Here is a 53,206-nt window from a genome sequence, read left to right as displayed (position 1 = left end):
GGGGTTCGCCCCTTGCGAGAGTAGGTAGTGCCCGGGGTTTGTTATGTTAATACTTCTTACTTGAACCTCTCCATCTGCGGAGAGGTTTTTTGTTTGTTTAATTTTTGTAATTTTTTGTTACTTTTCTTATTTTATAAGTGTGATAAAATTGATTTAGAGATTCTAAATTGGGAGTGTTGAATATCATGCTTGAATTGAGAAATATTTCATATGAAGTTTCAGGTAAGAAGATTTTAAATAATATTTCTATGAAATTTATTTCAGGACGTAAATATGCAATTTTAGGAACAAATGGTGCTGGTAAAAGCACGATAGGTTATGTTATGATGGGACTTGATGGTTATAAACCTACTTTAGGTCAAATTTTTTTGGATGGCAATGATATTACCAATTTTAATGTTTTTGAACGTGCTAAAGCTGGTATTACATTGATGTGGCAAGAGCCTGCAAGATATGATGGACTTACCATATATACTTATTTAACTCTTGGTGGAAAGTTGGATGTTACAAAAGATGAAGTTGAAGAAGCCTTAGAAAAGGTAGGGCTTTCTCCAAAGATTTATTTAAATCGTTTTGTTGATAAAAGTCTTAGTGGTGGAGAAAGAAAAAGAGTTGAACTTGCTTCAATTATTTTATTAAAACCAAAATTTGTTATTTTGGATGAACCCGATTCTGGTATCGACCTTATGAGTCTTGATATGATAAATCAAGTTATAGATTTTATTGCCGATTATGGTGGAACACCTATTGTGATTACTCACAGAGAAGAAATGGCTTACAATACTGAAGAAGCTTATTTGTTATGTGCTGGAAAGATTTTATCTAACGGTGAAACAAAGCAAGTTATCCAGATTTTCAAAAATATTTGCGATGCTTGTGATCATCCAAATTCGCCTGTTAGTAAGGAGTTGAAAATCGATGGACGTTAAAAGAGAATATGAAGCTATTGTCAAAGCTGTTGAAAAACTTGGAACTGATGCTTCAAAATTTTTGGATAAAAGAATAGCTTCAATAATAATTAGTGGTGATAAAGTTTTAGGATTAAATAATGTTGAAGGTATAAAACTTGTTCCTACTCAAATTGAAAATGGTGTACAAGTTGATATGGAAATTTTAGAAAACGCACATATCCCACGTCCTATACATGTTTGTACGGGTTATGTTGAAAAAAAAGGATTTCAAAAGGTTATTTTTAACATTAAAGTTAGAAAGGGAGCTAGAGTAAAATTTCTTGCCCATTGTGTTTTTCCACAGGCAGAAGAATTTGAACACAACGCTATTTCAAATGTTCTAGTTGAAGAAGGCGCTTATATGGAATATGAAGATGAGCATTATCATAGTGATAAAGGAACGATAAAACTTATAACCAAAACAAATGCGATTGTAAAAGAAGGTGGAGTGTATAAAAATGTTTTTTCTCTTACCAAAACAAGGGTAGGAAAATTAGATATAGTCATGGACTTAACACTTGAAAAACAAGCTGTTGGAGAGTTATTTTCAAAGATTAAAGCAAGCAAAACTGATGAGGTAAATATAAATGAAATTTTAAGGTTAGAAGGAGAACATTCAAGAGGAATTGCTAAAACTGTTGTAGTAGCGTTAGATAGTTCCAAAGCAAAAGTTTTAAATGAAGCATATGGAAGCGCACCGTATTCAAAAGGACATATTTCGTGTGAAGAAATCACAAAAGGTTCAAATGTAGATGTTTCTACAATCCCAGTTTTAAAAATTGACAACGATTTATCTGAATTAACTCATGAAGCCTCAATTGGAAGGGTAAATCAAAAACAACTTGAAATGCTAATGGCCAAAGGTCTAACTGAAGATGAGGCAACGGAATTAATAATAAAAGGTCTTTTACATTAGAATTTGTATTAAAAAACATGACCTACGGTAATCGCAGGTCATGTTTTTATTTTTAATGATTATGGAATTTTTCTTTGACTTGATATTCTTTGTCTTCTATCTTGTTTTCAAGGAATGCATTAATTAAATCTTTCACGCTTCCGCTTGCTCCTCTTATAACTTTAATTCCTAATTGTTCAAAAAATGAAATAGCTCTTTGGCCAATTCCTCTAACAATTATTAAATTAACCCCTTTTGAGTGTAGGAAATTAGGAACATCTCCTGGACCGTGCTCTTCAAGCGGATTATTTTCAATTCTTAACTCATCTTTTTCTGTGTCATAGAATGCAAAAAATGGTGAATGACCAAAGTGTTCCGAAATTTGTGAATTTTCTCCGTTGTTTTCAATAACTGGTATTGCAATAATCATTATTCTCACCTCCTATAATTATTTTTCCATTGTTAATTTTATAACAATATTTATATATGTCAATATCTTTATTTAGTAATTCTTCTTTATATTTGAAAAAGTGATTCCATCAATTATGTTGTGAATTATTATAGGATAAATGAGACTTTTAGAAAAATCAAGAGAAAAACCTAAAATGATTGATATAATAAATCTTGTAGGTAATAAATTGAAGAATAATTTCCAAGATTCATTTTTGGTTAAAACATTTAATAAATGAAATAAGGTAAATAATAGACTTGATAATAATATTGCTGTTGTAGATGAATATTTTAATTTTAAATAACTTTGAATTAATCCCCTAAATAAAAATTCTTCAGTAGGACCTACTAAAATCCAGAAATAAATTACCTGCCATTTGCTTTTAAAGTAAAGATATCTAAAGTTGTAAATTTTTGCACTTTTTGAGGTTATATATGCAATAATGAATAAAGGAATTCCTATAAATGTAAGAATTAACAATCCTTTTTTTGTATCTCCAAAACTAATTCCTATATCAACCAATTTTAGATTTAATACTATTGCTGAAAGTATGGAGTATAATATAGTTAGGATAGCAAATAATGAATGCAATTTGAATGGATCTGATATTCTTACTGCTTTTACAAATATTTTTGAAAGTAAAATGTAAAAGAGTAATATTAATATTGAAATAGTTATATGCAAAATTATCACCTCAAAACTATTATATATCAAATAAAGTAAGGAGGCATTTTATGTTAACACTTTTAAAAAATTTAAAGATCTTTACACCATATTATATTGGAAAAAAAGATATTCTAATAGCGAATGGAAAGATAGAATTAATTGAGGATAATTTAGTGGTACCATTTAGTAAAGTTTTGGATTTAAATGGAAAGATTGCAGTCCCAGGTTTTATAGATGCTCATGTTCATATTATAGGCGGAGGTGGGGAGGGTGGTTTTCAAACAAGAACACCTGAAATAACTATAGAGGAACTTGTTGATTCTGGTATAACAACGGTTATTGGATGTCTTGGTACAGATGATGTTACAAGAAGTATGGAAGATTTATATGCAAAATCAAAACAACTCGATGAACTTGGTATAACTAGTTTTATTTATACTGGTTCATATAGTGTGCCAGTAAAGACAATTATGGGAGATATTAAGAAAGATTTAGTACTCATAGACAAGGTAATAGGAGTAGGAGAGATAGCAATATCTGACCATAGATCTTCTCAACCTACACTTGAAGAGATTAAAAGAATAGTTGCTCAAGCTAGAGTTGGAGGTTTAATATCTAAAAAGGCAGGCGTTGTAAATTTCCATGTTGGAAATGGAAAAAATGGTATAGATTATTTGTTTGAAATAGCGGAAAATACAGAAATACCAATTTATCATATGTATCCAACACATGTTGGAAGAAGCAAAGAGCTGTTTCATAGGGCGATAGAATTTGCGAAGAAAGGTGGATTTATAGATCTGACAGCTTCTGAAAGTGTAGTGGATTATTTAGAGATTTCAATTAATGAAGGAATAATTGATAATTTGACTATGACTTCTGATGGGCACGGAAGCTTGCCAAAGTTTGATGAAAATGGTAGGTTAATAAAGCTTGATGTTGCCAGCACAACCGTGTTGTTTGAAAGTGTAAAAAAAGCTGTTGAAAGAGGTTTAAAATTTGAAGAGGTAATAAAAACTATAACGATAAATCCTGCAAAGGTTTTAAAATTAAATTCTAAAGGTAGAATAGAAAAGGAAACTGATGGGGATATCGTTGTTTTGGATGAAAATTTAAAGATTGAAAAAGTAATAGCAAGAGGTAAGTTATTGAAGGAGGTGCAGAGTTAATGTTTGATATGAATGAATATACGGAAAATGGGCAAAGAATCCTTATGGCTGTTTCAGATATTTTGACAAGGTACAAACAAAATCAGATGTCATCTGAACATATTTTACTTTCTATATTGGAAGATGATGAAAATGCGGCAAAGGATATTTTAAAACATTTAAAAGTTGATATTACAGAGCTAAAAAGGGAATTGGAGTCATTTATTTCAAGGTATGGTGTTAAAACAAATGCACCAACAGGTCAGATATTTATAACCCCGGAGGCGAGACATGTTCTTGAAGAGGCAAAAAAAGAAGCAAAGAGAATGGGTGATGAAAAGATTGGATCGGATCATTTATTACTTGCAATGACATTGATTCCAGAAAGTATGACTTTTAGAATTTTATCAAGATATGGAGTAACACAGGATAAGATTTATCAAGCAATAAAAGAATTGAGAACATCTGGAATAGCATCAGAGGATGAAAATGTAGATGTTTTAACAAAGTTTACAGAAGACTTGACTGAACTTGCAAGGAAAAATAAATTACTTCCAGTTATTGGTAGAGATAATGAAATTTTCAGAGTAATGGAAATATTGGGAAGAAAATTAAAGAACAATCCAGTTATAATAGGTGATCCAGGTGTTGGTAAAACTGCAATTGTTGAAGGGCTTGCGCAAAAAATTGTAGAAGAAAAAGTTCCAGACTTTTTGAAGAATAAAAAAATTTTAAAGCTTGATCTTGCAAGAGTAATAGCTGGAACAAAGTTTAGAGGAGAATTTGAGGAAAGGCTAAAAAAGATAATTGATGTTGTAAAAAAATCACCTGATGTAATTTTGTTTATTGACGAAATCCATACGGTAGTAGGTGCCGGTGCAAGTGAAGGTTCAGTTGATGCTGCAAATATTTTAAAACCTGAACTTGCAAGAGGAGAACTCAGATGTATAGGGGCAACAACTGTTGAGGAATATAGAAAGTATATAGAAAAGGATAAAGCACTTGAAAGAAGATTTCAACCTATATATGTAACTGAACCAAGTATAGAGGAGACGATAGAGATTTTAAGGGGACTAAAAAAATCATTTGAAGAATTTCACAATGTTAAGATCACTGATAAAGCAATAGAATATGCTGCAAAGCTTGCTGCAAGATATATTACGGAGAGATTTTTGCCTGATAAAGCGGTAGATTTGCTTGATGAATCAGCATCGAGAATAAAAATTTTGGGTAAAAAAGAAGTGACCGAAGAAGATATTGCAAAAACTGTAGAAATGTGGACAAAAATACCAGTTGGAAAGATGCTTGAGGGCGAAAAAGAGAAATTGAGGAATCTAGAGAAAATAATACACGAAAAATTTGTAGATCAAGAGGAAGCAGTAAAAGTTGTTTCAAGTGCAATAAGGATGTCAAGAACTGGGATAAGAAACCTAAAAAGACCTGCAGGCGTATTTTTGTTTTTAGGTCCAACTGGAGTAGGTAAAACTGAACTTGCAAAGAGACTTTCAGAAATATTATTTGGTTCAAGTCAGAGTTTAATTAGAATTGACATGAGTGAATATATGGAAAAGCATTCAGTTGCAAGACTTATAGGTGCACCTCCAGGATATGTTGGACATGAACAAGGTGGGCAATTGACAGAAGCGGTGAGAAGAAGACCGTACAGTGTAATATTATTTGATGAAATTGAGAAGGCAAATCCTGAAGTTTTTAATGTTCTTTTACAGGTGTTTGATGATGGAAGACTTACTGATGGAAAAGGAAATACAGTAGATTTTAGAAATACAATAATAATTATGACAAGTAACCTTGCAAGTGAAGAAATTGTTAAAGCAATAGAGCGAAATAGAGAGGATGAAATTTCTACAACTGTAGAAAAAATAGTTAAAAACAAACTTAAACCAGAGTTTTTAAACAGACTTGATGCTATAGTAATTTTTAAACCTTTGAAAAAAGAAGATGTCAAAAAAATTGTGGATATATATTTGGAGGAATTAAATGAAAGGTTAAAAGAAAAAAACATAAAGGTAATTCTTGAAGAATCTGTAAAAGACTATTTAGCAGAAGTTGGGTATATCCCTTCAATGGGTGCAAGACCTCTTAGAAGGTTATTTGAAAATACAATTGAGTTCACTATTTCAAATCTCATTATTGATGAAAAATTGAATGAAGGAAATACAATTACATTTAAAAATACTGAAAAGGATATAACTTATGATATAATATAATGTTGGAAACTGTTCCAATATGAAGAAATTTAAGAAGGGTTTTATAGTAAAATTATTATTGTAATACTTTAAATAAAGGAGGGGAAAGTGTATGAAAAAGCTTTTAGTAGCTTTATTAATGGTAGTTATGGTTTTTAGCGTTTTTGCTGTAAAAATTACTATTTGGACTTCAGAAGCACAAGCTCCAATTTTGACAAAACTTGCTGATGAATTCAAATCAATCTATGGTATTGATGTAGAAGTTGTACAGGTTAATTTTAACGATATAAAATCTAAATTTTTAACAGCAGCACCAGCAGGTGAAGGTGCAGATATTATTGTTGGTGCACATGACTGGGTTGGAGAACTTGCAGCAAATGGTCTTCTTGAACCAATTCCTGTTCTTCCAGAAAAAGATCAATATTTACCAACACCTCTTCAAGCATTTACCTACAATGGAAAGTTGTATGGTATTCCATATGCATTTGATGGACCAGCTTTAATTTACAACAAGGATTATGTTGAAGAACCACCAAAAACATTTGATGAGCTTATAGAACTTGCAAAACAAATTCAAGAAGAATATGAAGGTGAAGTAAGAGGTTTTGTATACGACTTTAAAAACTTCTATTTCAGTAGCTATGCAATTTTCGGATTCGGTGGATACGTATTTGGTGAAAAAGATGGAAAAATAAATGTAAAAGATGTAGGTCTTGCAAATGAAGGAGCAATAAAAGGTTTAAAACTTTTAAAGAGACTTGTTGATGAGGGACTCCTTGAATCAGGTGACAACTACAATGTCATGGACAACTTGTTCAAAGACGGACAAGCAGCAATGATTATTAATGGACCATGGGCAGTTCCTGGTTGGAAAGAAGCAGGTATAGACTTTGGTGTTGCACCAATTCCTGATCTAGAAGACGGTGTTAAACCAAAACCATTCTTTGGTGCACAAGGTTTCATGGTTAATGCAAAATCACCAAATAAACTTTATGCTATTGAATTCTTGACAAAATTCATTGCAACTAAAGATGTAATGTACAGGATTTACCTTGCAGACCCAAGAGTTCCATCAAGAAAAGATATTCTTCCAATGGTTGATGATGTAACAAGAGCATTTGCAGAATTCCTAGGAAACTATGGTCTTCCAATGCCAAATGTTCCAGAAATGGCTGGTGTATGGGGAGCAATGGGAGACGCACTTTCAAAAGTTCTTGACCAAGGTGTTCCAGTTGAACAAGCATTGAAAGAAGCAGTAGATACTATATTAGCAGGAATTAAATAATTTGAAAACTGAATAAAATTCGGGGGGGAGCTTATTCCCCCCGTTTTTATCGGGAGGAGATGTAATGGCAAAGTTCTGGAAAATAATAGGCTATTTGTTATTAGCATTGTTTAATGCTTTTTCAATTTTGGGAGCATTATTTTTATTTTCAAGAGGTTTTTATGAGCTTTCTATAACATTTTTTGTTTTGATCGTTTTAATAGATTATTTTGTGTTAAATAGCAGGGCATATCCTTACAGGTACATGATACCTGCGGTAATTTTATTGTTTATCCTGGTTTTATACCCAATAGCATTTACCATAAAGACTGCATTTACTAATTATGGAACAGGGCATATTATGACTCGACAGGAAGTTTTGGATAGATTACTTACAGATCCAGTTTATACATACGTACCTGATAACGCGAAAAGTTATGATTACCAGATTTTTGTAAGATACGATGGTATAGATCCAACTGAAGATTTTAAAATGATAGTTGTGAATGAAAATGGAGAAAAATACATTGTTGGAAATATAAAACCTGTTAGAATGCAAGCAGGGAAAATGATACTTGGAGAAGCTGAATTAATAGATATGGAAAAGGTTCAAACTATTACGGAAAATGGAAAGTTAATTGCAATAGTTGAAGATGGTAAAACGTATAATTATTTTTATTCGCCAAGTGATAAAGAGACAGCGATTAATGAAGTTTTCTTTAAATCAAAAATAGCATTTCCTATTTTAAGTAAGGTAGAAATAGTTGATAATCAAAGAAATAGATTATCACTTAGGTTCAGCAGTGATGGAAGTTTAAAACTTGTTCAAATAAAGCATCTTTATAGAATGGCACTTTCTGAAGTTGTTGAAAATGGAAAGACTGTTGTAAAGACTACCCTTGTAAATGATAGGATCAATAAGCCGTTGTTGGAAGAAGAAGGAATGTTTTATGACTTTGATGAAAAAGGTGAAAAGGTTCCAGTTCTTGGATATATTTCATATGTAGGCTCAAAGAATTTTACAAAGATATTTACAGATCCAACTGTTTCTGGACCATTTACAAAGATATTCTTGTGGAATTTTACATATGCAGCACTTAGTGTGTTATTTACTTTTGTAATTGGTCTTTCATTTGCTCTTGTTTTGAACAACAATACATTGCGTGGAAGAACTATATATAGAACCTTATTAATTATTCCTTGGGCAATTCCAGCGTTTATTTCTGTTCTTATATGGAAAAATGGATTTTTCAATGAAACATATGGGGTATTTAATAGATTTATTGTTACCAACTTGTTTAACGGAGATCCAGTTAAGTGGATGACAAATCCATTCTGGGCAAAAGTTGCTGTTTTAATAGTTAATACCTGGCTTGGATTTCCATACATGATGACGGTTAGTTTAGGAGCGCTCCAGAGTATTCCTGATGAACTTTATGAGGCTGCATCTATAGATGGTGCGTCAAAGCCAAAAAGGTTCTGGAAAATAACATTTCCATTATTGATGACAACAATTGCGCCACTTCTTGTAGGAAGCTTTGCATTTAATTTCAATAACTTTGTAAATATCTATCTTTTAACAGCAGGTGGTCCTGCTATTCCAAATACAACAACACCAGCAGGTGCAACTGATATATTGATTTCTTATACGTATAAACTTGCCTTTGAAGCAGGACGTGGGCAGGACTTTGGTTTTGCAAGTGCAATATCAATATTGATTTTCTTCATAGTTGCGGGTATAAGTTTTGTTAACTTTAGAATATCAGGATCCTTCGAAGAGGTGAATAGATAATGGTAGTAAGGAAAAGAAATTGGCTAACACATGCAATTTTAATAATTTTAATAGTTGCAATACTGTTTCCTGTAGTATGGGTTGTTTCTACATCACTAAGGCGAGATAATGCAGCTTTTTCATCAAAATTGTTTTCATCAAGGATGAGTCTTCAAAACTATAAAGATTTGTTGTTCCCCGAAGACAATGTTTTGAGACTTTTAAGTGACATAGAGTCAATTACAACTAATTCAAGACCTTATGATGAAAAGCCAGTCGAATTTTTGGTAGAAAAGTTTGATAAAGATATAGGAGCTTTAAAGGCATATTCAAAAGAGTCGAAAGAGTTAGTAAGTGTAGTAGATAACGAATATGAAACAATAAAAAACTATTTGTCTGAAAATTCAGATAAATTAATTCAAACAGTTGTTGAGCAAGTAAATAAACTAAATGAAAAGATAAATATAGAAAGGCCTGATGATAACCAATCTATTGGTGTTGCGATAATATCTTTGCTGGAAGAAAGAAAGATAAAAGAAAAAGATGTTCTAGAATTAGGTTTAGGGTTTGACTATAAAGATTATAAAGATGTGTATGTAGAAGAGCTAAAAACAAAACTTGATAATATTGAAAGTCTAAAAAGACAATTGCAAGAAAATCAAGCAAAGTTAAATCAAATAAAGAAAGATCTTGATTTTTATCAAGAGGAATACACAAGACTTTCTTTAATAATTGATAACTCAATTATTCCACAATTTGAAAGTTTTAATAAAACGCTACAAGTTGCATATGATTTATTAAATAACCCGTCAAATCAGATAAAGGCATTTGTTTCAGAAAAAGATGCTGTTGAAAAATTTGAGCAAGTCTACAATATAGTAAAAGATATGGTAGAAATGAATTTAAGCAAAGAAAGAAAAGCAGTTATAGACAAAATGTATGAGAATATGACAAAGGTAAAAACGTTATGGGATAATTTTACATTGAAAAATTCTGCAAATTATGCTGATTTTATCTCGTTAATTAGCCAGTTTAATTTGAAAGCACTTAAACAGGTTAGAGAATCATATAATTTGTTAAAAAACTTTTCTGAAATTGAAAGAGAATATTTAAAACTTTCAAATGAGTATATACTTTTTGCAAACAAATTAGACAGCAAAAATCAGGATTTAGAAGAACTTACCGATAAATATTTAAATGAAGAAGGAAAATATTTACCAGCTAAAGCATATATCATGTCTTTATTATTAAAAGATGACATTAAAAGTTTTATAAATAAAGTTGAAAAATATATTTTACCAAAAGATATCAATAAATTGTATCTTTCAGTAAAGATCCTTTCAAGAAATGTAAATGATTTTTTAAGCTATGTAAATGATGACAGCTTGAAGAAAGATGTAAGATCTAGCATTAGAAAACTTGATTGGGTTGCAACCTTGAATGATTTTAGGAAAAAGTATGAGAAATTTGCAAAAGATGTAAAAGAATTTATTAATGAGTTTGATAAATATGTTAGCTCTATAGAAAGTACTGGAAAAGCTGCAATCTACTCATCAAAAAATGGGGTTAAGGTCAGAATAGCGGCACTTCTTCAGTTGTTTACAAAAGTTCAATCAGAATACCCTGCAAATATTGCATCAAGTATGAGTATAGCTTCAAAAGCGGCAGCTGATCTTGTTGACCAATTTCCTGTAAATGATCTTGATAAATCATTCAAAAATGTTGATAAAAAACTGTTCAGATTTGACCAAATTTGGAAACAGAAGCAAAAGTATTATCTTTGGAGATGGATCTTTAATAGTGTTATAGTTGCGGGCGTTGTTGCAATAATTACTACGATTGTAAATGCACTTGCAGCATATCCGTTTAGTAGAATGAGATTTAGAGGAAGAAAATATGGAATAATGTCACTTCTTTTAATTCAGATGTTCCCAGCTATTATGTACATGATTGCTTTGTACGGATTTTTAAGCTTTATTGGAAGATATATTCCTTCAATAGGGCTTAACACATTAGGTGGACTTATATTTGTGTATCTTGGAAATATTGCATTTAATATGTATCTGATCAAAGGGTTCTATGATACAATTCCAAGTTCTCTTGAAGAGGCTGCGATGATTGATGGTGCAACAAGGTGGCAAACATTCTGGAGAATAGTAATACCACTTGCATCTCCTATTCTTTCAGTTGTAGTTATTCTAACGTTCATGGGTACATTTAACGAATTTGTTCTTGCAAAGATTATTCTCCAAGATGTCGAAAAGTATACATATGCAGTTGGACTTTGGACATTCTCCAGCGGGCCATTTGAAACTGAATGGGGTCTATTTTCAGCAGCTGCACTTGTTGGAATGCTTCCAATGGTTATATTGTTCCTTTCAATGCAAAAATATCTTGTTGGTGGTTTAACCAAAGGTTCTGTAAAGGGATAATACTTTAATATAAATAGAATGTTTGAAAAAGTCCTCGGATGTTGTACAATATAATATCCGAGGACTTTTTTCTAGGGAGGGATTATGTGGATAAGCCAGTATATGAAAAAAGCATAGTTTCATTTGTTAATGTACTTTTGAAGCATTTTAAAGTTGAAACAAAATATAGATTCGATGAAATGGAAGATACTATTCTTCCACAAATAGTTGGAAAGGAAAAAATAGTAGTAATTATCTTGGATAGTTTAGGTTACAAAAAATTCAAGAAATTAAATGTTGAATTTGAGAAAAGCATAAAGCTAAGTAGTGTTTTTCCAACGACGACTGTCGCTGCAGTTACCAGTTTACTTACTGCGATGTCTCCTCAAGAACATGGACTTTTAGGATATATTCAGTTTATTCGTGAAATTGGAAGTATCATGAATATGATAGATTTTAGCTATCCAGGATTGCCAGATAGCAGTTTTGAAACAATCGTAAAGAAGAAGATAAAAAGGTTGCCGAATGTATTTCAAAGGTTAAAGAAGGAAGGTTACTTTGGAGGGATACTGACTTCACATGATATTGTAAATTCTGGCTTGTCATTTCTAATTCAAAAGGATGCAAACATATTTTCTTACTATTCAACTATTGATATGTTTGCAAATTTACAAAAGCTACTTGAAAGTGATTTTAAAGGTCTTCTTTACGTTTATTATGGAGTGTTAGATGGTATAGGTCACAAAAAAGGACCTGATAGTATATCTTACGAAAGAGAAGCAAAATTTCTGCTTGAAGAAATAAAAAAATTAAAATATGACAAAAAGACGCAGATTTTTGTTGTGGCAGATCATGGAATGATTACAACTCATAGAGAAAAGAACGTATTTTTAGGAGAAGAGTTATTAAGATATCTAAAATTTCCGCCAACTGGAGAAATGCGTATGATGTATTTTTACACTAAAGAGAAAAAAGACAAAGAATTAATTAATTATCTAAATGATAGATACAACAAAAGATTTGAAATATATCCTTCAAAACAACTTTTGAGTGAAGGATATTTTGGATTTGGTGATATAAATCCTGAGACAGAACATAGGGTTGGAGACTATGTTCTTTTAGCTAAAGATAACTATTCTTTTACATATACATATACTGGAGGAGAGCAAAAGCTTTTGGGAATGCATGGTTCACTTACAAATGAAGAATTGTATGTCCCGCTTATTTTTGTATAAATTTTTTCGAAGCAATATAATTAATAAAATCCCATTCTTGAATAGCCAAGGATGGGATTATTTTTTATATAAAGATTTATTCAAAATTTTATTGATTCTCAATTGTGATTGAAAAATTATAAAATATTAAGAATATATTAAATATTTATTTTTAAATAAAGAAAATAGCAAATAATTGGGTTTGTTTTCTTTATGTTTTTTTATTAAAATTAAAAATAGTTTTAAAGAATAATATCGTAAATATGGTATATTATGAGTCTTTATATCGGAAAATGATATTTGTATGAAATTAAAAAATAATTTAGTATTGTAAAAATCTAATATTGTTTATAATAAACAAAATTAATAACAATAGTATAAAATTATTAAATATTAACATGTTTAGTAAAATAAACGGGAATGTTTTTAGTCTATATAAAAACGATAATGTTTATATGTTTTACACTTTTTAATAATACTAAAATGGTTAAGATAAAAAATGTACCACGTGATTTATTGAATGTAAGCAAAACAAATAAAAAATAGGGAAGATCATAGGATTAATAGTGTAAATTATTGATAAAAGAAATAAGAATTTAGTAAAATAATGAATTTTAATGATATTTTAAATTTTCTGAAAGGGGGCGGTTAGTATGAGGTTTACTATAAGATTGTTAATTACTTTTTTGCTGGTCACTTTTGTTTTCCTTTCCTTTCCTTTGCAGGAGAGGTAGTTCCTTTGATTGAAGATCCAGGGTGTAGTGTTAACTATTGCTCATGGTTTTATGTTGGTGATTTAAGGTGGCAGGCGTTTGGTGAGGCAGAGCACTACAGTTCAAATGGGACACCACTTAGTGTAACATTGGAAGTTGATTTTACATGTAAAAGCCCCTACTTTGGTGTAACATTATGTCGGGGAAAAGCTGTTGTATCAAAAATTGGTACAGTAAGAGCTACATGTTATTGCACTCCTGCAGGAGAGGCAGCTATTTGTCTAGCTTCGTGCAGTTGCAGGGGTATGTAAAATTTTTGGAGGTGGGAAAATGCTTGTTAATTTTTTTAACACACGTGTTGGATTTATAATGTTATTAATTGTATTTCTGACCATCTCATGTTTTGCACAACAATCTACAATTAGTGGTCAATTCACAGAAACAAAAGCTGGCATGTTTTACACTTTTACACGTGTGGTTCAGCTTCATGATACTCCATTAACCTCTGTTTATGCACCATTTGATCTTTACAATACAAGATTTGGTCAGATAACATTAAAAGGTGAAACTTTTGATGTTATAACCGGATTAAAAGATGGAAAAGATATAATATTGGTAGATGGAAATAGGAATAAAAATTTTTCAGATGATGAAATCTATGCTCAAACATTGTCAGGAATGAACGTTAATACATATATTGTAAAACTTATATTCAGCGATGGAAGTGGCTATTATATTGCCTTGTGGCGTATAGAAGACAAATTATACTATTGTGGTATTACCAGAAGAGAAGGCATACTTTACGTGGGAGAGAAAAGCTATAAAGCAGCGATTGCTGAGACAGATTCAGATGGATGGTACACAAAAGATGCAATATTACTTATGGTAGATTTAAATGGAAATGGTAAATTTGATGGCCCGGAGTTCTTCAGAAAGTACTTAAAGATAGGAGAAGAATATTTTACGATAGAAAGTGTTACCAAAAATGGAGAAGCTATAGTCCTTGAAAAGTCTTCAACGTCTGTACTTGTTCCATTTATAGGTGAAACGTTTCCGGATATTTCTTTTAAAGAGTTAAGTGGAAAAACTGTAAATCTAGTGGAAAAAGCGAGAGAGTGGAAAGTAATTTACTTTAATTTCTTAACCGCTTCAGAAGTGTCGAAGATAAATATGTGGCTTGATGCGTTTTCAGAATTTTTGAAAATGGGAGTAAGATCCTACGTACTACTTGTAGCTCCATCCTCTTGTAATTGCACATCATGTGAAGAGTGTTCATTGGATTTAGAATCTTTGGCAAAAAAGTATAAAGATATTACAATTGTCCCAATATCACGTGAGAAACTTGATGAGATAACAATTAGATTAAGATTGTTATATCCTGAAACCTTGATGGTGATATCTCCAGACAATGTGCTTGTTTACAGGACAAGCGCTGGAGTAGTAACAGAAGGAGTTATATGGAAACACACAATTACTATGCCAACAGTTGGGCAGATTTCTAATTTGATAGAAGCATTGGCAAAGAATTAGAATGAATTTGGAATATTTTTGTTTCTAATGTCTATTTTTATAGTTTAGCACCCTGGCCAAAGTAAAAAGTAAGTTAATTTAGAATAAAAAAAGGCTACACCTGCTAAAATTATTTTGTCTAAACATAGCAACCAGGAGGTGCATATCTTGAAGAATATTAATCACTCTTGGCAGATAGAGGATACCAGCAATGGAAGTTTGTTGAAAAAATGGAAGGAAAGGTAAAAAATTTTTGTAAAGAGAAATAAATAGATTGATATATAGCAAAAGATTGGAAATAGAATGGTATATAGAAAGGCTGAAGCAAAGGATAAAGATGAAGAGGTATTGATGAAAAAACTCTAAAAGCTCAAATTACATAAATGGTACTAGGGCAGCAGTTAATAATGTTAACACACTTTCTGCTCATTCTAAAATGATTTGATTAATTGACAAATAATTTTTACATTGGCCGGGACAAAAGTAGAAAATTAAAGAATTAGCAAAACAAAAAGGATGGAATAACCACTATTCCATCCTTTTTGTTCTGTAAATTTTATTTATTGGCTCCGGCGGAGGGACTCGAACCCCCAACCTAGTGGTTAACAGCCACCCGCTCTGCCTATTGAGCTACGCCGGAACTTATCAAAACCATTATATATTATATCATATTTTTCGTTTTTTGTCAATAATCCTTTTATTTAAGAGGGGTTAGCTTTTTTCAGACAATATAAAATATATCATATAATGTGAAAAAGTCAATATTTGTATTTTGTTAATCGAATAGAACTTTTTTAATTTTTTCAGGATCTAGTCTAAATTTTGATCCTTTTCCCTGTAAAAAATGGTGCTTTTCAAGAAGGTGTATTGATAGATCACTGTACATAATAGATTCATTATTTTTGAGATTTTTAACGACTGCTACTTTTTTTCTAAAGATACCGTCTTCAAAGGGGCATGCAAGGAATCCTCTTGCTTCATATACAAAAATTTCGAAGTTTTCATAAGTTATTGGCTCGTCCAGTCCTTTTTCTCCAACTTCAAGTAGTTTTTTCAATTTTTGTGCTACTTTATCAAAGTCGAGTTTTAAAGCAGCCATTTCTTGTTCATCCTGTAAAATTATATCAACAAGATTTCTATCATCTTCACCCAAAAATCCTTCTGCTGTTATTACTCCAGGTTTCATATTTTCTTGAGCTTTAATCATTTCAGGAGACATTTTCATACTTTTCACCTTCCTATGCGAATTTATCATAATATACATCTTTTATTCCATGTTCATTAAGTAATTTTTCACAGGCATTTATCATTCCAGGACTACCGCATAGATATCCCTCTTTTTTTGTGTTTTTGTCAACAACGTTTTCTAGGTATTTAACCATTACATCGGTTATAAGACCAACTTCACCATCCCATTTTTCTGGTTCCATTGGTCGAGAGAGAGCAGGAATAAAATGAAAATTGCTCCACTTTTTTTCTAAATCTTTAAAAAGTTCAACATAGAAAAGGTCTTTTTCAGTTCTTGCACCAAAAAAATACCATACGTTTCTATTTGTAATACCACGTTCATACATATCAAGAACAATAGACTTTATAGGTGCCATACCAGAACCTCCTGCAACACAGATCATATCGGCATCCGTATCTCTCATGTAAAATTCACCAAATGGACCTATAACTTCAAGGTTGTCTCCTTCTTTTAGATAATTGTGTACGTAAGTTGTTGCTATACCACCTGGAACTAATCTAATTAGCAAATCTATTTCATCTTTTTTACTTGGAGTAGATGCAATTGAATATGCCCTTTGTGTAGGTTGCTTTATTTTATCATATGGTGGTACAACAATTTGAACATATTGCCCAGCTTTAAAATTTATTTCTTCTGGGAGTTTTATTCTTACTTCTTTGATATCATGTGTTACATTTTTAAGTGAGACAACTTTACCTGTAAGCTTTTTAACATTAAAAAGTTCCTCTGGAAGCTGTATTTTTATGTCTTTTTTTACCTTGATTTGACAAGAAAGCCTTATATTTTCCTTTATTTCTTCCTCTGACATATAAGGAAGTTCTGTTGGAAGGTATTCTCCAACATCACTTAATACTTTAACTTTACACGCTCCACAACTTCCTCTACCTCCACAAGCAGATGGAACAAAGATATTTTCAGAAGCAAGTGTAAAAAGTAAAGGTGAGCCACCTTTTACTTTTAATTTTTTCTTTCCATTATTTATATCAATTTCCACTTCTCCATAGTTGTTTACTATTGAATCGACTATAACGATTAAAGCGGATAAAACAGATGAAACAATTCCAACGATTAATGGTGCAAGCCATATATTCATATGATCACCCCTATTGAACATTTATCATTCCGGCAAATCCCATAAAGGCCATTGCCATTATACCTATTGTAATGAGTGTAATTCCAACGCCTTTAAGCGGTGCAGGAATAGGTGCTTTATCGACTTTAATTCTTATAGCAGCAAGTAAAACTATTGCAAGCCACCATCCAAGGCCTGAACCGAGGCCAAAAAAGATTGATTGTAAAAGTGTATAGTTTCTAAGCTGCATAAATAGTGCGACACCTAAAATAGCACAGTTAACAGTTATTAATGGCAAAAAGATACCAAGGCTAATGTACAAATTTGGTGCAGTTCTATCTATTACCATTTCAAGGATTTGAACAACGGCAGCGATAACAATAATATATATGATATATCTTAGATATTCTAGTTGAAATGGTACTATGACATATTTTTCAACCAACCAGTTAATAGCAGTTGTTATTGTCATAACCATCGTAACTGCCATACCAAGCCCGTTAGATGATTTTAGACTTTTTGAGATGGATATAAACGAGCACATTCCAAGAAAGTTGGAAAGTAATATGTTACTAGTAAAGATTGAAGCAAAGAATAGAACCAGAGGATTTATATTAGGATTCATTTGGCTCCCTCCTTTTTAAAACCTTTTACTATCCATATAAATAGTGCAAGCATGAAGAAAGCACTTGGGGGCATAATCATTATTGTCCAGTTTACAAAGTTTCCTGGCATAACTTTATAGCCAAAAATAGTTCCAAAACCAAGAAGTTCTCTAAAGAATGCAATTGTCACTAGTACTATCATATAGCCAAAACCGCTTGTGATACCATCCCAGAATGAGATAAGCGGAGGATTTGATTGAGCAAATGCTTCAGCGCGCCCCATGATAATACAGTTTGTTATTATAAGACCGACATATGGTCCAAGTGCTTTGCTTACATCTGGAAGATATGCCTTTAAGATTATATCCACTATGATAACATAGAAAGATATTATTAATACTTGTGTAATCATTCTTACCTTAGATGGGATAAGATTTTTTAAAAGAGATACAGTAAGGTTTGAAAAACCTGTGACAAGCATCACACCTATTGTCATGATAAATGTATTTTTTAGATTGTTAGTAACTGCAAGAGTTGAACAAATTCCAAGCACCAGTACAAAGACAGGATTTTCATACCAAGTATTTTTCAAAAATACTTCTTTAAATTTTCCCATACTACTCACTCCTTAGAGCGTTTCTAATTTTTTCAAGTGAATCGTTGATGATATTTATAAAAAATCTCGAGGTAAGTGTAGCTCCGGTTATAGCATCTACAGAGGAATTTTCTTTGTTAAAGTCAGTAGAAACTCCAGAAACTTTGATTTTAATCTTATCTTTTACATGTTCTTCTTTAAATTGGTTTTTGAACCAATCTTCTTCAATTCTTCCTCCAAGACCAGGTGTTTCATTTTGTGAAATTATGTCTATTCCAATAATTTTATCGACGTTTTCGTTAACTGAAATGACTCCAGTTATTGTTCCCCAAAGGCCGCTCCCAGAAAAAATGTATGAATATATTTTTTCTCCATTTATAGTTGTTGTATAAAATTTTAATCCTTCTATTTCTATTTGATCGATCTTAGAATTGAAAATTTTAATTGCATCCTTTTCATCTTTATATTCAATTCCCATTGAGTTTAATATTGCACGTATTTTTGAAAAGTTTTGATTTTCAAGTACTTTGTCATAAGTTATTGAGTTTATGATTGAAAGGATCAAGACGAACACAAACGAAATAATAAAGGTGAAAATTATAGTGTATATCTTATTTTCTTTCATTTTTTCACCTTCTTTGTTACGTGATCCAAAAATGGTGCAAAGGTATTACCTAAAAGTACTGCAAAGCTTGTTCCTTCTGCAAAGAGTGAAAATGTTCTAATAATTACAATTGAAACTCCAATAATTATTCCATATATAACTTGTGCCTTTGAATTTTTTGGAGCAGTGATTGGATCTGTTGCAATGAATACTGATACAAACAATAAGCTTCCCGATAAAAGTGCAAAAATGGTAGGTGGGGCAGAAGGAATAAATATGTCAAAAACAGCGGTTAAAATAAATGCACTTGAAATTGTAGAAACAATTATTTTCCAGCTAGCAGTTTTTGTAAAAATTAAATAAATTGCTCCAATAATTATTAAAAATATCGCACTTTCACCAAGAGATCCTGATCTAAATCCTAAAAAAAGATCTTTTAAACTTAATATTTGTGATTCTTTTAGTAGTGCAAGTGGAGTTGCGGATGTTGTTGTATCAAGACCAAACGAGCCAAATTTTGGGATCATCCAACCATTTGTCATATATGATGGAAAGGCAATATAGACAAATAATCTTGCTGTGATTGCAGGATTAAAAATGTTTCTTCCAAATCCTCCATATGCTTCTTTTGCAAAAACTATACCAAATATAATACCTATTGTTGCAATCCACCATGGTGTAAGTGGTGGCAGAGAAAGGGTATATAGCATACAGGTTACTAAGACTGCTTCTGAAACTTTTTTTCCTTTCTTTTTTTCAAAGATGTATTCAGAAATAATTCCAAAGGTAAAAACAAATAAACTTAGCCAGAGAAGTCTAACGCCATAGAAAAAAAGTGAGTAAATATATATTGGAATTAATGCGTATAAAACTCTTCGCATCATTGGCTGTTTTTGAAATAGAGCCATTTTCTATCACTCCTTGTGTGTTTTTTCAAGAAGAAAAGTCCAGGCATTAACCTGGACTTTTAAAAGATTTTGTAAGTCTTATATTTTACTACCCTCACTGTAAATGTCAAATTCATCGTCTTCTCTTAATCTAAGAATGAGTTTTTTCATGTGCTTTTTTTCTTCTTCAATAACTTTTTCAATTGCGCTATTGTCAGGAACAAGCATTTTAATATCGTTATAGAATATTATAGAGTCTTTTTCAACCTCAATTGCAAATTTAATTGCATCTTTTACACTTGTTGGAATTTTTTCAATATTTAATTTTGGAAATATTACATCATCTGCAAATGCTTTTAAATAGCCAATTTCTTCTTCGTTGAGATTTAAGTTTTTTTCATCTTTAAAGTTTGATAGAATTTCTTCAAATATCTTTGCATGTTCTCTTTCTTCATTTGCAAGTTCAAGAAATAAGTCCTTTAGAGTTCCGCTTGACACATTTGAAAGTTTTTCGTAATAGGAATAGCCTGCACCTTCAATTTTTAATGCAACCCCCAAAAGTTCATTGATTGTCATAATTTAATCCCCCCTTTTTGTTTTCGTTTTACATAATTATTATACATCTTTTAACTAAAAATAAAAAATGATATGATAAATTTTTTACAATCTTTTTTTATTTTTAACTATAAAAGTATCTTAGCGAATATGATCAAAAGCGATGGCCAAAGCTATTAATGTATAAAAAATTTAATTTTAATCTTTTGGAAAATTGCTAAATCTGACAAGAAATTTATTTTTTAAAGGTAGTTAATATAAAATATATATTGTGAAATAATTAACCAGAAGGATAAAAAATTACAATAAAAATGTTGAAATTAAAGAAATTGCTTTGATGAAAAAAGAATCTTTTTTTAAAGAGTAGGAGATTTTCCATATTGTTTTTAATTTTTCTAATGTCTGCAATTAACTTGTTGAAGATTTTAAAATTTTCAGTAAAATAACTATAACCATTATTATGAAAATAATTGATAGTATATTAAAACAAAATCGCAAGAGAAAAAATAGTAAAGTATTTTTTTGGAAAACTAGAAGGAGTAATTGATATGAGATCAGATTATATGTGAGGAAGAAGGAATGATAAGTTTGTATAGAGGTAACCGTTCATCTTTACGAACAAAAAATTTGTGAAAAGGAAATTCTGAAAAATTGATACGAACATTGAAAAATGCAATATTGCTACATTGCTGAGAAAGATGAATAATTTTTGGTTGCAAAAAATTACCATTAAACATGTTATGTAAAGACCAACAAAAAATTAATTTTTAAAAATAAAAGTTAATCTGGAAAATTGGGAATGTTTAATATTGCATTAATGCTGGTATATGCACTGAGTGCAAGATTATATTTTTTTCTTTCGGTTTTTCATTTCATACATTTTTCTATCAACTACTTTGATATTTTCTTCCAAAGATTTTTTAGGGTCTAAGTACATTAAACCGTATGAAAAATCAACTATATATTCAGATTTATAAATCATTTTTTTAATTCTTTTTATTATATTTTTAGAATCTTGTATGGATGATCCTAAAAGCAAGATCAAAAATTCGTCACCACCGTACCTTATTATGATATCATTATTCCTTAGAACTTTTTTGGCTGTTTTTACAAAATTTATGAGAATTTTATCGCCGTAAATATGTCCAAATTTATCATTTATATATTTGAAATTATCCAAGTCAAGGAAAACAATAGTTATTTTTTCTCTTTTTTTTGTTGATTTTATTTCTTTTGGCAAAATTTCGTATAAATAATTTCTGTTGTATGCTTTTGTTAGTGGGTCCAAATATGATTTTTCAATATTTTTCTTATTATTTTCATAAAGAATTTCATATTCTTTTTTTAGTTTAAGATTGATTGAGATTAAAAATGAAAGAATTTCAAATAGGTGTATATCTTTTAGTGTAAAGTTGTTTATTCCTTCCTTTTCGAAAAGAACTGCTCCAAAAATACTATCCTCTATTTTTAAAGGGATTCCATATATTGAGTAAGGCTTATCAATTATCTTTATTAATTTGTAGGCTTTAGGTAAATCTATTTCTTCTGAATTTTTTACGTATAATTTTTTGCCGGTATCTATGATATATGAGGTTAAAGTTTTGTCCTTAATAATATAGTTTCTAAATTTTTTGTTTCCAATTTTTCCATAAATTATATTAATTGAACCGTCAATTTGTTTTATTCCTACAGCTAATGAATCAATTATGTTTTTTTGATAAAGAAACCTAAAGAAAGAATCTACAAATTCATATGTAGATTTATCTGAAGTAGTTAATTTAAAAAATTCTTCGGGAATTTTATAGATTGAATTTATTAATTCGTCTATATATTTATTTATATCAGAAGATAAATTTATAATTAATAGTGCTGAATAGGTGCTGTGTTTATGTCTTTCTCTTCTAAATTTAATTTTGTAAAATTCGTTGGGAAAGGAAAATAATGTTTCGTATTCGAATAATTCTTCTTCAAAATTTTGATTTAGCCTTTCTAAAAAATCTTGTATAAAAGGATAGTTCTTAATATAGAAATTAATTTTTTCTTTTGAATAATCTTTAAAATCGTTTAAATTAATTCCATGCTTTTTAAACAATTCAATTAGTGATTTGTCATAATACAAAATTTTTGAATTTTTCCAGATTATTATGTTTGAATTTTTTTTTGCAGTACGGTATATGATTTTTATTAATTTTAAAATTCTAAAAATATATACTAGCAATAAAGCAATGACCGTAACTAAAACAACTATACAAATTGACATTATCTTTTCTCCTTTTTGAGTACAAGTTGTGAATTTAAAAACTTAATATGTTACTCAATTAGTATTATACCACAGAATATACCTTAATTGTTATCTTTTATTAATCAAAAATTTACATAAAATCTGAACTTATTTAGAAGTTATCAGTCTAAATATATGACTGATAAAAAGAAAAATTTTTCGGAGGTGAGATATATGAGATATTTAGATGAAAGAATGCAAGAATTAGTCCAGCAAGCGGCAGAACGCTTATCTCAAAGAAGGCAGAACCTATTAAAACCCGAGCATGTACTATATGAAATTCTTCAAAATGAAAACATTCAAAAAATATTTGAAACGCTAAATGTACCTACTGAAGAAATCGAAGATAGGTTAGAAGAATTAATAGAAAGTCAATATGGGGTTTACTATGGTTCATCTTCAGGGGTTTATATGTCAAATGAGCTATCTAGAATTTTTGAACTTTCAAGGAAGGAAAGTAAGTTATTAGGTTCAAGCAAAGTATCACCAGTTCACTTTTTGTTAGCTTTACTAAAAGATGCATCAACTCAAAGTGCGGCTATATTATCAAAGTACAATGTAACTTATGATGCAGTTTTAAAAGCTGTCAAAGAGCTAGCAGACTCTGGAGAAATTGATGGTGAAGGAAATGTATTAGCAAAATATACTACTGATTTAACAAAATTGGCAAAAGAAGGAAAACTTTCTCCAGTTATTGGAAGGGAAAAAGAAATTGAAAGGGTAATTGAAATTCTTTCAAGAAAAACAAAGAACAATCCAGTTCTTATTGGAGATCCAGGTGTTGGAAAAACTGCAATTGTTGAAGGCCTTGCTCAAAGAATTGTTGAAGGTAAAGTTCCTGAAAAGTTGAAGAATAAGAAAATTTTAATGCTTGATTTAGGAAAAATGCTTGCAGGAAGCAAGTACAGAGGAGAATTTGAAGAGCGTTTAAAGAAAGTAATGGAAGAGATTAAGAAAATGAAAGATAATGTTATTCTATTCATTGATGAGCTACACACCATTGTCGGAGCTGGTGCAGCAGAAGGTGCAATGGATGCATCGAATATGCTTAAACCGGCACTTGCAAGAGGAGAACTTCATGCCATAGGTGCAACTACACTTGAAGAATATAGAAAACACATTGAAAAAGACAAGGCTCTTGCAAGAAGATTCCAACCAGTACTTGTTGAAGAACCAAGTGTAGAGGAAACCATAGAGATACTAAAAGGATTGCGCGAAACATATGAAAAACATCATGATATTAAGATAACAGATGATGCTATTGAAGCTGCTGCAAAGCTTTCTGCAAAGTATATCCAGGACAGATTTATGCCAGACAAGGCAATAGATTTAATAGATGAGGCAGCTGCAAAAGTAAGTTTGAGAAATAGTGATCCAAAATTGACTGATTTGAAAGAAAAAATAAAATCTTTGAGTGAAAAAATTGATGAACTTACGATTAATTCACAATATAAAGAAGCTGCGGAGATGAAGCAACAAATGTACAAAATGCAGCAGCAATACGAAGAACTCGAGAAAAAATATGGTTCAAGAGAAGTAACACCTGAAACTGTGGCAAAGGTTGTAGAATCCTGGACTGGAATTCCAGCTACAAAGATGATGGAGTCTGAAAAAGAAAAATTATTAAAATTTGAAGAGCTAGTCCATCAGAGAATGGTAGACCAAGAAGAGGCTGTAAAAGTAGTTGCTGATGCAATAAGAAAGGCAAGAGCCGGCATAAAAGATCCAAATAGGCCAATAGGAACATTCTTATTCCTAGGGCCAAGTGGTGTTGGTAAGACTGAACTTGCAAAAACAATTGCTGAATTACTCTTTGGCTCTGAAAATGCACTCATAAGGATTGATATGAGTGAATACATGGAAAAACACTCAGTTGCAAGACTTATAGGTGCACCTCCAGGATATGTTGGCTACGATCAAGGTGGACAATTAACCGAAGCAGTTAGGAGAAAACCATATAGTGTAATACTTCTTGATGAAGTAGAAAAGGCACATCCTGAGGTATTCAATGTACTCTTACAAGTCTTTGATGATGGTAGACTTACTGATGGTAAAGGTAACACAGTTGATTTTAGAAATACAATAATAATCATGACAAGTAACCTTGCAAGTGATAAGATATTGAGGAAAGTAGAAGCTGGAATTGATTTTGAAAAGATAGAAGAATCTGTACGTGAAGATTTAAAACACTACTTTAGACCAGAGTTTATAAATAGAATAGACCATGTAGTGATATTCAAGCCATTGACAAAAGAGCATATGAAAGAAATTGTAGAAAAATTAGTTGCAAGGCTTGAAAAGAGATTAAAAGAAAAGAATTTAAAGATAAAACTTACAGAAAAAGCAAAGGAATATCTAGCAGAAAAAGGTTACGATCCAGCATTTGGTGCAAGACCACTTAGAAGATTAATAGAGCGAGAAATTGAAACACCACTTTCAGTAAAAATAATTGCTGGAGAAATTGCAGAAGGAGATATTGTACTAGTTGATGAAGAAAACGGGAAATTGATTGTAGAAAAAGAAAAAGAATTGACAAAATAGAATGTGGCTCCAAGTAGGAGCCACATTTTTTATTTCACATGTGAAAGTGATATAATAAGCTTGGGAGGCGAAAGTATGGAAAAAGCAAAGAATTTTTGTCTTCCTGACAAAGATGGAAAAATGCATTGTTTGGAAGATTTTAAAGGAAAATGGGTTGTATTGTATTTTTACCCAAAAGATAATACTTCAGGTTGTACAAGAGAGGCAAAAGATTTTTCGCAATTAAAAGAAGAATTTGAAAAATTAGGTGCAGTTGTTATTGGTATAAGTAAAGATAGTCCAAAATCACATCAAAAATTTGTTGAAAAACATTTTCTTTCTATTCTTCTTTTAAGTGATGAAGATCACAAAGTTATTGAGGACTATCAAGCTTGGGGAAAGAAAAAGATGTATGGAAGAGAGTATTTTGGAGTCATTCGCAGTACCTTTTTGATCGATCCTGAAGGAAATATAGTAAAGGCTTGGAGAAATGTGAAGGTAAAGGATCATGCAAATGAAGTTTTAAATACTTTAAAAGAGCTTTTGTAATGGTATAATATTATGGTAAATAACATAATGTGTATTTAGTTAATTTTGTGAATTTTTACACTAAAAAGGGGGTGTTTTTATGGCAGATATTACTGTAAGAACTGTTATGGCGATTTTAATTGATAACAGGGAAAAAGCGGCGACAAAAGTTCAAGAACTTTTAACAGAATACGGATGCTATATTAAAACAAGATTGGGATTACATGAAGGGGTTCCACAATATTGTTCAAATTCAGGACTAATTATATTAGAACTTGTTGATGATGAATCAAAACATGAAGAGCTCAAAGAAAAGTTAAATCAAATTCCAGGAGTAAAATGTGATTTAATGAGATTGAGTTTTAACTAAAATTTAAGCCTCGGGTTTTCCGAGGCTTAAAAAATTATTTGAAAGATACTTATAAGCATTCCAAGTGGTATTCCAAAAATTTCTACGTATCTTAATTCCCTTTTTGCAAGCTTTAGTGTAACTTCTTCCATCTCTTCCAATGAATAGCTTTCTATCTTTTCCTTTATTATTTCTTTGAAAGATATTTTTTCAAAGAATTTTTCAATTAGACTAATTATTCTATTTTCATATTTTGTAAAAATATCTATTAACAATTTTTCTATGTCAAGGCCAAGATAGTTTAATAGTTTTTTTATGTCTATTTTTCTTTCTAATAGAATCGAAATTTCTTTAATTGTGACATCAAAGATGTTAGTTTTTAGGTTGGTGATAAGGCTTTTAAATTGTTCAAATGTTAAAAGATCTTCTATTTTTCTATTGATAATCTTTTGTTCTATAGTTTTCTTTAAATTGTTATAGATCTTACCTTTTTGTTGGATGTCGTTTTTAACATCATCAAAGAATTTATCAATCAATGGTTCAACAAAAGAGCCTATAGGAATAATTGGAATTTTAATCTTTGAAATTAGAAATTCTTTTACTTTTTCCTTTGAAGAATCATCTAGAAAATTATTAATGTTGTTAATTAAAACCTCTGATATATCAATGTTGAGTTCAGATAAACTTTTTTCTTTTATTAAATTCCAGATCTTTTCTTCGTCAATTTTTTCAAAAATGAATTTAGTTATCTTTTTTTCTAATTCTCTGTCGTTTGTTATATTCTTTAGTGGTGGTATTACTAGTTCTTTTGAGTTTAAAAATTCAATTATTGAATTTACGAAGTTTTCTTTGTTTTTTTCTATAAACTCACGCAATGATTTTGGGTTTATAAACTCTTCTTCTATTATCTTTGAGGTGCTATTTGCTATTTCATCCCTTTTTTTGGGAATAACTCCTTGAAATCCAAAAACTTTTCTTTTTGGGTTAAAAAGCATCCATATTGCAAGAATATTTGTTATATACCCAACAAGCCCTCCTATGGATAAAAGTCCGATTATTTTAAAGGCAGGTATATTAAAATTTGTGTATATATTGTAACTTACTATGTAAGTTAAAAGTAGGATCCAGAATAAAATATCTTTTGCAAGCTTTTTAATCATATAATTCCTCCTTTCAAATTAATTTTAGTGTATATTTAATTTTTTTCAAGTCTTTAATGATAAAATAGTGTTTGAAGGGAGATGAAATTATTAAATTACAAAAGTATTTGCAAATGTGTGGATTTGCAAGGAGAAAGGCGGATCAATATATAATTGCAGGTAGAGTGACAGTCAATGGAAAAGTTGTTGACAAACCTTGGTTTGATGTAAAAGATAATGATATTGTAATGCTTGATAATAAAAAATTAAAGATAAATCAGAAATTTGAATATTACGTTCTTCATAAGCCAAAAGGTTATGCAACGACTTTGTATGATCCAAAGCAGAAAAAGACAATTAAAGAATTGATAAAGCATATAAAAACACCAATCAAGCCTGCAGGAAGACTTGATAAAGACGCGACGGGAGTTTTGATTTTAACAAACGATGGTAAATTAATAGATATTCTTACAAATGCAAAGTATGGAGTAAAAAAAGAATATATAGTTAAAGTTTCTGGTAGTGTAAATTTTAATGATTTGTTGAAGTTAAAGAAAGGGATATACGATGAAGGAGATTTTTTAAGACTTGAATATTTTGATATTTTAGAAAAAGGTTTTGATTATTCTATTATAAAAGTGGTGCTTATAAAAGGCAAAAAACATGAGATAAAGAGACTTTTTAAATCAATAGGTCACAAAGTACTTGAGCTAAAAAGGATATCTCACGGTCCTGTATCTATTTCAATTGTTCCAAATGAAGGAGATTTAAAGAAATTAAATGGAAAAGATTTAGAAAAACTTTTAAAGCTAAAAAAGGGGAGGAAAAATAAATGACGGTACTAGTTGCAGGTGGAGCCGGCTACATAGGTTCACACGTGTGTAAGATGTTAAAAGAAAGAGGATATGATGTTGTAGTAATTGATAATCTTTCTCACGGGCATAAAAGTTTTGCAAGGTATGGAGAATTTGTTCTTGGGGATATTTCAGATGAAAATTTGTTGGACCTTGTATTTAAGACGTATAAAATAGATGCGGTAATGCATTTTTGTGCATATATCGAAGTGGGAGAGTCTGTTGTTGATCCTTATAAATATTATCAAAACAATGTTTCAAATACTCTTACTTTATTAAATTCAATGCTTAAGCATGATGTTAAGTATTTTATTTTTTCTTCTACTGCAGCTGTATATGGAATGCCTCAGAGAATACCGATTAAAGAGGATGATCCAAAAACGCCAATTAATCCATATGGTAAAAGTAAATATATGATTGAGCAGATCTTGGATGATTTTGATAGGGCATACGGTTTAAAAAGTATAAGGTTTAGATATTTTAACGCAGCAGGTGCAGATGAATCATTGGAAATTGGAGAAGCTCATGAGCCAGAAACTCACCTGATTCCTTTAATTTTAGATGCTGCACTTTCTGTAAGAGAAAGTATAAAAATTTTTGGAACGGACTATGAAACAAAAGATGGAACTTGTATAAGGGATTTTGTTCATGTAAATGATTTGGCTGATGCACACATTAAAGGCCTTGAGTATTTAATGAGTGAAAAGAAGACTGATTATTTTAATCTTGGAAGTGGTTCTGGGTTCTCGGTCCGTGAAGTTATTGAAAAAGTAAAAGAAGTTACAAACGTAGATTTTAAAGTTGAAGAAGTTGATAGAAGACCGGGAGATCCAGCATACCTTATTGCAGACAACACAAAAGCAAGAAAAATACTTGGATGGGAACCAAAATACGATCTTGAAAAGATTATTCAAACTGCATGGAATTGGCATAAAATTTTGAGGAAAAAGTGAGGCGATATTTATGTCTGTATTAGAAAAGATTAGAAAGGATATAAATAGGAATTATTTTATATCTGCATCAGCAGGAACTGGAAAGACATATACAATAACAAATTATTATGTAGAAATATTGAAAAAATATGAAAAAGAAAACTATCCAGAGATAGTTGATGAAATTGTAGTTGTTACTTTTACAAGAAAAGCAGCAGCTGAAATGAAAGAAAGAATTGTGGAACTTGTCAATGAAGAATTTTCAAAGTCTAAAAATAAAGAGTATTGGTCAAAGGTGAAAAATAATTTATCAAGAGCCATAATCTCTACAATAGATAGTTTTTGCCAAAGAATTTTAAGAGAAGAAAATATTAATGCAAAGATTGATCCAAGCTTTTCTATAATAAGCAATGCAAAGATGGAAAAATACATTGAAAGAGCTGTTTTTTTAACTTTAAGATATGTATTTCAGTTATTTGATTTTGATGAAGTTAGTATAACTTGCAATATACCTAGTGAAAGAAAAAAACAGGTAAAAAATTATCTTGAAACTTTAAAAAAATACAAAGATGAGATAAGAAAATTGTTTGTAAATGAATATAAAGATCTTAACAAATTTATGGAAACTTTAAAAGATGTGCTTAAACATTGGAGAGTTGAAATGAAGAGGGCCTCTGTGCCTGAAAAATTATTTAGTATTGATAAGATAAAATCAAGAAGTCTTGAGGTATTTAAGTACATGCTTCTTATTTCGAAAGAAATATATGAAGGATATACTATAGATAATTTTGAATTTGATTTTAAGGCGGTTCTAGAAAAGACATTGGATTTCCTTGAACAAGATGAGATGAGAAAAAAATATCAAAAGAAATTTAAGTACATCATTGTTGATGAATTTCAGGATACAAATTATCTACAAAAAGAGCTTTTTGATAAACTTCATGGAGAAGATAATTATTTGTTCTATGTTGGAGATAGAAAACAATCAATTTATAGGTTTAGAAATGCAGATGTCTCTGTGTTTTTAGAAACTCAAAATGAATTTGAAAAGCGTGGAGAAAGAGTTCTTGCGCTCAAGGAAAATTTCAGATCTAACCATGTCTTAGTAAAATATTTTAACTTAATATCTGAAAAAAAGATATTTAGCAAGACTATAATAAAAAATTCTAAAAATGAGGAAGTAGATGAATTTGAAGTATTTAAGACTATTTCACCAGATTTGTACAATAAACTTTGGTATAACAAAGAATTTGATGAATCAATTCCTATGAGAATATATGATGGGGAGGTTCCAGCTTTAAAAGATAAAAATTCAAGAATAAAATATGTACTAGTTAATAATGGTGGTAAAAAGAAAGAAGAAAAAGGAGAAAAGGAAGCATTGGTTGCAGCGTATATAATAAAAAATCTTGTTGGTAAAACTATGACTGTAAAAGAAAAAGATGGTTATGTAAAGAGAAAGATAAAGTATTCAGATTTTGTTATTCTTCGGTCAACTCTTAGTAATCAAGAAGAGGTATACAAGAATGTTTTTAAAAAATTTAATATTCCACTTCACGTTGTTTCAAGTAAAGGTTTTTTTGAAAGGCTTGAAATAAAGGCGCTTTTAAATGCTTTATATGCTGTACAAAACCCAAATAATGATTTTTACTTTACACAATTTTTCTTTTCACCACTGGTTCTTGCAAAGTTTGGAGATTATGTAAAAGTTATTTCAAAAAATACTCAATTAAAAAAAGAAGGAATTTTAGATGAGTCTCTTTTTCAAACAGCTAAAAAGATTAAATTTGATGATGAAAAAGTAAATAAAGCAATTGAAGTGCTAGAGAAATACTCCCAACTTAAATACTTTATTAGACCTGCTGAAGTTTTAAAAGGGCTTGTAAGAGAGCTAAATTACTTTGAAAAACTCGTCTATTTTGAAGATTTTCAAAATGCAATATTAAATGTAAAAAAGCTTATTTTAGATGCATCTGCAATTGATCAGATGGCAGAATCTTTTTCACAACTTGTAAAGTTAATTGAAAAACTTTCTATGGAGAATGAATCTGAAGCAGCAACGGAAGATGAAAATTCAGATAGTGTAAAACTTATGACAATACATGCATCAAAGGGTCTTGAATTTAAGATAGTGATTTTAGGAGATCTTTATTCAGAAGAGACAAAATCTAATAGAAATGTAATGTTTTCAAAGGAAAGAGAAACGACATATTACATTTTAAGAAAATTTTTTGATGATTTAAAGAAAGAAACAAAGGATGATGAAAGAATATTTGAGGCGATAAAGGAATTTTACAAAGATGGAGTATACGACAAAACAGAAGATAGGAGAAAGCTGTATGTTGCTATTACAAGAGCCTCTGAAATGTTTATACCAATTATATTTAAGGATTCTAAAGATGATACCTTGGCAAATTATCTGAAACTTTCAGATCAGGAAAAAGAAGAATTAAAGGGGTTAATTGGTGATTTTGAGGAAGTAGAAATTGACGTTGAAAAAGATATAAAATTTGATGAAGAAAGTACAAAGCAAGTATTTGAAAAGAAGGATATACCACAATTGCATCTTAAAGATTTAAACGGACTGTCGTATAAATCTTATATTTCACCGACTACTTTGTATGGATATCTTGGAAATGAGAAAGAGGCGAAAGAAGAAGATATTTTACTTTTATTTGATGAAAAAACTTCTGAAGGTTCAGATATACACAGAAAACTTTCTTCTGTAAATACTATTTCTCAATTAAGATACCTTGAAGAGGAAAAGATTTTAAAAGTGAAAATTTCAGATAAGTTGGAATCACTTTTTGAGGGAGCAAATATTATATCTGAGTGGAGAATTGTAAAGCCATTTTTTGTAAATGATAGAAGATACATGCTTTTTGGAATTCCTGATAAGGTCTTATTTAAAGCTAATAAGATATATGTTCTTGATTTTAAGAATGTTGACTTTAAAAACTCAAAAAATATTGAAAAATACAAATTTCAAATAAAGTTTTATATGTATCTTTTAAAAGATTTTGGTGTTCCAGAAAAGGGATATATTATTTCTACAAAAACAGGAGAATTTATAGAAGTTATCTTAGAAGAAAATTTTGAAGAAAAAATAAAAGCTGCAATTGAAAATTTTGAATCTTGCAAGAAGGTGAAAGCATGAAAAAGGCCATAGTTGTCGATATAGATAAAGGTCATTTTGATTATATGGCTAATGAAATGCTAAATTATTATGATCCATTTTCATTTTTGTTCATTGGTCCCACCGGATATTATGTTAGACAGATATCAGATAAATTTTCTCAGAAATTTGGTAAGGCAATTAACAGAGATGCTTTTAGGGTTATAAATCAGTACGTTGTAGAAACTCTTCTTAGAAATAATATAGACGCGGTATTCTTTGATAGGGATTTTTTTAAGGCTTTTATAGCACAGAAGATAGAAGAGTATGAAAATTCAGCCATTGATGATGATAGTTACAGAGAGTTTATAAAAATTGTTTCAAAGTCAAAGGGAATTTTAGAATACATTCTTGATTTGTTTGAAAAGGCATGGGAAATGCGAAACTCAAGTTTTGAAAAATTACCGCCCTATTATATGGAAATTAGTGAACTTTTAAATAATGAAAGTAACGTTTCAAGGCTTATTAATGAGTTGTTAAAGGACATAAGTTTAACACTTCAAAAGAGTGAGATAGTATATGACTCAATTACTTCATATAAATGGTACGTTGAAAATGCAAAGTATGTTGAATCAAAGAGAAAAACACTTGTTGTAAGTGGCTTTTTTGATATAACACCTATTTTGAGACAGGTTTTAAAAGAAATGTTTAATCATTTTGAAGATGTTTATTTTTATGTATGGAGAAAGATAGATGATAGAGCTTTTAGTCAACTTGATATGATATATGAATTTTTAGTCGAAAGTGGATTTGAGATTGAAGAGTCAAAAACAGAAAAATTAAATTTAAAGGAGAAAACAGTAATTATTGGATACAAGAATGTTATAAGTGAAATTGTTAATGTTAGTGGAAAAGTGAAAAAACTGATCCTTTCTGGGGTAAATCCTTCCGATATTGCTATAGTTGCTCCTAATATTCAAATAGCAAAACAAATTGCAGAAAAATTAGATGAAATGAAAGTTCCGTTTAATCTTTCAATGAGTGTAAAACTTTCAGAGAGTAAAGTAGTTAAGATGATTCTTCAACCTTTTAAGACAAAATATTTTGGGTATGATTTAGAAAATATCTTTGCAACTTTAGAAACACCTTTTATAGATACATTAGGGCTTACGATGGATCAAATTGAATCATTGTTTAAGGAATTTTCTATTGAAGAAGGAGATTTTTCAAAAAGTATAATAGAAAAAATAAATGAAAGAATTAAAGAACTAGAAAATGTTGAAGATGAAGATGTAATGCAGCAAGTAGAAGAAAAGAAAGAAGAGTATTTAAAGTTTTCAAAGGTATTGGAAAATGTATTTGGTTTGTTTGAAGAGATAGATAAAAATATAAAGGATGATTTTTTTGTCTTTCTTAAAAAATTTATTAAAGAAAAATTCTTAGATAAGTTTGAGATTTTTAATAACGATGAATATATAAACATAATTCAAGAGGAAATTAGTGCCCTGTACAAATTTTCTGAAGTTATAGATAACCTCTTGCAGTATAACATGGGAAAAACCTCTTGGAGGAATATGTTTAAGATTTTAACAAGTATTGTAAATGCTGAAAATTACAGACTTTCTCCAAGAAAAGAAAATGCAGTTGATATAGTGGATGTTCAAATTGCACGATTTGTGGAAAAAGAATACAAATTCTTTGTAAATGCGGTGGATGGTGTTTATCCTAGCTTTAATGTTAATCCACTTATCTTGCAAACACTTTCAGATCCAAACAAGTTGAAATCTTTTAATGAAGAAGTAGAAAGGCGAAATTTTGTACTTTCACTTATATTTTCTTCACATAACTATATTTCGTATCCTAAAGCTACACTCTCAGGTGATCCTGTTGTTCCATCTATATACGCAGCAGAGTTTGGAAAAATTAAAGAAGAAAGTGATGAAAGCTATATTTTGCTTGATCCAGAGATGATCTTTTCTGAAGAAGATAAAAGGATATATGAGGCATATTTTGGGGAAAATAAATTGATATTAAACGAAGAATTTAAAAGTGATGTGGAGGTAAAAAGGTTAAGTCATAGTAGAATTTCAGATTATGTAAGTTGTCCATTATATTATTATTTTAAACATGTTGCTGGTATAAGGTATTATAACCAAGATAAATCGAGTCTTTATAAAGGAATATTGTATCATAGGGTGCTGAAAAATTACTTTGAAAAAGAAATTTCATATAATAAAGAAAGGATAAAAAATTATGTAGAAGAGGCATATGATGAAATTTATAAAGAAGAATTTGATAGGTATAAAATCCCCAGAGAAATAAAGGTAGAAGAATTTACTAAAAAATTGGAAGAATTTATCGAAAAACTCTTCAGCGAAAGTTATCTAAAGATTGGAAGAGAATTTTTAGAAATTAAAGTGCCAAAGTCTTTGGAAGAGGTGTTTAAGGTCAATAGTTTGTTTAATAGAAATGTAGAATTTGAAGCAAGGATTGATAGAATAGATGAACTTGATAATAATTATACAAATTTTGTTGGTAAAAAAATCGCTGAAGTTACTGATAATATGGGAAAAATTGACAAAAAAGCTTATGCGATAGTTGATTATAAAACTAAAGCTAGTAATTCTAAATTAGTTGAACAATTGCTATTGTATGATTATGTAATAAGAGAAAAAAACGAAGAAGATTTTGATACTTATCTAATATTTTTAGGAATAGAAGATAAAAAATCTTACTTTTTAAAGAGAGAGGGTAATAGTTTGTATGTTAAAAGAAAAGGTAAGGCGCTTGGCTTTGATAAAGTAGACTATAGCTTTTTTAAAGAGTGGATGGAAAGTATATTGGATGAGATTCTTTCAGGCGAGTTTAAACCAATTTTTGTAGAAAGAAAATTTGAACCATTTTTAAATTATTTAGTAAAGAATAATTTTGAAGTTGCTAAAGGTAAAGAAAAAACATGTATAGGGAGGAATCATAAGTGCGAATATTCCGAGATTTGTGGAGGATTTGAAGTATATAAAGATATAAAATTAGTCAAGTAATTTTTTCTTTCTTGTTAACAAAAAGGTACAAAAAAATTAAATCATTGTTGTTTTTGCTTTTTGTTGTTATAATTTAATGTAACAGTTACATATAATAGGGGGGGTATAAATGGAAGAACTTTTATGTGCGGAAAATGTTGCAAGAATTATTACAAGGCTCAAACCTATTGAATTTAAGTATGAAGAGCAATATAAGAACTTTTTTGACGTGATAAACATTTATCTTACAACAAAAGATGAGGAACTTGCAAGATACATTCTTGATGAAGAATTTGAGGACTTATTTGAAATTTTTAAAAAAATTATTTGCAAAACGAAATTTTTTAATTTTATAAATCCGACAAAAAGAGTATTTTATAAAACATTTGATATTGGTAATAGAAAGGTAAGGATATACTTGAATACTCATTTTCATGTAAAACATAGAAATAAAGTCTTTTATTATTACATACTACCTGATATGAGAGAATGGAATGAAAAGACTTTAAAACATTTTCATAGGCTGGGGAATGATATATTAAATAGTAATCTTCCACCTGATCAATCAGAGTTTAGGATAGTAAATGTTATTAAAGGAAAGATTATTAAAGGTTGTAATGTGAGCTATAAGTATCATAGGGCGATTTCATCGGTTGTGTATGAATCTTTTTCTAATGTATGAAAAATAGAAAGTTGGTGAATTTTATGGAAAAAATAGGGATTGTAGTTGATTCTGGATGTGATGTGGGAAATGTTGATTATACCTTAAAAGTGGTTCCATTAAGAATATTTGTAAATGGAAAAGAATATAGCGATGGAGAAATTGATGAAGAATATTTGTTTGAGAACTTAGATGGAGAAGTAAAAACTTCACTTCCTAATCCAGAATCTATAAGACAAGCTATGCTTGATTTTATAAAAGAAGGATATAAAAAAATAATAACTTTTAACATTTCTAGCAATTTAAGTGGTACATTTAATCTTTTTAGATTGATTAGCCAAGAGCTAATGGAAAAATTTAATGATGTAAAAATAGTAAACATAGATACACTTAATATTTCTGTAGGTTCTAGCCTTATTGTGAGAAGATGCATTGAATACATAAAATCTGGTAGCTCATTTGATGAGGTTGTAGAAAAATCAAAAGAAGATATTGAAAAATCAAAAGTTTTTTATGTTATTCCAACTCTTAAATATCTTGCAAGAGGTGGGCGAATAGGTAAAGTAAGAGCAATGCTTGGAGAGTTTTTAAAAATGAAGCCAGTTATATCTGTAAATAAAGAAGGAGAATATTATACGGTTACAAAGGCTCATGGTTTCAAAAAGTCTATTAATGCAATGTACGAAGAATTTTTAAAATTTGTTTCAAACAAAAAATTTATTTCGATAGTTGCTACAACTGGTAATAGTGAAAGTGTAAGGCGAGTAAAAGAAAGTTTACTTGAAAAAATTAAAAACATCGAAAATTGTGTTAGAGCTTTTGAATCTGACGTTTCAACAGTGCTTTCAGCTCATACGGGGCCTGATTTGGTTGGGATTGCAGCTTTAATACTAGATTAAAAAAGGTGCCCTTCTTGGGGCACCTTTTTTCATTATTTGTTTACTTTTTCTTTTAATTCTTTTCCAGGTTTGAATTTTGGAACTTTTCTTGCAGGGATTTTAATTTTTTCTCTTGTTCTTGGGTTGACACCTGTTCTTTCTTCTGCTTTTCTTACTTCAAATGTTCCAAATCCGATAAGTTGAACTTTTTCACCTTTTGCTAATGCATCAGAAATTGATTCGAATACTGCATCAACAACTGCTTTGATGTCTTTTTTCTTTAATTCAGGAATCTTTTCAGCGATCATGTTAACAAGTTCCTTTTTACTCATACCTTTTCCCTCCTCTTGGTTAATGATGATAAGTACGATAATAATATATCATTTTTGATGTATCAATTGCAAATAGTTTATTTATAAGGCTTTGTGAAACATTATAGCAAAAAAATGAAAAATAACACGAAATAATCATTTTTTGTAGTTCTTTCTGTAAAAATCGTCAATAATCTTTGAAATATCGAATTTTGTCTTGTTCTCGGAAGAAATTACTAAATCTGCCTTTTGTGAAAATATAGAATGCATCTCTTCAAAGACGTTATCAAGTTCTTTATCACTGTATTTTTTATTTACCTTTTTTAATCTTTTAACAAATTTTTCTTTTGGAATTTTAATGTATATTATTTTTCCGTTAAAAAGACCAAGGTTTGAAATAGTTCCAAGAGTAACTACAATTTTCTCTTCAAATTTTTTAAAACGTTTTAAAAATTTTCCTTCGAATGATTTTATTGTTTGAAAGCCATTGTTTTTAATTACATCGTTGAAAGATTTTCCTGTTTCTATTTTTAATATTTCATCAAAGTCAACTACATCATATCCAAAATCTTCTTTTAAAATTCTTCCCACAGCCGATTTGCCGCTTCCTGGGAGTCCAACTATATACAAAGGCAATTAAATCCCCCCTAATCAGATAATATTTTAATAAAAACTTTTCTCCTCCTTGGACCATCAAACTCGCAGAAGTATACCCCTTGCCATGTTCCAAGAACTAATTTTCCATTTTCTATTATTAAAGTTATACTTGGAGATACAAGTGTAGATTTTATATGAGAATCAGAGTTTCCTTCAATATGGGTATAATCCCAGTTTGCAGGTATAACTTTATTTAAAGTTTTAACTATGTCGCTTTTCACTGAAGGATCAGCATTTTCATTTATGGTAACAGCTGCAGTTGTATGTGGAACAAACACCACACAAATGCCTGATTTAACACCAGATTTACTTATCGTTTCTTCTATTTTTTGAGTTATGTCTATAAATTCATTTCTTGTTTTTGTAGGAACTTCGAAGCTGTAAAGCATCTTTATTCCCCCCTTTTCAAAGCCTATTATATCATAAAAACTGTTTTACTTGCAATTTTACTTGATTTTTATAATTTTTTTTATTATAATATAAATGCAAATGATTTGCATTTGCAATTAATTGGAGGGAAAAGAAGTGCTGACAAAATGGAGAAAAATGGTTTTAGATGTTATAAATTCAAGTGAGAAACCGCTCAATGCTGAAGATATTTATAGGTTGAATAATTTCAAACCTAATTTGTCAACCGTATATAGAGCTTTAAATTATCTTGAGAAAAAAAGCTATATTTCTTCTGTATCCTTTGATGGAGGAACAAAGTATTATTTTTCAAAAGATAAGCATTTTCATTTTTTATATTGCACAAATTGTGGGAAGATAGAAGTTTTTAAAGAGTGTATGGCAAGTGAACTTGAAAAGAAAATTAAGAATAAATTTGGTTATCTTATAACAGATCACGTATTTTATTTTAAAGGTTTGTGTAAAAAATGTAGGAAGGAGGTAAAAGGCCATGAAAAATAAGATATTACTTACGGTCTTTTTTATTTTGATTTCATCGCTTTCATTTTCTTTGATAGTTACAACTATCAATCCATACTATTTGATTGTTAAGCAAATTGTAGGTGAAAAAGATGAGGTACATTTGTTACTTGGTCCTAATGTAAATCCCCATACTTATTCATTAAGAGTAAGTGATGTAAAAATCCTTTCAAAAGCAAATATTATTTTTGCAAATGGTGGGATAGAACCAGATTTAAGCAAGTTTGATGTTGTATATTTGAGAGATTATATTCCTTCTTTGTTTGTTGAATACAACAACCCACATTTTTGGCTTGATCCTTACTTTGTCAAGTATTATATAATTCCAACAATTGTTGAAAAATTAAGTGAAGTTTATCCTCAGTACAAGAGTGATTTTGAGGCAAATGCAAAAATTCTTTTGGGTGAAATTGATGAATTTTTGAGAGAGTATAAGGCGTTAAATTTAAGTGGAACTGTACTTGTCCATCATCCAAGTTTTTACTACTTTTTTAAAGAGTTAAATTTAAAAGTCAAGTGGGTTGAACAGGGGTACAATGTTTCAGTTGGAATGAAGAAGTTAATAGAAACTATAAAATCTGAAAACATTATTGCAATATTCTCTGAAATTCAGCAATCAAAAGATGAAATAAAAATTATCTCAAAACAACTGAACAAAAAATATTACACTTTAGATCCTCTTGGAGTGAATGCTAAAAAGTTCATAGATATTTACTATCAAAATTTTGAAGAGATAAGGAAGGCGTTGAATAATGGCAAATGATATAGCTGTAGTGGTTAGAGATTTAAACTATCTAATAGGGGAAAAATATATTCTAAAAAATATCAACTTTTCGATTAAAAAAGGCGACTTTGTCGGAATTGTAGGCCCTAATGGTGCAGGTAAATCTACGCTGATAAAGATTCTAATCGGTGAAATAGATAATTATACGGGAGAAGTTATGATAAAAGGAAAAATAGGATACCTTCCTCAATTTCAAACGTTTAATAGGGAGGTGCCTATTAACGCTTATCAATTTGTAAAAATGGGAAGCTACAAAAATAAGAAAAATGTAAAACTTATTGAAAAGCTAATTGAAGAAGTAGGGCTTTCAGGAAAAGAAAAGCAACTTGTAGGGACAATGTCAGGTGGAGAGATTCAAAGACTTTCACTTGCAAGAGCGTTGATTTCTGAACCAGATATTTTGATTTTAGATGAACCAGAAGCTGGTGTCGATCAAATGGGTAAAGCAAGATTTTATGAGCTTTTAGAAGAATTTCAAAAACGACTTAATTTAACGATTATAATGGTTTCTCACGATATAGGTATGGTTTTTGAAAAGTGTACAACAGTAATGTGTTTAAATAAAACCCTTCATTGTCATGGGCCAACAGAAAAAATAAAACCAGATGAATTAAAATTACTATTTCCTGATTTTGATTTGTGGATAAGATCAAAAAACCATTATGAAAGGGAGCATGAACATGGAGATATTTGAATTTGACTTTTTAAGAATAGCATTTTTAGCCACGATTTTAGCATCAATATCTTCAGCGCTCATATCGCCAATAGTTGTCTACAAGAGGATGGAGTTTATTGGCGATGGTACTGCACATGCGGCTTTTGCAGGCCTTGCATTTGGGCTTTTGTTTGGAATTAACTATAGGCTTATGGCAGTTTTAACCGCAATAGTATTTTCAGTTATAATAAGCTATTTTACTAATAAAAGTAAGATTCATGAAAATAGTGCTATAGGAATGTTGCTTCCCGTATTTATGTCTGTTGGTGTTATTTTACTTTCAAAGAGTTCTACATACGTTCAGGACATAACAAGTTATTTGTTTGGAGACATATTGCTGGTTAATATATCTGATTTTTATTTTCTAATGTTTATAATAACATTAATAGTTGTTTTTTTAGCTATTTACAGAGAAGAAATACTGTACTTTCTTGCAGATGAAAAGATGGCTTCTTTTTATGGAGTAAAAACTTCTTTACTTCGAGCATTGCTTTTGGGTGTGATTTCTGTAATGGTAGTAGGTATAGTAAAGATTTCCGGAGTTATTTTACTTGGAGCACTTTTAATAATTCCGGGGCTTGTTTCAAAAAGTTTTGCAAAATCGTATAAGAGTGTGTTTTTTATTTCGGTTGTTTATAATGTAATCGTATCTATTATAGGATTTTACATTGCATATATTCTTGATATTTCGCCAGGTCCTTCAATTGTTTTAACATCTTTTATAGTTTTTGTTTTTTTACTCTTTTTCAAAAAAAGTAATATCTAGTCAACAATCTTATTATTGACATCAAAAATAAATTATGATATTATATTAGACGCGGCGGCGTAGCTCAGTGGCTAGAGCAACTGATTCATAATCAGTGAGTCATGGGTTCGAGTCCCATCGCCGCCACCAAAATAGAAAAATTAAGTGAATGGAGCCAATAAGGCTCCATTTTTTTATAATGTTGAATATTCAATACTTTTTCTTGGTGAGTATAAATGAATAAATTTTTAGAGAATTTTTCTTTTTCGGAATATGAATTTGGTCTAGTAACTTTTGGTATTAACAGTGATTAAATATATAATTGTGTGTGAAAGTTTTTTACTTATAACATTTGAAAATAACGCCTACCTTTACGGAGCTTTATACGCGACAATAGAACATTTCTTTATTCCAGAGGTTATAGAAAGTATAAGATAGTAAAATTTCCAGGTTTCCCTGGGAATTTTTTGTTAGTTAGATTTGATGTGATTTTTTTAGCTTTATACTATTTAAAGCCCTCAAATAATGATATTGCTTTTTAATCTTAATCGTGAAAAATTTCATTATTTTTGATTTGATGTTAAAATATTACTGGATAAATGTTAAAAAAATCACAAATAAAAAAGGGGGAACTTGCGTTGGAATTTCAACTTACGAAACTTCAAAAGTGGATTAAAAAAGCGGCAAGAGAGATAACTGAAAAAGAATTTAAGAATCTTGCAGCAAAGGTTGATGAGGAAGGTTATTTTCCAATTGAAAATGTTGAAAAGTTAAGAGAATACGGTTTTTTAGGAATGAATATTCCAAAAGAATACGGTGGAGCGGGAGCTGATGATTTATCTTATGTTATAGCAGTTGAAGAGATCTCAAGATATTGTGCAACTACAGGAGTTATTCTCTCAGCTCATAATTCTTTGGCTTGTTGGCCAATATACTACTATGGAACTGATTATCAAAAAGAAAAATTTTTGAGACATCTTGCAACTGGGGAAAAACTTGGTGCATTTGCATTGACTGAACCAAATGCTGGAAGTGATGCTGCAAATCAATCAACATATGCAGTTAAAGATGGAAATAATTGGGTTATAAATGGTACAAAGATATTTATAACAAACGGTGGGGTTGCAGATATTTATATAATTTTTGCCTCCACTAATAAGGAATTAGGAGCAAAAGGTATTAGTGCATTTATAGTTGAAAGAGATACGCCTGGATTTAGCATAGGAAAGATTGAAGAAAAGATGGGAATTAGAGGTTCTGCAACGGCAGAACTAATTTTTGATAATGTGGTACTCCCTGAAGAAAATATGCTTGGCAGAGAAGGGCAGGGATTTAAAATTGCTTTAAAAACTTTGGATGGTGGACGTATAGGTATAGCAGCCCAAGCTCTTGGAATTGCACAAGGTGCTTTTGATGAAACTGTAAGATATATTAAACAAAGAGAGCAATTTGGAAGGCCGATTGCAAAGTTTCAATCGGTCCAATTCATGGTTGCAGAAATGAAAACAAAGATTGAGGCAGCAAGATGCCTTGTTTATAATGCTGCTTTAAAGAAGATAAAATCTTCAGATTATTCTTTGGAAGCTGCGATGGCAAAGTATTATGCTTCAGATGTTGCAATGGAGGTTACAAGAATGGCTGTCCAATTGCATGGAGGTTACGGCTATACAAAGGAATATCCAGTTGAAAGAATGATGAGAGATGCAAAAATAACGGAAATATATGAAGGTACCACAGAGGTTCAAAAGATAGTAATATCATCAAACATACTAAGGTAAGGGGGAAACAATATGGACATTGTGGTTTGCATAAAGCAAGTGCCAGATACTACAGAGTTAAAGATAGATCCAATAACCGGAACACTTATTAGAAAAGGTGTGCCTTCCATTATGAACTATGATGATAAAGCTGCTCTTGAAGAAGCTTTGAAGTTAAAAGATCAAATAGGAGCTAAAGTTACTGCTATTTCTATGGGACCAGAACAAGCAAAAGAAGTACTTGAAGAAGCTTTAGCTATGGGAGCAGATGATGCGATTTTGATTAGTGATAAGGTCTTTAGCGGTTCTGATACGTGGGCCACTTCTAATGTTTTGAGTGAAGCAATTAAGAAAATTGGATTTGACGTTATATTTACCGGAAGACAAGCCATAGATGGAGATACTGCTCAAGTTGGGCCTCAAATTGCACAAAAACTTGGTATACCTCAGGTAACGTATGTAAGAAAGCTTACATATAAAGGCGGAAAATTTTTAATTGAAAGAGAAATGGATGATTATATTGAAATTGTGGAAGCAAAAACTCCTGTTTTATTTTCTGTTGTTAAAGAAGCTAATAATCCAAGGTATCTGGATGTAAGAAGGTTAGTTGATATTTGCAAAAGAGATCCAATACAGGTATGGAATAACAATGATTTAAAAATTGATGAAAGCATAATTGGATTGAAAGGTTCACCTACAAAAGTAAAGAAAACATTTACTCCAGTTTTTGAAAAAGAAACTAAAATAATTGAAGGAAGTACAGATGAAAAAGTTCAAACTCTCATTAAAGAACTTAAGGAAAAGCATTTAATATAAGGAGGAAAATAAAAATGAAAGAAATATGGGTTTATATAGAAACATTTAATAAAAAGGTGAAAAAAGTTAGTCTTGAACTTTTGACAAAAGCAAATGAACTTTCACAAAAATTGGGTGCGAAGGTAGTAGCAGTTTACATTGATAAACACGACTTAGATGATACTATTTCAAAGTATGGAGCAGATAAAATAATTCATTTATATAGTAAAGATTTGCAAATTTACAATAGCCAAATATATACAGATGCTTTGTATAATTTGATAAAAGATAACAGACCTCATATATTATTAATTGGTGCAACATCAATTGGTAGAGATTTAGCTCCAAGGCTTGCAGCAAAGTTAAATACCGGTCTTACTGCAGATTGCACACAGCTTGATTTAGATGAAGATGGTTTATTACTTCAAACAAGGCCTGCCTTTGGTGGTAATATAATGGCAACTATTATTTGTCCTGAACATATTCCTCAGATGGCAACTGTAAGACCAGGTATTTTTGAGGCAAAAAAATTAGAAAAGATTCCAGAAATAGAAAAAATTGAATTTGAACTTGAAAAAGATTGTATAACAAAAACTTTGGAAATTATGGAAAAAAACTCTCTTTTAAAATATATTACCGAAAGTAATGTTATAGTTGCAGGAGGAAGAGGACTTTCAAAGAAGGAAGGATTCGATCTTTTAAGAGACCTTGCAAAAGAATTAAATGGTACAATTGCAGCTTCACGTGCAGCAGTTGAGGCAGGTTGGGCACCTCAAGAAATTCAAGTCGGTCAAACTGGAAAAACAGTAAAACCGAAAATTTATATAGCTTGTGGTATTTCAGGTGCAATACAGCATATTGCAGGAATGAAAGATTCAAAATGTATAATAGCTATTAATAAAGATAAAAATGCACCTATATTTAAAATAGCAGATTATGCAATAATTGGTGATGTATACGAAATAGTTCCAAAGTTGATTGAAAAATTAAGAACATTAAAACAATAAATTTTGAAGTAGTTAGAAAAGTGTGTATAATATAAATGGAGTTGTTTGCCTCTTCCATGTGAAGAGGCTCTTTTTTTATCTTTGGAGGTGGATTTTTGTGGAAACAAAGGGTGTTAAATTACTTCAAGGTGATCCAAAAAGAGCAATAGTAAAACTTTCTATTCCTATGATATTTGCAATGTTAGTTCAAACTATGTATAACTTGGTTGATGGTATATGGGTTGCTGGACTTGGGCCTGCGGCACTTGCAGCTATAGGTGCATTTTTTCCGATATTTATGATAATAATTTCTCTTGCGTCTGGGCTTGGCGTTGGTGCAAGTTCAGTTATAGCAAGAAAAATTGGAGAAAAAAATAAACATGAGGCTGATAAAGCTGCTGTAAATTCCCTGGCAATAGCTGTTATCTTTGGGGTTACCTTTATGATTATATCTTTAACTGTTATTAAACCTGTTTTAGAAATATTGGGAACAAGTAAAGCAGTTTTGGGTGAAACTCTAAAATATGCTTATATAATTATATTTTCCATTCCACTTTTAATGTTTAATAACGTTTCAAATGGAATTCTGCGTGGAGAAGGTGACGCAAAAAAAGCAATGTATGCAATTTCGATTGGATCGATACTTAATATCTTTTTGGACCCACTTTTTATTTATACATTTAAACTTGGAATAAAAGGTGCGGCTTATGCAACAGTCTTTTCTATACTTGTTTCTGCTATCTTAATTGTTTTTTGGTTGTTTATAAAAAAAGATACATATGTTTCAATACATATCAAAGGAATGAAACTGGAAGCAAAGATAATAAATGATATATTAAGGGTTGGAATTCCTTCTTCTATAGCCCAGATTGCAATGTCTGTTGCAATGTTTGTATTGAACATTTTTGCAGTTAAAGCGGGAAAAGATTTGGGAATAGCTGTCTTTACTAGCGCCTGGAGGATTATAAACTTTGGGACAGTACCGTTGATTGGGTTAGCAACTGCCGTTACTTCAGTAACTGGTGCAGCATTTGGGCAAAGAAATGCTGAAAAATTAAAGACGGCTTATTTGTATGCTATTAGATTTGGAGAAATAATCTCGCTGGTTGTTATGAGCTCTATTTTAATTTTTGCAAATTACATTGCAAAGGCTTTTGCGTATTCGGAAAATGGTGCACAAATTTACAATGAACTTGTAAATGCACTTAGAATTTTATCATTATTTTTGCCTGGAGTACCATTTGGAATGTTTACTTCCTCCATGTTTCAAGGAACAGGTTATGGAATAAGGAGTATGATTGTTTCAATAAATAGAACAATAATCATGCAAGTTTTATTTTCTTATTTGTATATTTTTGTATTTAATATTGGCATAAATGGAGTTTGGTGGGGGATTGTAACAGGGAATGCAATTTCCGCAGCTATTACATTTACATGGGGGATTTTTACAGTTAGAAATATAAAAAGAAAGTTTTGACAAAAGATAGGAGGAAAAATAATGGAAATTACAATAAGAATTGATGAATTAAATAACAAGTTAAAATCTAAGTTTTTTATTGTTATACTGTCTAATGAAGAAAATTTAAAAAAATGCATTGAAAATAACATTGCAGGTTTTCCTGAGACCGATAATGGTATATGGGCTTATTTGGATATAAATGAAGGCGATTATGTTTCTTTTTATTATAACGGAAGAATTTTCAATTTGTACAAAGTAGAAAAAAAGCTTATTCCTGAGTATTATAAAAAATCAAATAATTCTATAGGAAACGAAAGATATGATCCAGTACCACTGAATAACGGCGATAAATGGAGAGCGATAAGCACCAAAAAAGGTAATATTTATTTTCCATATAGGTTATCTTTGAAGCTATTGGAAAAGACAGATTTTTTGACATCACTTGTTTTTAAATCTGGTTTTGAAAGATTTGGTATAAATTTGATACCAAGAGTTAGTTTAAAAAAATCTCATTTTCAGCTATCTTTAAGTGATATTAATAAAATTTTTGGAATAAAGAATTTAGGTGTAAACTTGAGTAGTTTTACATTGAAGGATTTTGTTGAAGTATTTTCAAAGAATAAGGATATTAATAAAGAAAAATTTTCAGTTGAAAATATTGTTGACAAAGAAATATTTCTTCAAACATTAATAAAGCGTATTCTTGAAGCATCGATTTATAAATATAAAGAAGTTATATTTGACAAAATTAGCTTTGACAAGGATAGTTTTGAATTTTTTTCGGAGCAAACTGTTTATGGTGGAGAAGCGGATATAGTAATAGCAAATAATTCAGAAAATATTGCCTTTGTAGAAGTAAAAAATGGAATAATTTTAAAGAAGGACGGAGAATTTACTAGGATTGGTAGCGAAGCTTACAATCAAGTAAAATCGTACCAAGATATTATAAATCTAAACAAAAAAATAAGAAAAATTATTGCAGGAAAGAAAGATTTTGGATCAAGAGATGTTTTGTTAAAAATATTCGAAAAAAAGCCTGAAAATATTATAGTTATTGAGGTTAATTCAAGATTTGAAATTTTATCACTTTAAGATAAAAATTAAAAAGAAAAGAGAAGTAACAAAAATAAAACGGGGCTCAAATGCCCCGCTTGATCACACTAAATGGCTCCGGCGGAGGGACTCGAACCCCCAACCTAGTGGTTAACAGCCACCCGCTCTGCCTATTGAGCTACGCCGGAATCCATCGTTATCATTTTATATTATACCATATTTCCTGTTTTTTGTCAATAATCACTTTTTATGGGATATATTTCTTATAACACTAATAAAAATATATCACAAGTTGTAAAAATGTCAACTTTCAATTTCCTTTTTTAATATTTTTAAGCAACACAAATTTAAACTTTTTACTCTTTACAAAATTTTATTTTAGATTTAAAATCAAGATATAGGAGGGGGATACATGAAAGACAAAAGACTTTTAAGAATAAAATCATTATCATTTCTTTATTATATATTCCCGGTAAGGGAGCTTTGATTGTGCAAAAATGAGGAGCTTTATGCTCCTCATTTTCATTTTAAATGTGGAGGGGTGTTATGTGCGGAATAGCAGGGGTTTGGAACGTTGAAAAATCTTATAACGTTTTACATGATTTATTGCTTGGATTACAACACAGAGGACAAGAAAGTGTTGGAATAGTTCTTGAAGATTTTAAAATGATAAAAAGTAAAGGACTAGTTTCTCAAGTTCTGAGTGAATCAAACTTTTTGCCTGGAAACTGTGGTATAGGTCATGTTAGGTATTCTACATACGGTTCCAACACAGAGATTCAACCACTTATAGGTATTACATCAAAAGGAAAATTTGCAATAGCACACAATGGGAACATTCCAGATGCAGAATCTAGAATTAACTCACTTGTAGAAAAAGGTTCTGTCTTTAATTCGACTCTTGATACTGAAATTTTCCTCCATTATATTTCTCTTGCCCCTTACTCTGATGCAATACTATCAATTCAATGGGCATTTTCAAGAATTCCTTCGGCTTATTCTGTTGTTATACTTGGAAAAGACAAGTTAATAGCAGCAAGAGATAGGTTTGGATTTAGACCTCTTTTTTATGGAAGGTACAAAAACGGTTATGTTATAGCATCAGAAGATTCAGTTCTTTATTCAATAGGTGCAAATCAAATTGTTGAGGTTTTACCTGGAGAAATAGTAATTTTTTCTGATAGTGGAATTGAAAAGGTAAAGTATGCAAACACGGACGTTAAATTTTGCTCCTTCGAATATATTTATTTTTCAAGGCCAGATAGTAACTTTTTGTATGGAAATGTACACAGGGCAAGATATAGAATGGGAGAAATTTTATTTGAAGAAAGTAATATGGCAGGAGATATAGTTATTCCAATTTTAGATTCAGGATTTTCGGGAGCACTTGGTTTTTCGGCAGCATCAAAGATTCCGATAGAGCTTGGTCTTATGAGAAATAGGTATCTTGGAAGAAGCTTTATTATGCCTGAAAATCGTGAAGAGATAATAAGAAGAAAGCTTGTTCCAATACCAGAAGTCATAAAGGATAAAGAAGTTATAATAATTGATGATTCTATTGTTCGCGGAACAACGATGAAGCAGATAGTTAAGATGTTAAAAGAAAATGGTGCAAGAAAAGTAAAAGTTGGAATACATTCACCACCTGTTATTGGACCATGCCCTTATGGTATTGATACTTCAAGAAAAAATGAACTTATAGCAAATCAAAAGAGCATAGGTGAAATTTTAAATGAAATTAATGCTGACGAACTTCATTATTTATCTGTTGAAGGGTTAAAAAAAGCAATTGGGGGAGATAATTTATGCCTGGGATGTCTCAATCTAAATTACCCCGTATAGTTGTGCTTGCATCAGGAAATGGTTCAAACTTTGAAGCAATTGTGAAAGCACAAAGAGAGGGAAAATTAAGAGCAGAGATTTTGATGTTAATAGTAAACAAAGAATGTTTTGCAATTGAGAGAGCAAAAAGATTGGGAATTTCCTATAGGAAACTTTCAAAGGATTGGAAGGAAAAATTATTTGAGCTTTTAGAAAAATTAAATCCGGATTTAGTTGTTCTTGCAGGATTTATGAAAATTTTACCTCCAAATATAGTAAATAAATGGAAGATAGTTAACATACATCCATCGCTTTTACCTGCTTTTAAGGGAAAAGATGCGATAAAGCAGGCATATGAATATGGAGTTAAAGTTACTGGAATTACAATACATTATGTAGATGAAGGAGTTGATACAGGTCCAATAATATTTCAGCATGCAATTAATATAGATGGAATGTCTTTGGAAAAGGTTGAAGAAGAAATACATAAAATAGAGCATAAATATTATCCTATCATTATTGATAAAATTTTGAATGATTAATTTGTTGAAAGGAGTGAGTGGGGGTGTATCTGGAAAAGTTTGATTTGGATTTAAGGTATGGGGAAAATTCACATGAAAAAGCGGAAGTTTTTGGGAAACCTGCGTTTGGGATTTTACATGAAGGAAAACAACTTTCTTACAACAACATATTAGATGCAGAAGCAGCCTATGTAATAGCAAATAATCTTAAAAAACTAAAAGGTTATGCAAGCGTAGTAGTAAAACACCAAACTCCATGTGGAGCATCTATAAAGAATGATAAGATTGAATCGATTCTTTCTGCAATAGCAGCAGATGAAGAATCAAGCTTTGGAGGAATATTAGCCGTTAACTTTGAATTTGATGAAGAATGTGCAATGGCAATTAAGAAAAAATATCTTGAAGTTGTCGTTGCAGAAAGTTTTACTCAAAAAGCAATTGAACTTCTTTCAAAGAAGAAGGTTAGAATTTTAAAGATAAATGATTATGAACCAAAGGTAGGAAAACCTGCATTTGGAGCATTTTTAGTTGGCGAGAGAAAGCTTCCAGATTTAAAATTTACCCACGTTGCAGGTCCGCAATTGGATGTTGAAGAATTAAACGAATTATTATTTGCTTTTATTGTAGTTGAAGGTGTAAAGTCAAATGCGATTTTAATTTCTAAAGATTTAACTACGGTAGGTATAGGAACCGGTCAACCTTCCAGAAAAAGAGCTGCATGGATAGCAACAGAGCTAGCGGGCGAAAAAGCAAAAAATGCATATGCTGCCTCTGATGCTTTCTTTCCTTTCCCAGATGGTCTTGAAATTCTTGCAAAAGCTGGGGTAAAAGCAGTTGTTTCACCAATGGGATCGATTAGAGATGAGGAAGTAATTAATGCGGCTGAAAAAATGGGCTTGTCATTTTATAAGGCAGAAGGAAGAGTTTTTAGACATTGAGGTGATAATATGAAGGTTTGTATAGTAGGCTCGGGTGGTAGAGAACATGCAATAGGATATGCTTTTGAAAAAGCTGGCTTTGAAGTTTTTTATACGCCAGGTAATGGATTAACTGAAAATAATATAGATTTTGAAAGCCTTAAAGATTTTGATGGATTAATAATTCCTGGATCAGAAGAATACCTTGCAAATGGAATTGCTGAAAAGTATGCTAATGTTTTTGGACCTGATAGTAGAGCTTCAAAACTTGAAAGTTCAAAAATCTATGCAAAAAAATTTATGAGTATTTACAATTTAACTACTCCAAGGTTTGAAATAGCATCTAATGGAGAGGAACTTTTAGAAAAAATTGAAAAATTTTATCCACCATATGTTTTAAAAGCAGATGGTCTTGCAAAAGGGAAAGGTGTATTAATTGTTGAAAATAAAGATGAAGCAGTTGAGTTTGGAAATAAGTTAATAAGTGGAGAGCTGATTGCTGGAGTTTCTGGTCCAATAGTTATTGATGAATTTTTGCCAGGAAGAGAGCTTTCGGCTATGGCTGTTGTTAATGGTGATGGTTTTTCACTGTTTCCGTTTATACAAGATTATAAGAAGATTAATACTGGAAACACTGGTCCAAACACGGGTGGAATGGGAAGCTTTGGACCTATTGAAATTGATGATGAATTGAAAACAAAGATCGAAGAATTGTTTGCAAAAACACTTTATGGTTTAAAAAAGGAAGGGATTTTTTACAGGGGGTTTTTATACCTTGGATTAATGATATACGAAAAAACTCCATATATTCTGGAGTATAACGTAAGATTGGGTGATCCTGAAACTGAAGTTATTGTGGCAACAAATCCAGAAAATTTTGTTGAATGTGTGTTAAAAGCTTTTAATGAGGAAAAAATTCCTGAATTTAATCCCAAATACTTTGCTCTTGATGTTGTACTTGCAAGTAAAGGTTATCCAGGAAAATATGAAAAGGGAAAAGAGATAAGAAATCTCTTTCCACTTCAAGGCGAAGATTTTGTAATATTTGGTGCAGGAGTAAAAAAAGAAAACGATAAATATTATACAAATGGTGGAAGAGTTTTGCATTGTGTGGCTTTTTCTGAAAGCAAAGAAGAAGCGAAAAGGAAAGCGTATGAAATAGCAGAAAGAATCGATTTTGAAGGGAAAATATTTAGAAAAGATATTGGGGTGATTTATGCATGAAGTATACGTATAAACAGGCGGGGGTAGATGTAAAAAAAGGAGATGAGTTTGCAAAAATTATTAAAGAAAATATAGATATCCCAGAGTGGATTTTAAAAGAACCTACTGGATATGCAACTGTTTTACTTTTTACAACACCCCCAATTGCAGTCACTGCTGATGGTATAGGAACTAAGGTTTTACTTCATATTGAGCATGGAACATTTGAAGATGCCGCAAAAGATTTAATAGCTATGAATTATAATGATCTGATATGTGTTGGAGCAAAACCAGTAGCATTCCTAGATTATATAGGTACACACAAGATTGGTGAAATTGAAAAGAAATTTATTGATGCACTTATTAAAGAGCTAAAAAACTGTGATATGTATTTGATTGCAGGTGAAACAGCTGAGATGCCTGATATGTATCAAGAAAATCATTTTGATGTTGCAGGCTTTGCAATTGGCACGCTTTTAAAGAAATTTGAGCATTCTCATATAAAACCTGGTGATTATATTATGGCTTTAGATTCATCTGGCTTTCATTCAAATGGTTGGAGTCTTATTAGAAAAATAATTAATGAAGAAAAAATAAACATAAAAGATTTGCCTTTTGATATACTAAAAGGAACAAGAATTTATAAGGGAATTACACCTTATTTTGATAAAATAAAAGCAATGGCTCATGTTACAGGAGGAGGAATTACTAGGGCATTAAGAAGGTTGCTTGGAGATTTAGGCTACGAAATAAATATAGAAAAAAAGGAATTTATCGATTGGATTTTAAAATATGTAGAATTTGACGAGGCTATTAATACGTTTAACATGGGATATGGTTTATTATATGTTTCAGAAACTGATGAGCTTCCTGGAAAAGTAGTTGGACGAGTAAAGGAAGGTGAAAGAATAATAAAGTTTTAAATAATTACATTCAAAAAACATGGCTCAAAACGAGCCGTGTTTTTTTTATGTTGAATTATAAGAACATGTTTTTATGTTTTAACTTTTGAGAGTTGTTTCTTTCTTCTTTTGATCTATCCAAGATCTTCCGCATATTAAATTCCAATGAAATTATAAGAATTATCAAAAGAATTTTTAAATTCCTCACAGGTAGATTCTAAACTGGATGAAGTTGACGACCCAGCCGTTCCATTTAAAATAATTAGTTTTCATTCCTCATAGGTAGATTCTAAACTGTGGTTTCATGAAGATGTTGATATTGAATTAGAAATGTTTTCATTCCTTATAGGTAGATTCTAAACAACATTCGCAGAGTGTTCACACTACATGTATCAATGAATGAGTTTTCATTCCTCATAGGTAGATTCTAAACGAATGATAAATTCAGCTTATATGTTCAAAACCTATACGCGTTTTCATTCCTCATAGGTAGATTCTAAACACTGCCCGTCTATTACATCTGCAATAGGCAACTTGGTTTTCATTCCTCATAGGTAGATTCTAAACGTTATTAATGTTTATTACAATAGTTTCGATAAAAATAAATTGTTTT

General features: G+C 30.5%; 46 protein-coding genes, 3 tRNA genes and 1 CRISPR repeat array. Of the genes, 33 read left to right on the top strand and 16 right to left on the bottom strand.

From position 1 onward, the window contains the following. The first annotated feature begins 185 nt into the window (after positions 1 to 185). Positions 186 to 929, top strand: a complete 744-nt coding sequence (locus tag HNP65_RS05770; RefSeq protein ID WP_184619347.1) for an ATP-binding cassette domain-containing protein — start codon at positions 186 to 188, stop codon at positions 927 to 929. Then, complete coding sequence (locus HNP65_RS05765; protein ID WP_184619346.1) at positions 919 to 1,866, top strand: SufB/SufD family protein; 948 nt, start codon at positions 919 to 921, stop codon at positions 1,864 to 1,866. Before HNP65_RS05770 ends, HNP65_RS05765 begins: the two co-directional genes overlap by 11 nt. A 52-nt stretch (positions 1,867 to 1,918) precedes the next feature. Here the strand turns inward: HNP65_RS05765 and HNP65_RS05760 are convergent, their stop codons facing one another. Both HNP65_RS05760 and HNP65_RS05755 read right to left on the bottom strand, forming a co-directional pair. Further along, complete coding sequence (locus tag HNP65_RS05760) at positions 1,919 to 2,275, bottom strand: NifB/NifX family molybdenum-iron cluster-binding protein (RefSeq protein WP_184619345.1); 357 nt, start codon at positions 2,273 to 2,275, stop codon at positions 1,919 to 1,921. 72 nt (positions 2,276 to 2,347) lie between these two features. Further along, positions 2,348 to 2,989, bottom strand: a complete 642-nt coding sequence (locus HNP65_RS05755) for a CPBP family glutamic-type intramembrane protease (protein ID WP_343043468.1) — start codon at positions 2,987 to 2,989, stop codon at positions 2,348 to 2,350. 41 nt (positions 2,990 to 3,030) lie between these two features. Between HNP65_RS05755 and iadA the strand changes: the two genes are divergently transcribed. The 7 genes from iadA to HNP65_RS05720 all read left to right on the top strand — a co-directional run bounded on the left by iadA (position 3,031) and on the right by HNP65_RS05720 (position 15,217). Next, positions 3,031 to 4,128, top strand: coding sequence for a beta-aspartyl-peptidase (gene iadA / locus HNP65_RS05750; protein ID WP_184619343.1), 1,098 nt, complete (start codon positions 3,031 to 3,033; stop codon positions 4,126 to 4,128). After that, positions 4,128 to 6,335 (top strand): ATP-dependent Clp protease ATP-binding subunit, encoded by a 2,208-nt coding sequence (locus HNP65_RS05745; RefSeq protein ID WP_184619342.1) that lies wholly within the window; start codon positions 4,128 to 4,130, stop codon positions 6,333 to 6,335. The genes iadA and HNP65_RS05745 overlap by 1 nt, the downstream gene beginning before the upstream one ends. 91 nt (positions 6,336 to 6,426) lie before the next feature. Continuing rightward, a complete protein-coding gene (locus HNP65_RS05740) occupies positions 6,427 to 7,599 on the top strand; it encodes a sugar ABC transporter substrate-binding protein (RefSeq protein ID WP_184619341.1) in 1,173 nt (390 codons plus the stop codon). Between the two features lie 64 nt (positions 7,600 to 7,663). Further along, on the top strand, positions 7,664 to 9,370 hold the full coding sequence (locus HNP65_RS05735; protein ID WP_184619340.1) for an ABC transporter permease subunit: 1,707 nt from the start codon (positions 7,664 to 7,666) through the stop codon (positions 9,368 to 9,370). Then, complete coding sequence (locus HNP65_RS05730; RefSeq protein ID WP_184619339.1) at positions 9,370 to 11,781, top strand: ABC transporter permease subunit; 2,412 nt, start codon at positions 9,370 to 9,372, stop codon at positions 11,779 to 11,781. Before HNP65_RS05735 ends, HNP65_RS05730 begins: the two co-directional genes overlap by 1 nt. A gap of 86 nt (positions 11,782 to 11,867) precedes the next feature. Then, entirely contained in the window at positions 11,868 to 12,995 is a 1,128-nt protein-coding gene (locus HNP65_RS05725) for an alkaline phosphatase family protein (protein ID WP_184619338.1), read from the top strand. 1,022 nt (positions 12,996 to 14,017) lie between these two features. Next, entirely contained in the window at positions 14,018 to 15,217 is a 1,200-nt protein-coding gene (locus HNP65_RS05720; protein ID WP_184619337.1) for a hypothetical protein, read from the top strand. Positions 15,218 to 15,760: 543 nt separating this feature from the next. Here the strand turns inward: HNP65_RS05720 and HNP65_RS05715 are convergent. From HNP65_RS05715 to HNP65_RS05675, 9 genes are all read right to left on the bottom strand, one after another. Then, positions 15,761 to 15,836 (bottom strand) — tRNA-Asn (locus HNP65_RS05715). Positions 15,837 to 15,971: 135 nt separating this feature from the next. Further along, entirely contained in the window at positions 15,972 to 16,421 is a 450-nt protein-coding gene (locus HNP65_RS05710; protein WP_184619336.1) for a hypothetical protein, read from the bottom strand. 13 nt (positions 16,422 to 16,434) lie between these two features. Further along, positions 16,435 to 17,538: an NADH:ubiquinone reductase (Na(+)-transporting) subunit F gene (locus HNP65_RS05705; RefSeq protein ID WP_184619335.1), complete on the bottom strand. Its 1,104-nt coding sequence runs from the start codon at positions 17,536 to 17,538 to the stop codon at positions 16,435 to 16,437. Between the two features lie 10 nt (positions 17,539 to 17,548). Further along, positions 17,549 to 18,142, bottom strand: coding sequence for an electron transport complex protein RnfA (locus HNP65_RS05700; RefSeq protein WP_184619334.1), 594 nt, complete (start codon positions 18,140 to 18,142; stop codon positions 17,549 to 17,551). Next, on the bottom strand, positions 18,139 to 18,738 hold the full coding sequence (locus HNP65_RS05695) for an NADH:ubiquinone reductase (Na(+)-transporting) subunit D (RefSeq protein WP_184619333.1): 600 nt from the start codon (positions 18,736 to 18,738) through the stop codon (positions 18,139 to 18,141). The genes HNP65_RS05700 and HNP65_RS05695 overlap by 4 nt, the downstream gene beginning before the upstream one ends. Position 18,739: 1 nt before the next feature. Beyond that, on the bottom strand, positions 18,740 to 19,342 hold the full coding sequence (locus HNP65_RS05690; protein ID WP_184619332.1) for an FMN-binding protein: 603 nt from the start codon (positions 19,340 to 19,342) through the stop codon (positions 18,740 to 18,742). Next, positions 19,339 to 20,229 (bottom strand): RnfABCDGE type electron transport complex subunit D, encoded by an 891-nt coding sequence (locus HNP65_RS05685; RefSeq protein ID WP_184619331.1) that lies wholly within the window; start codon positions 20,227 to 20,229, stop codon positions 19,339 to 19,341. The genes HNP65_RS05690 and HNP65_RS05685 overlap by 4 nt, the downstream gene beginning before the upstream one ends. Before the next feature lie 78 nt (positions 20,230 to 20,307). Next, positions 20,308 to 20,784: a ferritin family protein gene (locus HNP65_RS05680; RefSeq protein ID WP_184619330.1), complete on the bottom strand. Its 477-nt coding sequence runs from the start codon at positions 20,782 to 20,784 to the stop codon at positions 20,308 to 20,310. A gap of 823 nt (positions 20,785 to 21,607) precedes the next feature. After that, positions 21,608 to 23,023: a sensor domain-containing diguanylate cyclase gene (locus HNP65_RS05675; RefSeq protein ID WP_184619329.1), complete on the bottom strand. Its 1,416-nt coding sequence runs from the start codon at positions 23,021 to 23,023 to the stop codon at positions 21,608 to 21,610. A 195-nt stretch (positions 23,024 to 23,218) separates the two neighbouring features. On the opposite strand from HNP65_RS05675, the gene HNP65_RS05670 reads away from it, so the two are divergent. The 3 genes from HNP65_RS05670 (at position 23,219) to HNP65_RS05660 (ending at position 26,462) form a co-directional block, all read left to right on the top strand. Beyond that, on the top strand, positions 23,219 to 25,585 hold the full coding sequence (locus HNP65_RS05670) for an ATP-dependent Clp protease ATP-binding subunit (protein ID WP_184619328.1): 2,367 nt from the start codon (positions 23,219 to 23,221) through the stop codon (positions 25,583 to 25,585). Positions 25,586 to 25,660: 75 nt separating this feature from the next. After that, positions 25,661 to 26,113: a thioredoxin-dependent thiol peroxidase gene (gene bcp / locus HNP65_RS05665; RefSeq protein WP_184619327.1), complete on the top strand. Its 453-nt coding sequence runs from the start codon at positions 25,661 to 25,663 to the stop codon at positions 26,111 to 26,113. A 79-nt stretch (positions 26,114 to 26,192) separates the two neighbouring features. Continuing rightward, on the top strand, positions 26,193 to 26,462 hold the full coding sequence (locus HNP65_RS05660) for a CPF_0552 family protein (RefSeq protein WP_184619326.1): 270 nt from the start codon (positions 26,193 to 26,195) through the stop codon (positions 26,460 to 26,462). A 26-nt stretch (positions 26,463 to 26,488) separates the two neighbouring features. On the opposite strand, the gene HNP65_RS05655 is transcribed toward HNP65_RS05660, so the two are convergent. Beyond that, positions 26,489 to 27,601, bottom strand: a complete 1,113-nt coding sequence (locus HNP65_RS05655; protein WP_184619325.1) for a DUF445 domain-containing protein — start codon at positions 27,599 to 27,601, stop codon at positions 26,489 to 26,491. Positions 27,602 to 27,672: 71 nt separating this feature from the next. On the opposite strand from HNP65_RS05655, the gene HNP65_RS05650 reads away from it, so the two are divergent. The 6 genes from HNP65_RS05650 (at position 27,673) to HNP65_RS05625 (ending at position 37,061) form a co-directional block, all read left to right on the top strand. After that, positions 27,673 to 28,416, top strand: a complete 744-nt coding sequence (locus HNP65_RS05650; protein ID WP_184619324.1) for a pseudouridine synthase — start codon at positions 27,673 to 27,675, stop codon at positions 28,414 to 28,416. Beyond that, positions 28,413 to 29,387 carry a UDP-glucose 4-epimerase GalE gene (galE, locus tag HNP65_RS05645; protein WP_184619323.1) on the top strand — a complete coding sequence of 325 codons (975 nt, stop codon included), beginning with the start codon at positions 28,413 to 28,415 and terminating at the stop codon, positions 29,385 to 29,387. The genes HNP65_RS05650 and galE overlap by 4 nt, the downstream gene beginning before the upstream one ends. 10 nt (positions 29,388 to 29,397) lie before the next feature. Further along, positions 29,398 to 32,523, top strand: coding sequence for a UvrD-helicase domain-containing protein (locus HNP65_RS05640; protein ID WP_184619322.1), 3,126 nt, complete (start codon positions 29,398 to 29,400; stop codon positions 32,521 to 32,523). After that, positions 32,520 to 35,522, top strand: a complete 3,003-nt coding sequence (locus HNP65_RS05635) for a PD-(D/E)XK nuclease family protein (RefSeq protein ID WP_184619321.1) — start codon at positions 32,520 to 32,522, stop codon at positions 35,520 to 35,522. The genes HNP65_RS05640 and HNP65_RS05635 overlap by 4 nt, the downstream gene beginning before the upstream one ends. 109 nt (positions 35,523 to 35,631) lie before the next feature. Continuing rightward, positions 35,632 to 36,183: a hypothetical protein gene (locus HNP65_RS05630; protein WP_184619320.1), complete on the top strand. Its 552-nt coding sequence runs from the start codon at positions 35,632 to 35,634 to the stop codon at positions 36,181 to 36,183. A gap of 23 nt (positions 36,184 to 36,206) precedes the next feature. Next, complete coding sequence (locus HNP65_RS05625) at positions 36,207 to 37,061, top strand: DegV family protein (RefSeq protein ID WP_184619319.1); 855 nt, start codon at positions 36,207 to 36,209, stop codon at positions 37,059 to 37,061. 32 nt (positions 37,062 to 37,093) lie between these two features. Here HNP65_RS05625 and HNP65_RS05620 read toward each other — a convergent pair whose 3' ends face one another. The 3 genes from HNP65_RS05620 to HNP65_RS05610 all read right to left on the bottom strand — a co-directional run bounded on the left by HNP65_RS05620 (position 37,094) and on the right by HNP65_RS05610 (position 38,397). Beyond that, a complete protein-coding gene (locus tag HNP65_RS05620; RefSeq protein ID WP_004104645.1) occupies positions 37,094 to 37,372 on the bottom strand; it encodes an HU family DNA-binding protein in 279 nt (92 codons plus the stop codon). A gap of 135 nt (positions 37,373 to 37,507) precedes the next feature. Continuing rightward, entirely contained in the window at positions 37,508 to 37,987 is a 480-nt protein-coding gene (locus HNP65_RS05615; RefSeq protein ID WP_184619318.1) for a shikimate kinase, read from the bottom strand. Between the two features lie 11 nt (positions 37,988 to 37,998). Next, complete coding sequence (locus HNP65_RS05610; protein ID WP_184619317.1) at positions 37,999 to 38,397, bottom strand: secondary thiamine-phosphate synthase enzyme YjbQ; 399 nt, start codon at positions 38,395 to 38,397, stop codon at positions 37,999 to 38,001. A 136-nt stretch (positions 38,398 to 38,533) separates the two neighbouring features. On the opposite strand from HNP65_RS05610, the gene HNP65_RS05605 reads away from it, so the two are divergent. From HNP65_RS05605 to HNP65_RS05560, 10 genes are all read left to right on the top strand, one after another. Next, positions 38,534 to 38,917, top strand: coding sequence for a transcriptional repressor (locus HNP65_RS05605; RefSeq protein ID WP_184619316.1), 384 nt, complete (start codon positions 38,534 to 38,536; stop codon positions 38,915 to 38,917). After that, complete coding sequence (locus HNP65_RS05600) at positions 38,907 to 39,698, top strand: metal ABC transporter substrate-binding protein (RefSeq protein ID WP_184619315.1); 792 nt, start codon at positions 38,907 to 38,909, stop codon at positions 39,696 to 39,698. The genes HNP65_RS05605 and HNP65_RS05600 overlap by 11 nt, the downstream gene beginning before the upstream one ends. Further along, on the top strand, positions 39,688 to 40,413 hold the full coding sequence (locus tag HNP65_RS05595; protein WP_184619314.1) for a metal ABC transporter ATP-binding protein: 726 nt from the start codon (positions 39,688 to 39,690) through the stop codon (positions 40,411 to 40,413). The genes HNP65_RS05600 and HNP65_RS05595 overlap by 11 nt, the downstream gene beginning before the upstream one ends. After that, positions 40,400 to 41,200 (top strand): metal ABC transporter permease, encoded by an 801-nt coding sequence (locus HNP65_RS05590; protein WP_184619313.1) that lies wholly within the window; start codon positions 40,400 to 40,402, stop codon positions 41,198 to 41,200. Before HNP65_RS05595 ends, HNP65_RS05590 begins: the two co-directional genes overlap by 14 nt. A 53-nt stretch (positions 41,201 to 41,253) precedes the next feature. After that, positions 41,254 to 41,329: transfer RNA gene (locus HNP65_RS05585), tRNA-Met, on the top strand. A gap of 488 nt (positions 41,330 to 41,817) precedes the next feature. Beyond that, the gene (locus HNP65_RS05580; protein ID WP_184619312.1) at positions 41,818 to 42,957 is read left to right on the top strand and encodes an acyl-CoA dehydrogenase; all 1,140 of its coding nucleotides are present in this window, start codon (positions 41,818 to 41,820) and stop codon (positions 42,955 to 42,957) included. A 12-nt stretch (positions 42,958 to 42,969) separates the two neighbouring features. Continuing rightward, positions 42,970 to 43,752, top strand: a complete 783-nt coding sequence (locus HNP65_RS05575) for an electron transfer flavoprotein subunit beta/FixA family protein (RefSeq protein ID WP_184619311.1) — start codon at positions 42,970 to 42,972, stop codon at positions 43,750 to 43,752. A 14-nt stretch (positions 43,753 to 43,766) separates the two neighbouring features. Next, complete coding sequence (locus HNP65_RS05570) at positions 43,767 to 44,738, top strand: electron transfer flavoprotein subunit alpha/FixB family protein (RefSeq protein ID WP_184619310.1); 972 nt, start codon at positions 43,767 to 43,769, stop codon at positions 44,736 to 44,738. Positions 44,739 to 44,835: 97 nt separating this feature from the next. Next, positions 44,836 to 46,194, top strand: coding sequence for an MATE family efflux transporter (locus HNP65_RS05565; RefSeq protein ID WP_184619309.1), 1,359 nt, complete (start codon positions 44,836 to 44,838; stop codon positions 46,192 to 46,194). 21 nt (positions 46,195 to 46,215) lie between these two features. Then, the gene (locus HNP65_RS05560) at positions 46,216 to 47,268 is read left to right on the top strand and encodes a hypothetical protein (protein WP_184619308.1); all 1,053 of its coding nucleotides are present in this window, start codon (positions 46,216 to 46,218) and stop codon (positions 47,266 to 47,268) included. 73 nt (positions 47,269 to 47,341) lie between these two features. On the opposite strand, the gene HNP65_RS05555 is transcribed toward HNP65_RS05560, so the two are convergent. Then, positions 47,342 to 47,417: transfer RNA gene (locus tag HNP65_RS05555), tRNA-Asn, on the bottom strand. A 358-nt stretch (positions 47,418 to 47,775) separates the two neighbouring features. Between HNP65_RS05555 and purF the strand changes: the two genes are divergently transcribed. From purF to HNP65_RS05530, 5 genes are read left to right on the top strand one after another with little or no spacing between them, the layout of a single operon-like run. After that, on the top strand, positions 47,776 to 49,071 hold the full coding sequence (purF, locus tag HNP65_RS05550; RefSeq protein ID WP_184619307.1) for an amidophosphoribosyltransferase: 1,296 nt from the start codon (positions 47,776 to 47,778) through the stop codon (positions 49,069 to 49,071). Further along, complete coding sequence (purN, locus tag HNP65_RS05545; RefSeq protein WP_184619306.1) at positions 49,035 to 49,592, top strand: phosphoribosylglycinamide formyltransferase; 558 nt, start codon at positions 49,035 to 49,037, stop codon at positions 49,590 to 49,592. The genes purF and purN overlap by 37 nt, the downstream gene beginning before the upstream one ends. Before the next feature lie 23 nt (positions 49,593 to 49,615). After that, positions 49,616 to 50,509 carry a phosphoribosylaminoimidazolecarboxamide formyltransferase gene (locus HNP65_RS05540; protein WP_184619305.1) on the top strand — a complete coding sequence of 298 codons (894 nt, stop codon included), beginning with the start codon at positions 49,616 to 49,618 and terminating at the stop codon, positions 50,507 to 50,509. Positions 50,510 to 50,518: 9 nt separating this feature from the next. Beyond that, positions 50,519 to 51,712, top strand: a complete 1,194-nt coding sequence (gene purD / locus HNP65_RS05535) for a phosphoribosylamine--glycine ligase (protein WP_184619304.1) — start codon at positions 50,519 to 50,521, stop codon at positions 51,710 to 51,712. Then, positions 51,709 to 52,614 (top strand): phosphoribosylformylglycinamidine cyclo-ligase, encoded by a 906-nt coding sequence (locus HNP65_RS05530; RefSeq protein WP_184619303.1) that lies wholly within the window; start codon positions 51,709 to 51,711, stop codon positions 52,612 to 52,614. Before purD ends, HNP65_RS05530 begins: the two co-directional genes overlap by 4 nt. A 172-nt stretch (positions 52,615 to 52,786) precedes the next feature. After that, positions 52,787 to 53,160: a CRISPR direct-repeat array (repeat unit 30 nt; unit sequence GTTTTCATTCCTCATAGGTAGATTCTAAAC). Positions 53,161 to 53,206: the final 46 nt, after the last annotated feature.

Origin of the sequence: Thermosipho japonicus, assembly GCF_014201655.1 — a bacterium.
Taxonomy (GTDB): Bacteria; Thermotogota; Thermotogae; order Thermotogales; family Fervidobacteriaceae; genus Thermosipho; species Thermosipho japonicus.
This window is presented reverse-complemented; position numbering and strand designations above follow the sequence as displayed.

Excerpts from the sequence above, each read along its gene's own strand:
- HNP65_RS05770 (WP_184619347.1), top strand. The coding sequence starts at position 186 with ATGCTTGAATTGAGAAATATTTCATATGAAGTTTCAGGTAAGAAGATT.
- HNP65_RS05765 (WP_184619346.1), top strand. The coding sequence starts at position 919 with ATGGACGTTAAAAGAGAATATGAAGCTATTGTCAAAGCTGTTGAAAAA.
- HNP65_RS05760 (WP_184619345.1), bottom strand. The coding sequence starts at position 2,275 with ATGATTATTGCAATACCAGTTATTGAAAACAACGGAGAAAATTCACAA.
- iadA (WP_184619343.1), top strand. The coding sequence starts at position 3,031 with ATGTTAACACTTTTAAAAAATTTAAAGATCTTTACACCATATTATATT.
- HNP65_RS05745 (WP_184619342.1), top strand. The coding sequence starts at position 4,128 with ATGTTTGATATGAATGAATATACGGAAAATGGGCAAAGAATCCTTATG.
- HNP65_RS05740 (WP_184619341.1), top strand. The coding sequence starts at position 6,427 with ATGAAAAAGCTTTTAGTAGCTTTATTAATGGTAGTTATGGTTTTTAGC.
- HNP65_RS05735 (WP_184619340.1), top strand. The coding sequence starts at position 7,664 with ATGGCAAAGTTCTGGAAAATAATAGGCTATTTGTTATTAGCATTGTTT.
- HNP65_RS05730 (WP_184619339.1), top strand. The coding sequence starts at position 9,370 with ATGGTAGTAAGGAAAAGAAATTGGCTAACACATGCAATTTTAATAATT.
- HNP65_RS05720 (WP_184619337.1), top strand. The coding sequence starts at position 14,018 with ATGCTTGTTAATTTTTTTAACACACGTGTTGGATTTATAATGTTATTA.
- HNP65_RS05710 (WP_184619336.1), bottom strand. The coding sequence starts at position 16,421 with ATGAAAATGTCTCCTGAAATGATTAAAGCTCAAGAAAATATGAAACCT.
- HNP65_RS05705 (WP_184619335.1), bottom strand. The coding sequence starts at position 17,538 with ATGAATATATGGCTTGCACCATTAATCGTTGGAATTGTTTCATCTGTT.
- HNP65_RS05700 (WP_184619334.1), bottom strand. The coding sequence starts at position 18,142 with ATGAATCCTAATATAAATCCTCTGGTTCTATTCTTTGCTTCAATCTTT.
- HNP65_RS05695 (WP_184619333.1), bottom strand. The coding sequence starts at position 18,738 with ATGGGAAAATTTAAAGAAGTATTTTTGAAAAATACTTGGTATGAAAAT.
- HNP65_RS05690 (WP_184619332.1), bottom strand. The coding sequence starts at position 19,342 with ATGAAAGAAAATAAGATATACACTATAATTTTCACCTTTATTATTTCG.
- HNP65_RS05685 (WP_184619331.1), bottom strand. The coding sequence starts at position 20,229 with ATGGCTCTATTTCAAAAACAGCCAATGATGCGAAGAGTTTTATACGCA.
- HNP65_RS05680 (WP_184619330.1), bottom strand. The coding sequence starts at position 20,784 with ATGACAATCAATGAACTTTTGGGGGTTGCATTAAAAATTGAAGGTGCA.
- HNP65_RS05675 (WP_184619329.1), bottom strand. The coding sequence starts at position 23,023 with ATGTCAATTTGTATAGTTGTTTTAGTTACGGTCATTGCTTTATTGCTA.
- HNP65_RS05670 (WP_184619328.1), top strand. The coding sequence starts at position 23,219 with ATGAGATATTTAGATGAAAGAATGCAAGAATTAGTCCAGCAAGCGGCA.
- bcp (WP_184619327.1), top strand. The coding sequence starts at position 25,661 with ATGGAAAAAGCAAAGAATTTTTGTCTTCCTGACAAAGATGGAAAAATG.
- HNP65_RS05660 (WP_184619326.1), top strand. The coding sequence starts at position 26,193 with ATGGCAGATATTACTGTAAGAACTGTTATGGCGATTTTAATTGATAAC.
- HNP65_RS05655 (WP_184619325.1), bottom strand. The coding sequence starts at position 27,601 with ATGATTAAAAAGCTTGCAAAAGATATTTTATTCTGGATCCTACTTTTA.
- galE (WP_184619323.1), top strand. The coding sequence starts at position 28,413 with ATGACGGTACTAGTTGCAGGTGGAGCCGGCTACATAGGTTCACACGTG.
- HNP65_RS05640 (WP_184619322.1), top strand. The coding sequence starts at position 29,398 with ATGTCTGTATTAGAAAAGATTAGAAAGGATATAAATAGGAATTATTTT.
- HNP65_RS05635 (WP_184619321.1), top strand. The coding sequence starts at position 32,520 with ATGAAAAAGGCCATAGTTGTCGATATAGATAAAGGTCATTTTGATTAT.
- HNP65_RS05630 (WP_184619320.1), top strand. The coding sequence starts at position 35,632 with ATGGAAGAACTTTTATGTGCGGAAAATGTTGCAAGAATTATTACAAGG.
- HNP65_RS05625 (WP_184619319.1), top strand. The coding sequence starts at position 36,207 with ATGGAAAAAATAGGGATTGTAGTTGATTCTGGATGTGATGTGGGAAAT.
- HNP65_RS05620 (WP_004104645.1), bottom strand. The coding sequence starts at position 37,372 with ATGAGTAAAAAGGAACTTGTTAACATGATCGCTGAAAAGATTCCTGAA.
- HNP65_RS05610 (WP_184619317.1), bottom strand. The coding sequence starts at position 38,397 with ATGCTTTACAGCTTCGAAGTTCCTACAAAAACAAGAAATGAATTTATA.
- HNP65_RS05600 (WP_184619315.1), top strand. The coding sequence starts at position 38,907 with ATGAAAAATAAGATATTACTTACGGTCTTTTTTATTTTGATTTCATCG.
- HNP65_RS05595 (WP_184619314.1), top strand. The coding sequence starts at position 39,688 with ATGGCAAATGATATAGCTGTAGTGGTTAGAGATTTAAACTATCTAATA.
- HNP65_RS05590 (WP_184619313.1), top strand. The coding sequence starts at position 40,400 with ATGGAGATATTTGAATTTGACTTTTTAAGAATAGCATTTTTAGCCACG.
- HNP65_RS05575 (WP_184619311.1), top strand. The coding sequence starts at position 42,970 with ATGGACATTGTGGTTTGCATAAAGCAAGTGCCAGATACTACAGAGTTA.
- HNP65_RS05570 (WP_184619310.1), top strand. The coding sequence starts at position 43,767 with ATGAAAGAAATATGGGTTTATATAGAAACATTTAATAAAAAGGTGAAA.
- HNP65_RS05560 (WP_184619308.1), top strand. The coding sequence starts at position 46,216 with ATGGAAATTACAATAAGAATTGATGAATTAAATAACAAGTTAAAATCT.
- purF (WP_184619307.1), top strand. The coding sequence starts at position 47,776 with ATGTGCGGAATAGCAGGGGTTTGGAACGTTGAAAAATCTTATAACGTT.
- purN (WP_184619306.1), top strand. The coding sequence starts at position 49,035 with ATGCCTGGGATGTCTCAATCTAAATTACCCCGTATAGTTGTGCTTGCA.
- purD (WP_184619304.1), top strand. The coding sequence starts at position 50,519 with ATGAAGGTTTGTATAGTAGGCTCGGGTGGTAGAGAACATGCAATAGGA.
- HNP65_RS05530 (WP_184619303.1), top strand. The coding sequence starts at position 51,709 with ATGAAGTATACGTATAAACAGGCGGGGGTAGATGTAAAAAAAGGAGAT.